This window comes from Curtobacterium sp. MCLR17_045 (assembly GCF_003234405.1).
GTDB classification, from domain to species: domain Bacteria; phylum Actinomycetota; class Actinomycetes; order Actinomycetales; family Microbacteriaceae; genus Curtobacterium; species Curtobacterium flaccumfaciens.
The window spans coordinates 1-44517 of the sequence record NZ_QKTB01000027.1 but is presented as its reverse complement, the minus strand read 5'-3'; the positions used below and the strand labels follow the sequence as shown (position 1 = coordinate 44517).

General features: G+C 72.1%; 45 protein-coding genes. 26 read left to right on the top strand and 19 right to left on the bottom strand.

Annotation, left to right across the window (positions count from 1 at the left end):
• Positions 1 to 142: 142 nt before the first annotated feature.
• On the bottom strand, positions 143 to 1396 hold the full coding sequence (locus DEJ05_RS14620) for a multidrug effflux MFS transporter (protein ID WP_111054800.1): 1254 nt from the start codon (positions 1394 to 1396) through the stop codon (positions 143 to 145).
• 46 nt (positions 1397 to 1442) lie between these two features.
• On the opposite strand from DEJ05_RS14620, the gene DEJ05_RS14615 reads away from it, so the two are divergent.
• Positions 1443 to 1883, top strand: coding sequence for a MarR family winged helix-turn-helix transcriptional regulator (locus tag DEJ05_RS14615; RefSeq protein ID WP_216852147.1), 441 nt, complete (start codon positions 1443 to 1445; stop codon positions 1881 to 1883).
• On the opposite strand, the gene soxR is transcribed toward DEJ05_RS14615, so the two are convergent.
• The 3 genes from soxR to DEJ05_RS14600 all read right to left on the bottom strand — a co-directional run bounded on the left by soxR (position 1880) and on the right by DEJ05_RS14600 (position 4009).
• Complete coding sequence (gene soxR, locus DEJ05_RS14610; RefSeq protein ID WP_111110771.1) at positions 1880 to 2425, bottom strand: redox-sensitive transcriptional activator SoxR; 546 nt, start codon at positions 2423 to 2425, stop codon at positions 1880 to 1882. The genes DEJ05_RS14615 and soxR overlap by 4 nt on opposite strands.
• Before the next feature lie 79 nt (positions 2426 to 2504).
• Positions 2505 to 3551, bottom strand: a complete 1047-nt coding sequence (locus tag DEJ05_RS14605) for a YdcF family protein (RefSeq protein WP_258376167.1) — start codon at positions 3549 to 3551, stop codon at positions 2505 to 2507.
• 2 nt (positions 3552 to 3553) lie between these two features.
• On the bottom strand, positions 3554 to 4009 hold the full coding sequence (locus DEJ05_RS14600; RefSeq protein WP_196783353.1) for an iron chaperone: 456 nt from the start codon (positions 4007 to 4009) through the stop codon (positions 3554 to 3556).
• Positions 4010 to 4099: 90 nt separating this feature from the next.
• On the opposite strand from DEJ05_RS14600, the gene mgrA reads away from it, so the two are divergent.
• Positions 4100 to 5143 (top strand): L-glyceraldehyde 3-phosphate reductase, encoded by a 1044-nt coding sequence (gene mgrA, locus DEJ05_RS14595; protein WP_111047715.1) that lies wholly within the window; start codon positions 4100 to 4102, stop codon positions 5141 to 5143.
• A 560-nt stretch (positions 5144 to 5703) separates the two neighbouring features.
• Positions 5704 to 6945 carry an MFS transporter gene (locus DEJ05_RS14590; protein ID WP_111110770.1) on the top strand — a complete coding sequence of 414 codons (1242 nt, stop codon included), beginning with the start codon at positions 5704 to 5706 and terminating at the stop codon, positions 6943 to 6945.
• Positions 6946 to 7022: 77 nt separating this feature from the next.
• Here the strand turns inward: DEJ05_RS14590 and mnhG are convergent, their stop codons facing one another.
• The 7 genes from mnhG to DEJ05_RS14555 all read right to left on the bottom strand — a co-directional run bounded on the left by mnhG (position 7023) and on the right by DEJ05_RS14555 (position 14150).
• The gene (gene mnhG / locus DEJ05_RS14585) at positions 7023 to 7379 is read right to left on the bottom strand and encodes a monovalent cation/H(+) antiporter subunit G (protein ID WP_071245814.1); all 357 of its coding nucleotides are present in this window, start codon (positions 7377 to 7379) and stop codon (positions 7023 to 7025) included.
• The gene (locus DEJ05_RS14580) at positions 7376 to 7714 is read right to left on the bottom strand and encodes a hypothetical protein (RefSeq protein WP_051597118.1); all 339 of its coding nucleotides are present in this window, start codon (positions 7712 to 7714) and stop codon (positions 7376 to 7378) included. The genes mnhG and DEJ05_RS14580 overlap by 4 nt, the downstream gene beginning before the upstream one ends.
• The gene (locus DEJ05_RS14575; protein ID WP_111028654.1) at positions 7711 to 8292 is read right to left on the bottom strand and encodes a Na+/H+ antiporter subunit E; all 582 of its coding nucleotides are present in this window, start codon (positions 8290 to 8292) and stop codon (positions 7711 to 7713) included. Before DEJ05_RS14575 ends, DEJ05_RS14580 begins: the two co-directional genes overlap by 4 nt.
• Positions 8289 to 9980: a Na+/H+ antiporter subunit D gene (locus DEJ05_RS14570; protein ID WP_111028653.1), complete on the bottom strand. Its 1692-nt coding sequence runs from the start codon at positions 9978 to 9980 to the stop codon at positions 8289 to 8291. The genes DEJ05_RS14575 and DEJ05_RS14570 overlap by 4 nt, the downstream gene beginning before the upstream one ends.
• Complete coding sequence (locus DEJ05_RS14565) at positions 9977 to 10387, bottom strand: Na(+)/H(+) antiporter subunit C (RefSeq protein ID WP_110865552.1); 411 nt, start codon at positions 10385 to 10387, stop codon at positions 9977 to 9979. The genes DEJ05_RS14570 and DEJ05_RS14565 overlap by 4 nt, the downstream gene beginning before the upstream one ends.
• Complete coding sequence (locus tag DEJ05_RS14560) at positions 10384 to 13296, bottom strand: Na+/H+ antiporter subunit A (protein WP_111110769.1); 2913 nt, start codon at positions 13294 to 13296, stop codon at positions 10384 to 10386. Before DEJ05_RS14560 ends, DEJ05_RS14565 begins: the two co-directional genes overlap by 4 nt.
• A 101-nt stretch (positions 13297 to 13397) precedes the next feature.
• Complete coding sequence (locus DEJ05_RS14555; RefSeq protein ID WP_111110768.1) at positions 13398 to 14150, bottom strand: SDR family NAD(P)-dependent oxidoreductase; 753 nt, start codon at positions 14148 to 14150, stop codon at positions 13398 to 13400.
• Positions 14151 to 14195: 45 nt separating this feature from the next.
• Between DEJ05_RS14555 and DEJ05_RS14550 the strand changes: the two genes are divergently transcribed.
• From DEJ05_RS14550 to DEJ05_RS18415, 6 genes are all read left to right on the top strand, one after another.
• Complete coding sequence (locus DEJ05_RS14550; RefSeq protein WP_181440735.1) at positions 14196 to 14918, top strand: SDR family oxidoreductase; 723 nt, start codon at positions 14196 to 14198, stop codon at positions 14916 to 14918.
• Positions 14915 to 15574: a FadR/GntR family transcriptional regulator gene (locus DEJ05_RS14545; RefSeq protein ID WP_111110766.1), complete on the top strand. Its 660-nt coding sequence runs from the start codon at positions 14915 to 14917 to the stop codon at positions 15572 to 15574. Before DEJ05_RS14550 ends, DEJ05_RS14545 begins: the two co-directional genes overlap by 4 nt.
• A 67-nt stretch (positions 15575 to 15641) precedes the next feature.
• The gene (locus tag DEJ05_RS14540) at positions 15642 to 16262 is read left to right on the top strand and encodes a DedA family protein (RefSeq protein ID WP_111110765.1); all 621 of its coding nucleotides are present in this window, start codon (positions 15642 to 15644) and stop codon (positions 16260 to 16262) included.
• Between the two features lie 40 nt (positions 16263 to 16302).
• Positions 16303 to 17169, top strand: a complete 867-nt coding sequence (locus DEJ05_RS14535; RefSeq protein ID WP_375334585.1) for an SMP-30/gluconolactonase/LRE family protein — start codon at positions 16303 to 16305, stop codon at positions 17167 to 17169.
• 7 nt (positions 17170 to 17176) lie between these two features.
• Positions 17177 to 18328: a 23S rRNA (uracil(747)-C(5))-methyltransferase RlmC gene (gene rlmC / locus DEJ05_RS14530; protein ID WP_111110764.1), complete on the top strand. Its 1152-nt coding sequence runs from the start codon at positions 17177 to 17179 to the stop codon at positions 18326 to 18328.
• Positions 18329 to 18630: 302 nt separating this feature from the next.
• Entirely contained in the window at positions 18631 to 19335 is a 705-nt protein-coding gene (locus tag DEJ05_RS18415; RefSeq protein ID WP_111110763.1) for a transglycosylase family protein, read from the top strand.
• Between the two features lie 74 nt (positions 19336 to 19409).
• On the opposite strand, the gene DEJ05_RS14520 is transcribed toward DEJ05_RS18415, so the two are convergent.
• Both DEJ05_RS14520 and DEJ05_RS14515 read right to left on the bottom strand, forming a co-directional pair.
• Positions 19410 to 20447, bottom strand: coding sequence for an LCP family protein (locus DEJ05_RS14520; protein WP_111110762.1), 1038 nt, complete (start codon positions 20445 to 20447; stop codon positions 19410 to 19412).
• Between the two features lie 75 nt (positions 20448 to 20522).
• Positions 20523 to 20930 (bottom strand): MarR family winged helix-turn-helix transcriptional regulator, encoded by a 408-nt coding sequence (locus tag DEJ05_RS14515; RefSeq protein ID WP_111088394.1) that lies wholly within the window; start codon positions 20928 to 20930, stop codon positions 20523 to 20525.
• Between the two features lie 77 nt (positions 20931 to 21007).
• Here DEJ05_RS14515 and DEJ05_RS14510 point away from each other — a divergent pair, with 77 nt between their 5' ends.
• From DEJ05_RS14510 to DEJ05_RS14495, 4 genes are all read left to right on the top strand, one after another.
• Entirely contained in the window at positions 21008 to 23122 is a 2115-nt protein-coding gene (locus DEJ05_RS14510; RefSeq protein WP_111110761.1) for an efflux RND transporter permease subunit, read from the top strand.
• Between the two features lie 12 nt (positions 23123 to 23134).
• A complete protein-coding gene (locus DEJ05_RS14505) occupies positions 23135 to 23785 on the top strand; it encodes a GntR family transcriptional regulator (RefSeq protein ID WP_111040062.1) in 651 nt (216 codons plus the stop codon).
• 137 nt (positions 23786 to 23922) lie between these two features.
• The gene (locus DEJ05_RS14500; RefSeq protein ID WP_111024584.1) at positions 23923 to 25425 is read left to right on the top strand and encodes an LCP family protein; all 1503 of its coding nucleotides are present in this window, start codon (positions 23923 to 23925) and stop codon (positions 25423 to 25425) included.
• A 38-nt stretch (positions 25426 to 25463) separates the two neighbouring features.
• Positions 25464 to 26246, top strand: a complete 783-nt coding sequence (locus tag DEJ05_RS14495) for an endonuclease/exonuclease/phosphatase family protein (protein WP_111110760.1) — start codon at positions 25464 to 25466, stop codon at positions 26244 to 26246.
• A gap of 6 nt (positions 26247 to 26252) precedes the next feature.
• Here DEJ05_RS14495 and DEJ05_RS14490 read toward each other — a convergent pair whose 3' ends face one another.
• Positions 26253 to 26993 carry a hypothetical protein gene (locus DEJ05_RS14490; RefSeq protein WP_111110759.1) on the bottom strand — a complete coding sequence of 247 codons (741 nt, stop codon included), beginning with the start codon at positions 26991 to 26993 and terminating at the stop codon, positions 26253 to 26255.
• A 198-nt stretch (positions 26994 to 27191) separates the two neighbouring features.
• Here DEJ05_RS14490 and DEJ05_RS14485 point away from each other — a divergent pair, with 198 nt between their 5' ends.
• Positions 27192 to 28118, top strand: a complete 927-nt coding sequence (locus DEJ05_RS14485; protein WP_110858602.1) for an SDR family oxidoreductase — start codon at positions 27192 to 27194, stop codon at positions 28116 to 28118.
• 98 nt (positions 28119 to 28216) lie between these two features.
• Here the strand turns inward: DEJ05_RS14485 and DEJ05_RS14480 are convergent, their stop codons facing one another.
• Complete coding sequence (locus tag DEJ05_RS14480; RefSeq protein ID WP_027467174.1) at positions 28217 to 28534, bottom strand: hypothetical protein; 318 nt, start codon at positions 28532 to 28534, stop codon at positions 28217 to 28219.
• 169 nt (positions 28535 to 28703) lie between these two features.
• Here DEJ05_RS14480 and DEJ05_RS14475 point away from each other — a divergent pair, with 169 nt between their 5' ends.
• Together DEJ05_RS14475 and DEJ05_RS14470 are read left to right on the top strand one after the other, a co-directional pair.
• Positions 28704 to 29387, top strand: coding sequence for a TetR/AcrR family transcriptional regulator (locus DEJ05_RS14475; protein ID WP_027467173.1), 684 nt, complete (start codon positions 28704 to 28706; stop codon positions 29385 to 29387).
• A 91-nt stretch (positions 29388 to 29478) separates the two neighbouring features.
• Positions 29479 to 29673, top strand: coding sequence for a DUF2795 domain-containing protein (locus DEJ05_RS14470; protein ID WP_111110758.1), 195 nt, complete (start codon positions 29479 to 29481; stop codon positions 29671 to 29673).
• A gap of 103 nt (positions 29674 to 29776) precedes the next feature.
• On the opposite strand, the gene DEJ05_RS14465 is transcribed toward DEJ05_RS14470, so the two are convergent.
• The 3 genes from DEJ05_RS14465 to DEJ05_RS14455 all read right to left on the bottom strand — a co-directional run bounded on the left by DEJ05_RS14465 (position 29777) and on the right by DEJ05_RS14455 (position 32161).
• Positions 29777 to 31294 carry a threonine/serine exporter ThrE family protein gene (locus DEJ05_RS14465; RefSeq protein WP_111110757.1) on the bottom strand — a complete coding sequence of 506 codons (1518 nt, stop codon included), beginning with the start codon at positions 31292 to 31294 and terminating at the stop codon, positions 29777 to 29779.
• A 58-nt stretch (positions 31295 to 31352) separates the two neighbouring features.
• Positions 31353 to 31607, bottom strand: coding sequence for a hypothetical protein (locus tag DEJ05_RS18160; RefSeq protein ID WP_181440734.1), 255 nt, complete (start codon positions 31605 to 31607; stop codon positions 31353 to 31355).
• A gap of 113 nt (positions 31608 to 31720) precedes the next feature.
• Complete coding sequence (locus tag DEJ05_RS14455; protein ID WP_027467170.1) at positions 31721 to 32161, bottom strand: OsmC family peroxiredoxin; 441 nt, start codon at positions 32159 to 32161, stop codon at positions 31721 to 31723.
• A 123-nt stretch (positions 32162 to 32284) separates the two neighbouring features.
• Between DEJ05_RS14455 and DEJ05_RS14450 the strand changes: the two genes are divergently transcribed.
• Complete coding sequence (locus DEJ05_RS14450; protein ID WP_111110756.1) at positions 32285 to 32827, top strand: DUF805 domain-containing protein; 543 nt, start codon at positions 32285 to 32287, stop codon at positions 32825 to 32827.
• 22 nt (positions 32828 to 32849) lie between these two features.
• Positions 32850 to 33893 carry an NAD(P)-dependent alcohol dehydrogenase gene (locus tag DEJ05_RS14445; RefSeq protein WP_111024593.1) on the top strand — a complete coding sequence of 348 codons (1044 nt, stop codon included), beginning with the start codon at positions 32850 to 32852 and terminating at the stop codon, positions 33891 to 33893.
• A 143-nt stretch (positions 33894 to 34036) separates the two neighbouring features.
• On the opposite strand, the gene DEJ05_RS14440 is transcribed toward DEJ05_RS14445, so the two are convergent.
• A complete protein-coding gene (locus DEJ05_RS14440; RefSeq protein ID WP_111110755.1) occupies positions 34037 to 35917 on the bottom strand; it encodes a gamma-glutamyltransferase family protein in 1881 nt (626 codons plus the stop codon).
• Between the two features lie 159 nt (positions 35918 to 36076).
• Here DEJ05_RS14440 and DEJ05_RS18410 point away from each other — a divergent pair, with 159 nt between their 5' ends.
• From DEJ05_RS18410 to DEJ05_RS14400, 8 genes are all read left to right on the top strand, one after another.
• On the top strand, positions 36077 to 37273 hold the full coding sequence (locus DEJ05_RS18410) for a peptidoglycan DD-metalloendopeptidase family protein (protein ID WP_110865535.1): 1197 nt from the start codon (positions 36077 to 36079) through the stop codon (positions 37271 to 37273).
• A 144-nt stretch (positions 37274 to 37417) separates the two neighbouring features.
• Entirely contained in the window at positions 37418 to 38221 is an 804-nt protein-coding gene (locus DEJ05_RS14430; RefSeq protein ID WP_111110754.1) for a sulfite exporter TauE/SafE family protein, read from the top strand.
• On the top strand, positions 38218 to 38853 hold the full coding sequence (locus DEJ05_RS14425; protein ID WP_181440733.1) for a DNA alkylation repair protein: 636 nt from the start codon (positions 38218 to 38220) through the stop codon (positions 38851 to 38853). Before DEJ05_RS14430 ends, DEJ05_RS14425 begins: the two co-directional genes overlap by 4 nt.
• Positions 38854 to 38935: 82 nt before the next feature.
• On the top strand, positions 38936 to 40456 hold the full coding sequence (locus DEJ05_RS14420; protein WP_111110772.1) for an MFS transporter: 1521 nt from the start codon (positions 38936 to 38938) through the stop codon (positions 40454 to 40456).
• Positions 40446 to 41033, top strand: a complete 588-nt coding sequence (locus DEJ05_RS14415; protein WP_051597141.1) for a TetR/AcrR family transcriptional regulator — start codon at positions 40446 to 40448, stop codon at positions 41031 to 41033. Before DEJ05_RS14420 ends, DEJ05_RS14415 begins: the two co-directional genes overlap by 11 nt.
• 98 nt (positions 41034 to 41131) lie before the next feature.
• On the top strand, positions 41132 to 42040 hold the full coding sequence (locus tag DEJ05_RS14410; protein WP_111110752.1) for an aminoglycoside phosphotransferase family protein: 909 nt from the start codon (positions 41132 to 41134) through the stop codon (positions 42038 to 42040).
• A gap of 145 nt (positions 42041 to 42185) precedes the next feature.
• A complete protein-coding gene (locus tag DEJ05_RS14405; protein ID WP_071404842.1) occupies positions 42186 to 43379 on the top strand; it encodes a zinc-dependent alcohol dehydrogenase in 1194 nt (397 codons plus the stop codon).
• Positions 43379 to 44500: an NAD-dependent epimerase/dehydratase family protein gene (locus tag DEJ05_RS14400; RefSeq protein ID WP_111110751.1), complete on the top strand. Its 1122-nt coding sequence runs from the start codon at positions 43379 to 43381 to the stop codon at positions 44498 to 44500. Before DEJ05_RS14405 ends, DEJ05_RS14400 begins: the two co-directional genes overlap by 1 nt.
• The last annotated feature ends 17 nt before the right edge of the window (positions 44501 to 44517 follow it).

Here is a 44517-nt window from a genome sequence, read left to right as displayed (position 1 = left end):
GCTGAGGCCGGGCTGGTTGGGGCCGGGTCGGGGGCGGTCTGGCCGACGCGGAACGACACTGTCGATGTCGGGCGACGTCGACAGTGTCGTTCCACGTCAGCAGGCGGTGTCGTTCCGGGTCAGCGGCCGGTGTCCTTCCGACTCAGCTGAGCGTGCTGGTCCGGCTGGTCCGGCCCCGCGCCGCGAGCAGCGCCACGACGGCCACCACGGCGGCGGCGAGCATCACGATCGCCAGCGGCGCCGCGGTGTCCGAGCCGCCGATGCTGACGAGCGGGGACACGAGCGCCGCGAGCCCGAACTGCAGGGCACCGAGCACGGCCGAGGCGCTGCCGGCGGCCGAGGGCACGGCACCGAGGGCGAGTGCCGTGGCGTTGCCGAGCACCAGGCCGAGCGAGCCGACCGCGGTGAACAGCGGCACGGCGAGCCAGATGACCGGCGCCCCGGAGACGACGAGCAGCGCGAACGCCACGGTCGACGCGAGCACCAGCACGATGCCGAGCGACAGCACGCCCGTGACCGAACGGGTCGCGGTGAGCTTGGCGGACAGGATGCTGACGCCCATCAGTGCCAGGGCGTTCAGCCCGAAGGCCAGGCCGTAGCCGACCGTGCCGAAGCCGATCATGTCCTGGTACAGGAACGGTGACGCGGAGATGTAGGCCATCATCACGGCGAACGCGAAGCCGAACACGGCGGTGTAGCCGAGGAACGTGCGGGAGCGCAGGGCACGCAGGGCCGAGCCCGAGCCACGGCGTTCCTCGCGCAGGGCGTCGCGGTGTTCCTTCAGGTGGGTCTCGCGGATCACGGCGAGGACCGCGATGAGCATGACGACCGACAGGCCGAGCACGATCGAGAGCAGGCCACGCCAGCCGATCGGACCGGTGAGCAGGCCGCCGAGCAGCGGTGCGACGACCGGGGCGACCCCGCCGACGATCATCATGAGCGAGAACGCACGGGCGGCGGACTTGCCGGTCGCCAGGTCGGAGATGACCGCACGGCTGATCACCATGCCGGCTGCACCGCCGAGGCCCTGCAGCAGGCGGGCAGCGATGAGCACGCCGATGTTCGGCGCGAGCACCGCGGCGATGCTCGCGAGCACGCACACCGCGGCACCGGCGATGAGCGGCGGCACGCGGCCGAACCGGTCGGAAAGCGGACCGAACACGAGCTGGCCCGCGGTCACGCCCACCAGGAACGCGGTCAGGGTGAGCTGGACGGCGGTGGCGCTCGCCCCGAGCTCGGTGGTCATCTGCGGGAACGCCGGCAGGTACAGGTCGGTGGCGAAGGGGGCGACGGCACTGAGCAGGCCGAGCACCAGGAGCAGCGCGGTCGTGATGCCCTGCTGCTTGGTCGTGGGTGTCGCGATCGTCGCGCGGATGGTTCCGGTGTCCGTGGTCATTGTTATGAAAGCATAACTCATCGCCCGAGATCGGTACAGTACGGTCATGCACTCCGCCGTGTCCGACCACGTCCTCGCCGAGTTCGCGGACGTCCTGCTCCGGATCGCGCGCGACATCGACCCGCACGGCTCGGAGACCCTCGACATCGTGCCGCTGACCGGCACCGAGGCGCTCGTGATGCGCTGGATCAACCGCAACCCCGGCACCTCGCCCAGTGCCACCGCCGAGGCCACGGCCCTGCAGCGCAGCAACCTCAGCGTCGCGCTCCGGTCGCTCGTGGCGAAGGGCATGGTCGAGCGGCGCCAGGACCCGGCGGACGCCCGGACCGTGCAGCTGCACTCGACCGCCCTGGCCCAGGAGAGCGTCGACCGGCTCTACCGGCACTGGTCCGGCAAGCTCCGCACGGCCCTCGGTGGCGACGAGCGCGGTGCGGTCGAGGCGCTGGAGCTGCTGCAGCGGATCGACGACGGACTGCGCGCGGGCTAGGCGACAGCGTCCTCGGCAGCGGCAGCGGCAGCGGCAGCGGCGTCGTCGGCAGCGGTGTCGGCATCGTCGGCCGCCTCGTCCTGGATCGGCAGCAGGCGACGCGCGCCGTGCCCCTCGTCGCCCAGGGCATCACCGGGGTTCACGACCGAACACGCTCCGAGCGAGACGCACCCGCAGCCGATGCACTGTGTCATCTCCTGCTGCAGGCGCTCGAGCTCGAGCTGGCGGGCCCGCAGTCGTGCGCGCCACCGCTCGTTCAACCGGTTCCAGTCGCGCAGCGAGGGCATCCGGTCGGCGGGCAGGGCCTCGAACTGCTCGGCGACCTCGCTGAGTGGGATGCCGAGGCGCTTGGCCACCTGGATGATCGCGATCCGCCGTTCGACGTGCCGCGGGTACATCCGCGTGCCACCGTCGGTGCGCTCCGGGTGGATCAGCCCCTTGCGCTCGTAGAAGTGCAGGGCCGAGGCGGCGACGCCCGTGCGGCGCACGATCTCGCCGATGGGCAGCAGGTCGGTGGGACGTGGCGGCTGGATCTCGACCATGGTCGAGATCTTACGGCGGCTCGGACTGGAGGCCCGTGGCGGGCCCGCCACGGGCCTCCAGTCCGTCCGTGGGTCGCGTCTACCGCTGCTGGAACGACTCCCAGAGCAGGAACCCGGTGAACAGCACGAACGGCGTGCAGGCGACCACGTTCAGCCAGCGGTGCTCGACGATCACCGCGGCGAACTCCCGCAGGAACGCACTCGGGACGTAGTACGCCGCCGTGCGCGCGCCGACGACCTGGGCCGGCAGGTCGAGGCGACGGGCCAGGGTCGCGGCCCGCAGCACGTGGTAGTTGTTCGTGACCACGACCATCTGGCCGTCCCGGCCGGCGGCCGTCTGCACGTCCCGCGAGAACCGGAGGTTCTCGCGGGTGTTCCGCGACGCGGTCTCCGCCACGACGTCGTCCGCGTCGGCACCGTGCGCCACCAGGTACTCGGCCATCGCGGTGCCCTCGGGGCGGGGCTCGTCGTCGCCCTGTCCGCCGGACGGCACGAGGAGCGGTCGGCGTCCGGCGGCCCGTTCGGCCCGGTAGACGCCGAGCGCCCGGTCGAGCCGGCTCTGCAGCAGGGGTGGGACCTCGCCGTGCACGAGCCCGGAGCCGAGGACCACGATCGTGTCGGGGACGATGCCGTGCCGCGTCCGCCCGTAGACCACGGAGTACAGGGCGAACGCGACCAGCGACAGCGCGAAGTACCCGCAGACGAACACCATCAGCACGGCGACGGCGATCTTCGTGCCGTCCCACAGCGTGAAGCCCTCACCGCTGCCCGAGACGAGCAGGGCGATGGCGACCGCCGGCAGCACGAACACCGACACGCCGGCGGCGAGCGACAGCAGGTTGCCGACGCTGCGCCCCTCGGCCCGGAGCATCTGCAGACCGTTCGCGACCAGGGCGACGCCGAGCACCACCACGGCGAGCGGCACGAGCAGCAGCACCACGGCGACGAGCAGGCTGAACCCGGGGACCACCCTGGTCAGCACGGCCACGACCGTCGCGAGCCCGAACAGCACGGCCGCCGTCAGGAACACCCCGTTGCGGAGCATCCGCGGGTCCCGTCGCCGCCCCAGGACGTACAGCACCAGGAACAGCAGGGCGAAGACGGGAGCGGCGCCCAGCCCGAGCACCGTCAGCCGACCGCGCGACGGATCAGGTCGGCCACCCGTGCCTCGTCGGCCTCGGAGAACTCGGGGCTGATCGCCCACGACGTGGGCCAGAACGTGCCGTCGTCGAGCGCGGCCGAGTCCTGGAACCCGAGTGTCGCGTAGCGGGCCTTGAACTTGGCGGCGTCCTGGAAGAAGAACACCGCCTTGCCGTCCCGCGCGTAGGCGGGCATGCCGTACCAGAGCTTCGGCGCGAGCTCAGGCGCGACCTCGAGCGCGATGCGGTGGATGCGCTCCGCCAGACCGCGGTCCGGCTGGGGCATCTCGGCGATCTTCGCCTCGACCGCAGCGGCGTCGGCCGCTGCCTTCTCGGCCTTGGTGCCCTTCGTGCCGCGGGCGCGCTTGACCTCTGCGGCGTGCTCCTGCATCGCCGCGCGCTCCTCGTCGGTGAAGGTGGTCTCGGTCTTCGTCGTCCGTGCCATCGTCGTCTCCTCGTGGTCTCGTGCACCCATCATGGGTCCGCGAAGCGAAGCATGCGAGGTCAGGGCCCGATCGAGTGCCAGGCTCGTCCCATGACCTACATCGCCAGTGACGACCGCTACGACTCGATGACGTACCGCCGGACCGGCCGCTCGGGCCTCGACCTGCCGCTGCTCTCCCTGGGGTACTGGCACAACTTCGGGGACGACATGCCCTTCGAGAACCAGCGCGCCATCAGCCGCCGGGCGTTCGACCTCGGGATCACCCACCACGACCTCGCGAACAACTACGGCCCGCCCTACGGTGCTGCCGAGGTGAACTTCGGCCGCCTGATGCGCGAGGACTTCCGGCCCTACCGCGACGAGATGGTCGTCTCGACGAAGGCCGGCTGGGACATGTGGCCGGGGCCGTACGGGCAGGGCGGTGGCTCGCGCAAGTACGTGCTCGCCTCGCTCGACCAGTCGCTGCAGCGCACGGGCCTGGACTACGTCGACGTCTTCTACTCGCACCGCCTCGACGCCTCGACCCCGCTCGAGGAGACGATGGGCGCCCTGCACACCGCGGTCCAGCAGGGCAAGGCGCTGTACGTCGGCATCTCGTCCTACGACGCCGAGCGCAGCCGGCAGGCAGCGGAGATCCTCCGCGACCTCGGCACCCCGCTCCTGATCCACCAGCCCTCGTACTCGATGCTCAACCGCTGGATCGAGACCGAGGGGCTGCTCGACGCCGCCGGCGAGCTCGGCTTCGGCGTGATCGGCTTCACCGCGCTGGCGCAGGGGCTGCTGACCGGCAAGTACCTGAACGGTGTGCCCGAGGACTCCCGCGCGGCAGCGGGCAAGTCCCTCGACGCGTCGAGCATCACGCCCGAGGTCGTCGAGCACCTCCGCGCCCTGAACGACGTCGCGGCCGCCCGCGGACAGTCCCTCGCGCAGCTCGCCCTCGCCTGGGCGCTCCGCGACGAGCGGGTGACCTCACTCGTGATCGGTGCCTCGCGGGTGTCGCAGCTCGAGGACAACGTCGCCGCGCTGTCGAATACCTCGTTCACGGACGAGGAGCTCCGCGTCATCGACGAGCACTCGGTCGGCATCACCGATGTCGACCTGTGGGCGGGAGCCCGCGCAGGCGAGGTCTCCTGACCCGAGCACCACGCCGCAGCAGTCGCTCGGCTGGTCGCATCTCGTTGCTCGGCGGATCCCGCCGACTGGTCACGACACATCGCGGGTCGCCCGCCGACCGGTCACGAACCGTCGGCTGGCGGCGCCGCAGGCGACGGTCTGCGACCGCGCCGCGCACGCCCGACGGGGCGTCGTGACCGCTGCGGGGCCCTGGGCGCGCGGCGCGGCGGCCGGGAGGCGCGGGGCACGCCGCCACGCGCCTCCCGTCCGTCGTCCGGTCGCGTTGCTTCGCGTGGTCGGCCCGCGCCGACCGGTCACGACACGTCGCGGGTCGCCCGCCGAGCGGCCATGAACTGTCGGCTGACGGCGCCGCAGGCGACGGTCTGCGACCGCACCACGGCTGACCGCCGGGACGGCGCCAGGAGCGAACTCCTCCGGTGCGCGGCGGCCGGTTGGTACCATCGACAGCGTTCGACAACACGCAGTGTGTATCTACCGGCCGCCGGCATCCCGGCGGACAACGGCGGCACCCGATGGGTCCGCCGCCACCGAACCGGGCGGGCCGAGAAGGCACAACCCCGATGCTCCAGACCCGCTCAACCGACGCCCCGCCCGCTCCGGACCGCTCACTCGTCTCCCTCGCCGGCCGCTGGTACTTCCCCGTGGCCTTCATCGCCCGGCTCCCGTTCGCGATGATGGTGGTCGGCGTCCTGACCCTCGTCGTCGCCGCCCGTGACTCCGTCGCCCTCGGCGGCATCAACTCCGCCGCCGTCGGCATCGGCTCCGCGATCTTCGGCCCGATGGTCGGCGCCGCGGCCGACCGCTACGGCCAGCGGGCGGTGCTCGTCCCCGTCGGCCTGGTGAACGCGGCGCTGCTCGGGTTCTTCCCGTTCGTCGTCAGCGGCACCGCGCCCGACCTCGCCGTCCTCGCGGTCGCATTCTGCATCGGTGCCTCGGCCCCGCAGGTCGCCCCGATGTCCCGCACCCGGCTCGTCGCGATCATCCGGCAGCGCATGGCCCCGGCGCGGCGCGAGAAGACCCTCAGCGGCACGATGGCCTACGAGTCCGCCGCCGACGAGACCGTGTTCATCATCGGCCCGTTCCTGGTCGGCATCCTCGCCAGCGCGATCGCCCCGTGGGTGGCCGTCGCCGGCGCCTCGGTCCTGACGTTCGTGTTCGTGACGGCGTTCGCGCTGCACCCGACCGGCAAGCTCGTGGTCGGCCAGCACGCGGAGTCGACGCAGGCACCCGCGCGGCAGCTCCTGCGTCCGCGGCTCGTCGTCGTGGTCGGCGGCATCCTCGGCATCGGCCTGTTCTTCGGCTCGACGCTCACCTCGCTGACGGCGTTCATGGAGACCCACGGCGAGGCCTCGCAGGCCGGCCTGCTCTACGGCCTGATGGGCATCGGTTCCGCCGGGTTGGCGCTCGGGTCGGCAGCGTTCCCGCGGTCGTTCGGCCTCGGTTGGCGCTGGCTCGTGTTCGGCGTCGTGCTCCTCGCCGGTGCGATCGCGTTCGCCAGCGCCGACTCCGTCGTCGCCGCGGGCGTCGTCCTCGCGATCATGGGCATCGGGATCGGGCCGACCCTGGTCGCCCAGTACAGCCTCGGCTCCGACCGGTCACCGGTCGGCCGGTCCGCCACCACGATGACGATCCTCGGGTCGGCTGTGATCGTCGGGCAGTCGATCGCCTCCGCCATCACCGGGGACGTCGCCGAGCACCACGGCACCGCCGCCGCGATGCTGCTGCCGGCGGTCTCCGCCGCGATCGTCGTGGTCGCCGCGGTCGGCAACCTGCTGCTCCCGCGCCGGGTCGCGACCGCCTGACCGCGAACGTGACCACCTGCCGAACCGGAGGCCCGTGGCGACGCCGCCACGGGCCTCCGGTCCGTCAGGTCGGTGCGTCAGGACTCCGTGTCGTCGACGAGCAGGTCCTCGTGCCGGTAGTCGTCGGCGCGCAGGCCGGCGCGGGCGATCATGTGTGTCGACACCGGCACCAGGAACAGCTGGAACACCATGATCGGCAGCACGACCCAGAACGCCGTCCACGTCCACACCGCGACGACGATGGCGGCCAGCGCGAGTGCGAGCCCGAGCACCTGCGGCTTCGCCATCGCGTGCAGGCGGACGAGCGGGTCCGGGAACCGGACGATGCCGACCCCGGCGCCGAGCGACAGCAGCGACCCGACGAGCAGCAGCCCGATGGCGATCCAGGCGCGGATGCCGGCGTCGTCGACGAACGACTCGATGATCTCGATCACGACTGGTCCTCCTCGGCGCGCTCGGGGGTGGTGACGGTCAGTCCCTCGTCGGACGGGTCAGCCGAGGGCGTGACGGCCCGGGCAACGGCGACCGTGGCGAACACACTCGTCGCCGAGATCACCACGAGCACGGGGATGCCGGTCAGGTCCTGGCGGATGACCATCGCGGCGGCGATCACCACGAGCACGGTGGTCAGCACCATGTCGGAGCCGATCATGCGGTCGAGGATGGTCGGGCCGCGCACGATGCGGAACACCGCGAGGGCGAACGTCGCCCCGAGGAGCGCGAGCACGAGCGCGACGGCGATGCCCATCACGACGACGGCGGGGCTCATCGGGTCACCTCCGGCAGGGGCTCGGACAGCTCGGAGACGTCCTGCTTGGATCCCAGTGCGCGGATGACCATGGCCTCGATCCGGAGTGCGACGCGGCGTTCGTCCTCGACCTGCTCGAGGCGCTCGGTGTCGAGCACGTGGAGCAGCAGGCGACGGCGCCGCAGGTCCACGTCGGCGACGTACGAGCCGGGCACGAGCGAGATCGCGAGCGTGGCCAGGGTGAAGGTCATCTCGGAGGTCGAGTGCAGCTGCACGAGCGTGATCGAGCTCCGCCGCACACCGCGGGGACGGAACGCGACCCAGGCGACCCGGAATGACGCCACGACGACGAGCCCGGACCAGACCGCCAGGAACCGCAGCACGTGCACGATCGAGAACCGTGCGGACAGGGGGACCGGCGGGAGCGGCAGCGCCTGGGTGACGATGAGCGCCACGACGATGCCGCACAGCAGCGTCAGCGGGGTCCACGACCCCCAGAGCAGCGCCCAGAGCACGGTGAGCCCCGCGACCAGGGGCACGTCGTAGCGCCACGCCAGCGCGATCCGGCGGGCGTTCGAGATGCGGCGGACGTCGGTCATCGCTCACCTCCGAGCACGGCCTGCACGTAGCGGTCGGGCGACTCCAGCGACTCCGCTGCGCGGGTCGCGTAGCCGTAGAGCGGGCCGGCGACGACGGTCAGGGCGACGGACCCGAGCACCGCGACGGTCGTCACGCCGACGAGCATGCGCGGCAGGCGCACCTTCTCGGGAGCCTCGCCGACCGCCTCGGTCGCGCCGGTGGTCGGACTGGAGGCACGGGCCGCGTGCGGTGCGTCGGTGACCGTCACCGAGCCTCCCGGGTGGTACGCCTCGCCCGTCTCCTCGGAGACGGTGAGCGGCGCCGGTTCCGGCGACCGCAGGTGGGCGTGCGGTTCGGCGCTCGTCGCGTGCGGGGCGGCGGCCTCGGCCGCCGGCTTCGGCCGCCAGAAGGCGGCGTCCCAGACCCGCATGAGCGCGTACAGGGTGAGCAGCGAGGTGACGACGCCGGCGCCGATGGTGACGTACGCCATCGGGGAACCGTCCTCGGCGGCGGCGCGGAACAGGCCGAGCTTGCCGATGAAGCCGGAGAACGGCGGGATCCCGCCCAGGTTGAACGCGGGGATCAGGTACAGGGCGGCCAGCAGCGGTGCGGCCTTCAGCAGTCCGCCGAGCGACCGGGTCGAGGTCGTCCCGCCGACGCGCTCCATCAGACCGGACACCAGGAACAGCGTGGTCTGCACGACGATGTGGTGCACCGTGTAGAACACCGCTGCCGCCGTCCCCGCGACGGTGCCGAGTCCGACGCCCATCACCATGAAGCCGATGTGGCTGATCAGCGTGAAGGACAGCAGCCGTTTCACGTCGGTCTGCGACACCGCGCCGAGCACCCCGACCACCATCGTCAGTGCGGCGACGACGAGCAGCACCTCGTTGAGTTGTGGTCGCGGGAAGATCACCGTCTCGAGCCGGATGATCGCGTAGATGCCGACCTTGGTCAGGAGGCCCGCGAAGACCGCGGTGACCGGTGCCGGGGCCGTCGGGTACGAGTCCGGCAGCCAGAACGCCAGCGGGAACACGGCCGCCTTGATGCCGAACCCGATCAGCAGCATCGTGTGCAGGAGCAGCTGGACGTGCTCCGGCAGGTCGGCGACGCGCTCGCTGATCTGGGCGATGTTCACCGTGCCGGTGGCGCCGTAGACCAGCCCGATGGCGGCGAGGAAGATCGCCGACGCGATCAGGCTCGTGACGATGTACGTCGTGCCGGCCCGGACGCGCTGTTCACTGCCGCCCAGCGTGATGAGCACGTAGCTCGCCACCAGCAGCATCTCGAACGCGACGTACAGGTTGAACAGGTCACCGGCGATGAACGAGTCGAGCACGCCGGCGGCGAGCACCAGGTACGTCGGGTAGAAGATCGTGACCGGGGCGTCCTCGTCGTCGGCGGCCAGGCCCTGTCCGATCGAGAAGAGCAGGACGAGCAGCAGGACGCTCGCACTGACGGTGAGCAGCAGTGCGCTGAGCCGGTCGACGACGAGCGAGATGCCGTAGGGGGCGTCCCACCCGCCGACCTGCACCACGATCGTGCCGTGCCGGTCGACCAGGACCATGAGCGTGGCGGCGACGGCCAGCGCCACGACGAGCACCACGACGGTGATCGCACGCTGGAGCTTCTGGTGCCGGAGGAGTCCGAGCGCGACCGCGGCACCGAGCAGCGGGACGAGGACGAGGAGCGGGACGAGCCAGGTCATCGGGTCGCCTCCTGTTCTGCGTCGGTGGTGGTCTCCGGGTCCTCGTCGGCCGCCTCGTCGCGGTCGCGGCCGATGGCGGCATCGGCCTCGTCGACCTCGACCTCGTCGGCGCGGGACAGCTGCCACGACCGGTGGATCAGGGCCAGCAGGAACGCGCTGACGGCGAAGGTAATCACGATCGCGGTCAGGGCGAACGCCTGGGGGAGCGGGTCGGTGATGCCCTCGGCGCTCTTGCCGATCGGCGGATCGCCCGCGGCGCCGGACATCACCAGCAGCAGCAGGTTGAGCGAGTTGCCGAGCAGCAGGAAGCCGAGGAGCATCCGGGTCAGGGAGCGTTCGAGCAGCAGGTAGACGCCGCACGAGAACAACACCGCCATGGCGATCACGAGGACGAGGGTGACGGTCACGTGGCGCTCCCTTCCGGGGTGGGGGCATCGAGGGCGTCGCTGACGGACCCCTCGGTGGTGTCGCGGGTCGGGGTCGAGGCGTCCTCGAGGCGCTGCCGGTCGACCTCGGCACCGAGGCTGCGGAGGACGTCGAGCACCAGGCCGACGACGACCAGGTAGACGCCGATGTCGAAGAACGTGGCGGTGACGAACTCGACGTGCCCGAGGATCGGGACGGTGGCCTCGAAGAACTCGGAGTACAGGGCTTCACGGCCGAAGAACAGCGGCACGATCGCGGTGATGGCTGCCGTCGCGACCCCCAGGCCGAGCAGACGACCGGCACGCACCGGAGCCGCTGCACCGAGTTCGGCCGGGCCGCCGGCCAGGTAGCGGGCCGCGAGCGCGATGCCGGCGACCAGGCCACCGGCGAACCCACCACCGGCCGAGTTGTGCCCGGCGAACAGCAGGTACACCGACAGCACGATCAGGCCGTGGAACAGCAGGCGGACGACCACGTCGAGCAGTGCCGAACGGCCGGTCGGGATCGCGGCGCTCGTCGGCAGCCAGGCGCGGGGCTCGCCGTCGGTGCGCTCGCCGTTCGCGGTCAGGGTCTCCGGCAGGTCCCGCAGCCGGGGCAGGGTGTCCTCGCGCGAGTTCACGAAGATCAGGCTCGCGACGCCGGTGGCCGCGGCGACCACGACCGTGAGCTCACCGAGGGTGTCCCAGCCGCGCAGGTCGACGAGGGCGACGTTCACCACGTTCAGACCGTGCCCGAACGAGCTCGTCAGCGCGGGCAGGTCGGGCCAGAGGGGGCGTGCCGTCCGGGCCGAGGCAGCGACGACGACGACGATCGCCAGCGTCAGCCCCGCCAGCCCGGCGAAGAGCGCCCGCACGACCCGGAACCGCGACGGGTTGGTCGTGGCGATGCGCGGGGGCAGCCGTCGGAGCACCAGGACGAAGGCGATCAGGGTGACCGTCTCGACCACGAGCTGCGTCAGGGCGAGGTCGACGGCGCCGTGCAGGACGAACAGCACCGAGAGGCCGTAGCCGGTGACGCCGACCAGGACCGCGGCGGCGAACCGTGTCTTCGCCGTGAGCACCGCGATGCCCGCGATCGACATCACGATCATCACCGGGATCTGGCCCCACGAGTCGGCGAACCGGACGTGGAACTCCCACGGCCCGCCGAGCACCAGGTTGGCGAGCGCCCCGGCGACGAAGACCGACAGGATCACGGTCAGGTAGTAGGGGAGCGAGCCGCGCTGCAGGCTCGCGGTGAGTCCGGTCGCCCCACGGTCGAGCAGTCGCATGCCGTGCCGGTACGTGCCCGCAGCGCTCGGGAACCCCGCGAGCCGGTGCTGGAGCGCTTCGACCGGACGACGCAGGGCGAACAGTGCGAGGCCGCCGACCAGGGTGATCGCGGACAGGCCGAGCGCGGGTTCGAGGCCGTGCCAGAGCGCGAGGTGCGGGACCTCCTCGCCGCCGAGTGCTGCGGTCGTGGCAGCGGGCTCGATGCCGTGCGCGACCACCGGGGTCAGCAGGCCGAGGGCCACGCCGGTCAGTGCCAGGATCGACGGCACCACCCCCAGGCCGTGCAGGGCGTGCGGTTCCGTCTGGGCGACGCCGGGCTTGCGGGCGAACGCTCCCCAGAAGAAGCGGAGCGAGTACGCCACGGTGAGCACCGATCCGACGGTCACACCGATCAGGGCGAACCAGGCCCAGCCGGCGTCGGGGCCGTGCAGGGACTCGGTGAACCCGGTCAGCACGGCTTCCTTCGCGACGAACCCGATCGTCGGCGGGATCCCGGCCATCGACAGCAGCGCGAGCACCGCGACGACCGCCAGCCACGGGCGGGCGCGGCCGAGCCCGCTGAGCCGACCGAGGTCACGCGTGCCGGTGACGTGGTCGATCGCGCCGACGACCAGGAAGAGCGTCGACTTGAAGGCGGCGTGGGCCACGAGGAGCGCGACCCCGCCGAGGGCGACCGCGGGGGCACCCCAGCCGGCGGCGAGCACGAGGAACCCGAGCTGGGCCACGGTGCCGTAGGCGAGCAGGAGCTTGAGGTCGGTCTGCCGCAGGGCGCGGTACCCGCCGACGAGCATCCCGGCGACGCCGAGCAGCGTGATCGTCTCGCGCCAGCCGTCGAGCAGCGCGAACGCGGGGGCGAGCCGGGCCACCAGGTAGATGCCGGCCTTCACCATCGCCGCGGCGTGCAGGTACGCGCTGACCGGTGTGGGTGCGGCCATCGCGGCGGGGAGCCAGAAGTGGAAGGGCACGATCGCCGACTTCGTGAGCGCCCCGAGCAGCACGAGGACCACCGACACCGAGACGACCGTGCCGCTCGGGGGATCGGCGACGATCGCGGACAGCGAGGTCGTGCCCGCCGTGACCGAGAGCATCACGAGGCCCGCGAGCATCGCCAGGCCACCGGCGGTGGTCACCACGAGCGCCTGCATGGCGGCGGCGCGACTGGCACGCTTCGCGGCGTCGTGCCCGATGAGCAGGTAGGAGAAGACCGTCGTGGCCTCCCACAGGACGAACAGCACGATGACGTCGTCGGCGATCACGAGCCCGTACATCGAGCCGGCGAAGGCGGTCAGGACCCCGGCGAACCGACCGAGCCCGGGTTCGTCCCGCTCGAAGTACGAGGCGCAGTAGACCAGCACCAACGCGCCGACGATCGACACCACGAGGGCGAGCACCCACGACAGGGCGTCCATCCGCAGCGTGACGTCGAGGTCGAGCTGGGGGACCCACTGGTGCCGTTCGACGACGCTGCCGTGCAGGGCGGCGTCGGTCTGCGCGATCGTCAGCACCGCCGCCGCGGCGGGGGCGAGGGCCGCCACGTAGAAGACGCGGCGGCCGAGGACGGGGGTCAGGGCGGGGACGATCAGGGCGACGATCGCGAACGCGACGAGGACGAGGACCATCGGGCACCTCCTCGGGGTCGGGCTGCAGTCCGGCTCACTGGGCTTTCACAGCCTACGGAGGAGGCCATGTGGAGAACCTGTGCGGCCGGACAGCAGTCCGCTCAGGTCCGGCCGTGCGCGCGAGCGGGGATCTGGGTCGCGAGCTTGCCGCCGGAGACGTCGAGCAGGGTGCCGGTGATGTACCCGGAAGCGTCGCTCGCCACGAAGACGAGCAGGTCGGCGACGTCGTCCGCGGTCTCCCACCGGCGGAGCGACAGCGTGTCGAGCAGGCGGTCCTGCGCCTCGGCCGGCATCGTCGCGAAGCCGTTCATCGCCGTCGGCACCATGCCCGGTGCGTAGGCGTTCACGGTGATCCCCCACGGGCCGAGCTCCGACGCCAGGACCCGGGTGAACGAGACGACGGCGGCCTTCGACGCCGCGTAGGCAGCGCTCCCGACGCTGGGCACGATCGCCGCGAACGATGCGGCGTTGATGATCCGACCGCGCCCGGCCGCCTGCATCACCGGAGCCACGGCCTGGCTCATCAGGAACGTGCCGCCGAGGTTGACGTCCATGCAGCGGCGCCAGGCGTCCCACTCCAGTTCGGCGACCGTGCCCGTGACGTTGATGCCGGCGTTGTTCACCAGCACGTCGATCGTGCCGTGCCGCCGGACGACCTCGTCCACGGCGTCGCGCACCGACTGCGGGTCGGCGACGTTGCACACGACGTGGTCGAGCGGGAAGCCCGGCTCGAAGGCCAGGTCGAGCGCGACGACGCGACACCCCTCGCTGACGAAGCGGTCGGCCAGCGTGCGGCCGATCCCGCGCGCTGCGCCGGTCACGACCACCACGCGGTCGGTCAGGTCGAGGTGCATCGTTGCTCCCGTCGTCGGTGCCTTGAATAGGCATACTATTCGAGCATGACGGATCAGCGTGTGCTCTGGGTCACGGGTGGGGGCAGCGGCATGGGGGCCGCGAGCGCCGAGGCAGCGGCGCGGGACGGCTGGACCGTGGTCCTCAGCGGGCGCCGTGCCGACCGGCTCGAGCAGATCGCGCGCACCGTCCGCGGCGCCGGGGGAACCGCGGACGTCCTGCCCCTCGACGCGAACGACCCCGACGCCGTCACCGCCGCGCGGGACACCGTGCTCGACCGGCACGGGCGGCTCGACGGGCTCGTGCTGGCGGCCGGGCTCAACGCCCCGAGGCGCCGGTGGGACGACCAGTCGCTGACCGACTTCCGCGCGATCGTGGACACGAACCTCACCGCCGTCGTCTCGCTGGTGGACGCCGCGCTGCCGGCACTCCGCGCGGCCGGCGGCGTGGTCGTCGTCGTGTCGTCGTACGCCGGGTGGTCCTTCCAGCCCGGAGCGGGTGTCGCGTACTCGGCGAGCAAGTCCGCGCTCGCGTCGGTCGTCCGGACGCTCAACCAGCAGGAGGCCGAGCACGGGGTGCGTGCCACCCACCTGTGCCCGGGTGACGTCGCGACGGACTTCCTCGACCAACGGCCCGAGGTCCCCGACGCGGCCGCGCGGCAGCGCATGCTCCAACCGGAGGACATCGGGCGGACGGTCGCCTTCGTGCTCGGGTCGCCGGCGCACGTGCGCATCGACGAGCTCGTGCTGTCGCCGGTCTCGCAGCGGTGACGAGCACCTTCGAACGGGTCCTCGACCAGGTCGGTGCCGCTGTCGTCTCCGGTGCGGTCGCCGTGGGCAGCCGCCGGAGCGTCGACGACCTGGTGACCTGGACGGGCGCCAGTCGCAGCATCGTCCGCGAGGCCGTCCGCGTCCTCGTCGCGCTCGGCCTGCTCAGCGCGCGGCGCCGGGTCGGCGTGACCGTCCTCGACGTGCGGGAGTGGGACGTCCTGGACCCGCGCGTGGTGCGGTGGCGCCTGCGGGGCCCCGACGGTGACCGCGTGGCGGTCGAACTCCGCGAGCTGCGCGCGGCGGTCGAACCCGCCGCCGCTGCCGCTGCGGCCCGGCGAGCGGCGCTCGACGCGTGCGCGGACAGACGGGAGGACCTCCGCACCACCGCGGACGAGCTCGCCGCCGCCGCGACCCGCGACGTCCGCCTCGACTTCGTGGCCGCGGACGTGCGGTTCCACGCGCTCGTGCTCGACCTGTCCGGCAACGCCCTGTACCGACGCCTGCACCAGGTCGTCGGCCAGGTGCTGCGCGAACGCGGGGGCATCCGCCCGGACCTCCACGACGTCGGCCTCCACCTGGCACTCGCCGACGCCGTCCTCGACGGCCGCCCGGACGACGCGGCCTCGACCATGCGGGCGATCGTCGACCGCACGTGAGCGGGGCGCGCCGGACCTGCGAGGATGGACCCCGGCGCGCCCCTCCGGCGCCCGTGGAGGGTGAGTCGTGGACGCAGCACAGGACCTGGTCGTCCAGCTCGTCGGCACCCCGTGGGCGTTCTTCGTGGTCGGCCTCGTACTCGCCGTGGGCAGCGTCGCGGTCTTCCTGCCCAGCCAGGCACTCGTCGTCGCGATCGGCACGCTCCTGGTGGGCGGTGACGGCGGTCTCCTGCCGGTCCTCTTCCTCGTCGTCGCGGCGTCGATCGGGATGGTCCTCGGTGACCTCGGGCTCTACCACCTGGCGCGGTCGGTCGACCTCGGCTCGAAGTCGTGGTTCGCGCGTCCGAAGGTCCGCGCGGCCCGGGACGCCATCGACGGCCGCTACCGTGCCGCTCCCGGGCGCATCGCGGTGCTCGGACGCTTCATCCCGATGGGCCGGTTGACGACGAACCTGGTCGGCGCGGACAGCGGGCTCGACCTCCGGCGGTTCCTGCTCAGCTGTGTGCTCGCCGACGTCGTGTGGGCCGCGTACTGCGTCGGCATCGCCTCGGCCACCGGGCGCTGGAGCCGCGAGCAGCCCTTCCTCGTCACGACCCTCGCGGTCGTGGCGTCGATCCTGCTCGGCCTCGCGATCTCCGCGATCGAGAAGGCCGTGCGACGCCGGAGCGAGGCTGCGGCCGCGGCCTGACGAACGTAGGCTGAGCACCCCGTTCGAAGGAGAACCCGTGCTGCTCGACGACCTCGTACCGGACCCCGACGCGCTCGAGCGCATCGCCACCGGCAGCACCTGGGCCGAGGGGCCCTGCTGGCTCCCGTCGACGCGCACGCTGCGGTGGTCCGACATCCCGGGTGACCGGATCCTGCAGTGGCACGCGGACTCGGGGGAGACCTCGGTGTACGCGGACGGTGTCGAGTTCACCAACGGCCGCACGCTCGACCGGGACGGCAGCGTCGTGCAGTGCTCGCACGGGCTGCGTCGGGTCGAGCGGGACCGCGACGGCGTCGTCACGCCGATCGTCGACGTGTGGGACGGGGGCCGGTTCAACTCCCCGAACGACGTCGTGGTCGCGCGGGACGGCGGCGTCTGGTTCACCGACCCCGCCTACGGCATCACCCAGCCGCGCGAGGGACACCCGGGCGTGCGTGAGTACGGCGACCACTGGGTGTTCCGGTGCGGCCCGGCGGGCGAGGACCTGCGACCAGTGGCGACCGACCTGGACGAGCCGAACGGCCTGGCCTTCGACCCGGACGAGCGGGTGCTGTACATCGCGAGTTCGTCGGGCGACGAGCCGGTCATCCGCGCCTACGACCGCCGAGGCGACCTGCTGAAGAACGGCCGGGTGTTCGCGCGGCTCGAGCCCGGAGAGGGTGCGCCGGACGGCATCCGGGTCGACGTGCACGGCAACGTCTGGTCGTCCTCGCACCGCGGCGTCGTCGTGTTCGACCCGACGGGTGCCCGTATCGGTGCGGTCGCCGTGCCGGAGGTCACGTCGAACCTGTGCTTCGGCGGCGACGACGGTACGACGCTGTTCCTGACCGCGACGACGTCCGTGTACCGGATCGCCACGACGACGCGGGACGCTGCCGTATCCTGACTCGGCCATGCAGTGCGACTACTTCGACCGCGGGGTGTGCCGGTCGTGCACGCTCATGGGCCAGCCCTACGCCGACCAGGTCCTCGACAAGGAACTCCGCACGCGCGAGCTCCTGCACGCCGCGGTCGAGGCCGCCGGAGGCCCCGGAGCGGTCTCCTGGTCGCCCGCGATCACGAGCCCGGAGTCGGGGTACCGGAACAAGGCGAAGATGGTCGTGGGCGGGACCGTCCAGCACCCCACCGTCGGCATCCTCGACCACCGGCAGCGCGGGGTGGACCTGCGGCACTGCGGGATCTGCACGCCCGGCATCCGGCACGCGTTGCCCGTGCTGGCCGAGTTCGTCTCGACCGCCGGGCTGATCCCGTACGACGTCGCCGCGCGCCGGGGTGAGCTCAAGTACGTCCTGGTCACCGAGTCGCCCGACGGCGAGTTGATGATCCGGTTCGTGCTGCGTTCCGAGGGGCAGCTCCCGCGGCTCCGCCAGCACCTCGACGCCCTGCGTGCCGTACTGCCGAACGCGGTCGTGGTGACCGCCAACCTGCTGCCCGAGCACAAGGCCGTCACCGAGGGCGACCGCGAGATCGTGCTGACCGAGCAGGAGACCCTGCCGATGCGGCTCGGCGGGATCACGATGCACCTGCGGCCGCAGAGCTTCTTCCAGACGAACACCGGCGTCGCGACGGAGCTGTACGCGCAGGCGACGGCCTGGATCGACGAGCTCGACCCGGCGTCGATGTGGGACCTGTACTGCGGCGTCGGCGGGTTCGCGCTGCACGCTGCCCGTCCCGGCCGCGTGGTGACCGGCATCGAGACGAGCGCCGAGGCGATCCGCTCCGCGAAGCAGTCCGCTCGTGAGGCCGGCCTCGAGGGACTCCGGTTCGCCGCCGACGACGCGACCGAGCACGCCCTCCGGGCTCGTCCGGATGCGGTGCCCGAGCTCGTCGTCGTGAACCCTCCGCGTCGCGGGATCGGGGAGCGGTTGTCGACCTGGCTCGAGGAGTCGGACGTCCAGCACGTCGTCTACTCGAGCTGCAACCCGGTGACCCTGGCGAAGGACCTGGCACGCATGCCGTCGTTCCGGCTGCGCCGGGCCAGGGTGCTCGACATGTTCCCGCAGACCGGGCACCTCGAGGCCGTGACCCTGCTCACGCGGGCCTGATCCCGACCGTCGATCGGCATTGCCAGGGAATTGCCAAGGACACGTACCCGAGTACGCCTCGATCACCATGGCCATGGGCATCGAGCCGTTCAGGTTCTGGGGCGGGGTACATAGCATGCACGGGTAGAACCGTTTGTCTCGGTTTGATAACGGTCAAGAGTTTCCTATGGTTGCCGACCGAGGTGCCGCCGGCCCGATGACCACTGCCCCCGGTGGCGCACCCCCACAACTGACCGCGATCGGTCGGGGTGGGCAGTGGATCCCGCAACAGATGCGGCTCGTGACCCCGGTGGAGCAATCACATGAAGAAGCTTTCCCGTACCCGCACCATCGTCGGTGGCCTGGCGTTCGCCGGCATCGCCGCGACCGGTGTCGGCCTCGCGGCAGCCCCCGCGAACGCAGCGTCCGGTTCGACCTGGGACCAGCTCGCGCAGTGCGAGTCCGGCGGCAACTGGGCCATCAACACCGGCAACGGCTACTACGGCGGCCTGCAGTTCAACCTCGGTACCTGGCAGGCGAACGGTGGTGCGGGCAACCCCGCCTCCGCCAGCCGCGAGGCCCAGATCGCCGTCGCCGAGCGTGTCCTCGCCTCGCAGGGCTGGGGTGCCTGGCCTGCCTGCTCCGCCCAGCTCGGGCTGAGCGGCACCAGCGGTGCAGCGCCCGCCGCGGCGGCTCCGGCCCCCGCACCGGCTCCGGCGCCCGCACAGCAGGCTGCCCCGCAGCCCGCCGCTCCGGCACCGTCTCCCGCCGAGCAGGCCGCCCCGCAGCCGGCCGCGCCGAGCACGACCGAGTCGACGCCCGCCCCGGCAGCGACGACGCCGAGCAAGCCCGCCCCGGTCAAGACGAGCGGCAAGACGTACACGATCGCCTCGGGCGACACGCTCGACACGATCGCGACGAAGCTCGGGATCGACGGCGGCTGGAAGCAGCTCTGGGCCGCGAACACGTCGACCATCGACGACGCGAACCTGATCTACGCCGGCCAGGAGCTCCAGCTCCCCGCCTGATCTCTCCGCAGACCGAACACGACGACGCCCCACGACCTCGAGTCGTGGGGCGTCGTCGTGCGTGCGGAGCCGGGCTACTGCGGGTTGTCCGCGAGCCAGCCGGCGACGTCGTCGGACCGGAGCGCCTGGGACAGGGACCTGACCGCGAGCTGGTTCAGCGTCACGATCGACTGTCCGTCCGGTGACGTCCCGGAGCCCGCCGTCGGCACCGTGAAGGTCACGAGGTCGTCGGCCCGGACCGCGCGGAGCGACCACCCGAGTTCCGCCATCCGAGCGAACGTGAACCCCGCGTCGACCGACAGGTGCGCACTGGTCGCGGCGACGAAGTCCTGGATGCGCCCGGGGTTGGTGACCGTGCCGCGGGACAGCAGTCCGTCTACGACGCCGCGCATGAACGCCTGCTGGTTGCGGACCCGGGTGTGGTCGGCGTCGGCGAAGGCGTGACGCTCCCGCACGAAGGCGAGTGCGTCGGCGCCGTCGAGGCGGTTCGTCCCCGCCACGAAGTCGTGGTGGGCGGTCGAGAAGGCCTGCGGGGAGGACACGGTCACGCCGCCGAGGGCATCGGTCATGTCCTCGAACCCGGTGAAGTCGATCTCGGCGACGTGGTCGACCCGGACGTCCAGGAGCTGCTCGACGGTCTGCACGGTCAGGGGTACCCCGCCCCAGGCGTACGCGGCGTTCATCTTGGCGCGCCCGTGCCCGGGGACCTCGACCCAGGAGTCCCGCATGATCGACATCAGGTAGACGTGCTGACGATCGGCGGGCACGTGCGCCAGCATCAGGGTGTCCGAACGCCCGCCGGACGTCGAAGGGCCACCATCGGGGTTGCCCTGCGCCCGGGAGTCGGAACCGATGAGCAGGACGTTCTCACCTGACGTCGGCGTCGGTCGGGTGCCGCTCGGGAACGGGTTCGTGATGGTCTCGCGTCCGGCGTCGAAGCTCCGAGCGAGACCGCCGACGAACGCACTCGCGACGACGGCGACGACCAGGGCGACGCCGACGAGCGAGCCGAGCGTCGTGATCAGCGCGACGAGGAACGGCCGCCGCCGTCTGCTGCTGGCGGCGTGGTGAGTGTGTGCAGCGGCCGCGCGGGCGGCTCGGCGTTCGGACATGCGGGGCTCCTGTGGTCAGGTCGGCACGCACCGACCGCAGGATCTTATCGCATGTGGTATTTCATGAACAGTGTGTCACTCGGACTGCGGCTTGGCGAGCAGTTCGCCCAGTGCCGTCCGGAGTGCGGAGTCCTCCGGCAGGACCTCGCGCTCGATGTGCCGCGCGGTCTCCCAGGCGGACCGGCCAGCGGACGTCACGCTCACCACGCGGCGGCGACGATCGGCAGGGTGCGGGGTGCGCTCGACCAGGCCGTCCCGCTCCATCCGCTCGAGCGTGCGGGACATCGTCTGCGGCTGGACCCGGGCGGTGCGGGCGATGGTGTCCGCGCCGGTCGGACCGGTCCGGATGAGGATGTCGATCGCGACGACCGCGGCGTGCGAGAGCCCGATGGCGCGGAGTCGTTCGTCCCAGTCCCGCTCGACGGACCGTGCAGCCGCGGACAGCAGGCGCCCGAGGGGCCACTGCTCGCTCGTGTCCTGCATGCCGTGATTCTATGGTCGCCAGGAGCGCTCGACCGTCAAGTAATCAGCATGCTGACGATCGGTGTACGCTCACCGACGTGTCCCGCTTCCTCCGCATCGTCCTCCCCGCGCTCGTCATCGTGGTCTGGCTCGGCATCGCCTCGGTCGGCGGTCCCTTCTTCGGCAAGATCTCCGAGGTCTCCACCAACGACCAGACCTCGTTCCTGCCCGCCTCGGCCGACGCCACGAAGGTGCAGGAACGGTCCTCCGAGTTCCGCGACGAGTCGGGGGCGCCCGCGATCATCGTCCTCGAGCGCGACGGCGGCCTGACGTCGACCGACCTCGCCGACGCGAAGACACTCGCCACGACGCTGTCCGACCGCGACGACGTCGATGCCGTCAGCCCGGTGATCCCGAGCGAGGACGGCGACGCGGTCGAGATCGTCGCCACGCTCACGCAGGACGCCGAGACCGGAGATGCGGTCGAGGCCATCCGCGCCGACGTCGACGACGCACTGCCGTCCGGTGTCAGCGGCTACGTCACCGGCCCGGCCGGGTTCACCGCGGACCTGACCGAGGCCTTCGCCGGCATCGACGGGCTGCTGCTCGGGGTGGCGCTCGCCGCGGTGTTCGTGATCCTGATCATCGTCTACCGATCACCCCTGCTGCCCGTCCTCGTGCTCGGGACCGCCACGTTCGCCCTGTGCGCCTCGATCCTCGTGGTCTGGTGGCTCGCCAAGGCCGACATCGTGACGGTCAACGGGCAGGTGCAGGGCATCCTGTCGATCCTGGTGATCGGCGCGGCGACGGACTACGCGCTCCTGTACACCTCGCGCTTCCGTGAGGCCCTGCGCGACCACCGCACCGGCTGGGACGCGACGAAGGCCGCCCTGCGGGGGAGCCTCGAGCCGATCCTGGCCTCGGGCGGCACGGTGATCGTCGGGGTGCTCTGCCTGCTGCTCTCCGACCTCAACTCGAACAAGGCGCTCGGCCCCGTCGCGGCCATCGGCATCGCGTTCAGCCTGCTCGCCGCCCTGACACTCCTGCCCGCGCTGCTGCTCGCGTTCCGCCGCGCGGCGTTCTGGCCGCTGCGCCCCGCGTTCGGCAGCGCCCACCCCGTGCTCACCGGTCCGGACGCCCGCGGCATCTGGGCGCGCGTCGGCCGGCTCGTCGCCCGGCGGTCGCGGGTGGTGTGGATCGTCTGCACGGTCGGCCTGCTCGCGATGGGTGCCGGCCTGTTCGGACTCAAGGCGGACGGGGTGCCGCAGAGCGACCTGATCATCGGGTCGTCGCAGGCCCGTGACGGTCAGGACGTGCTGGCCGACCACTTCCCGGGCGGCTCGGGCAGCCCCGCGCAGGTCATCGGCGCGGAGCGCGACCTCGACCAGCTCGTCGACGCGATCACCGCGGTGGACGGGATCGACGGTGTCGTCGCCGCAGCGAAGGACAGCCCCGCCGGGACCGTCCCGGTGACCGGGTCCGCCGCCGGCAGCGGCACGCCGACCGTCTCCCGCGGTGACGTCCTGCTCGAGGCGACGCTGTCCGATGCCGCCGACTCGGACGCCGCCGAGCAGACCGTCCGCGACCTCCGCACCGCCGTCGAACGGGTCGACCCGGGAGCGATCGTCGGTGGCGTCACCGCGACGGCGGTCGACACGAACGACACCGGCATCCGTGACCGCACCCTGATCATCCCCGTGGTGCTCGTCGTGATCCTGCTGATCCTGATGCTCCTGCTCCGGAGCATCGTCGCGCCGCTCGTGCTGATCGGCAGCGTGATCGTGTCCTTCGCGGCGGCCCTCGGTGTCGGAGCGCTCGTCTTCGACCACGTGTTCCACTTCCCGGGCGCGGACCCGAGCGTGCCGCTGTACTCGTTCGTGTTCCTGGTGGCACTCGGCGTCGACTACAACATCTTCCTCATGACACGAGTGCGTGAGGAGGCGCTGCGGCACGGTCCACGCGAGGGCGTCCTGCGCGGACTCGGCGTGACCGGCGGAGTGATCACGTCGGCGGGCGTCGTGCTCGCCGCCACGTTCGCCGCCCTCGGCGTGATCCCGATCCTGTTCCTCGTGCAGATCGCGTTCGTCGTCGCGTTCGGCGTCCTGCTCGACACGATCGTGGTTCGTTCGCTGCTCGTGCCGGCGCTGGCCTACGACCTCGGGCACCGCGCCTGGTGGCCGTCGCGCCTCTCGCGCACGAACCCTGACATGTGACACGCTGGACCCATGCCAGTTCCCTCGACGCAGCCCGCTGCCGAGCGCAAGCTCCTCCGTGACACGGTGCAGGACAAGATCCGCGACGCCATCATGGACGGCACGCTCGAGCCCGGGGAACGGCTCAACGACGACGACCTGATCGCCTGGCTCGGGGTCTCCCGCACCCCGATCCGTGAGGCCCTCGCCGAACTCGCCCGGGCCGGCCTCATCGAGATGGCGCCGAACCGCTACACCCGCGTCGCGGCGCCGACGAAGGGGGAGCTCCTCGACGCGTACCGCACCCTCGGCGTGATCTACGGCGGCGTCGTGCGGCTCGCGGTGCCCCGGTTCACGGACGCGCAGCGCAAGAAGATCGTGAAGATGCTCGACGACGTGCACGCGCGGGTGAGCGCCGACGAGCAGGACCAGGTGGCGCGCGACGGAGCCGGCATCTACGCCATGTGGGCGGATGCGTGCGGCAACCCCTCGCTCGTGCAGCTCTGCAACTCGACCACGGACGGGCTCTCCTTCAAGCTCCGCGTGCCGGAGCTCGCCGAGCTCCTGCCGGCCGACGTGATCCTGCCCGAGCTGACGAAGCTCAAGGACGCCGTCGTCGCGAAGGACCCCATCGCTGCCGAACTCGCCATGGAGGCGATCCACCTGCTCCCGTCGCGCGGCTAGCGCGACCAAGAGCCGGACTGGAGGCCCGTGGGGACGCCGCCACGGGCCTCCAGCCCGTCACGGGGTGACGGCGAGTACGGGGCGACCTTCCAGGCGCATCCCATGTCCGTTCCCCGCGTGGCGGTTATGGTTTCCCGGTGAGCAACGAACCCGAGCAGACGACCGAGCCCGCACACCGCGGTGCTGCGACGCCGCGCCACGGGCGCCAGAAGCGACGCGCAGGCGTCGTGTTCCCGGCCGTCGCGGGGGTGCTCACGATGGCCCTCCTGCTGGGCGTCGGGTACGCCGGGTACGCGTACAACCAGCTGTCCGACGGCGTCACGATCGTCAACGCGATCACCGGCAAGAAGGACACGAAGGACGACGTCGACGGCAAGGCGCAGAACATCCTGCTCGTCGGCGACGACCACCGGCCGGAGAACGCCACCCCCGAACAGATGGCGGAACTCAGCACGACGTCGGACGGTGGTGCGACGAACACCGACACGATGATCGTGCTGCACATCAACGCCGACGGCAGCCAGGCGACGATGATCTCGTTCCCCCGTGACTCGTACGTCGACATCCCGGACGTCGGCAAGGGCAAGCTCAACAGCGCCTTCTACTACGGCACGCTCAACGGCGGTGGCGACACCGGCGGTGCGAAGATGCTCATCAAGACGATCGAGAACCTGAGCGGCCTGCAGATCGACCACTACGTCCGCGTCTCGCTGCTCGGCTTCTACCAGGTCGTCAAGGAACTCGGCCCGGTGCAGGTCTGCCTCAACCAGGCGACCAGCGACCCGTACTCCGGCGTCGACCTGCCGGCGGGCAAGTCCTCGCTCAACGCGAAGGAGGCGCTGTCCTTCGTGCGACAGCGCCACGGCCTGCCGAACGGTGACCTGGACCGCAACGTCCGCCAGCAGTACTTCCTGTCGCAGGAGGCCCGGAAGGTCACGTCGGCGGGGACGCTGCTCAACCCGGTGAAGATGGGGAACATCCTCAAGGCCGTCGGCGGATCGATCCAGACCGACACCGACCTCATCGACCTGGCGTCACAGATGCGCAACCTGCGGCCCGGCAACATCCAGTCCGCCACCATCCCGACGCTCGGCACGCCGACCATCTACGTGAACGGCTCCGCCCTGTCGATCGTCGAGGTCGACACCGTCGGCCTGCCCGCGTTCGTGCAGGGCCTGGTCGGCGAACCCGAGGCGTACACGAAGGCGGGCCGCGCACAGCCGGCGAACACCTCGGTCACCGTGCTGAACGGCAGCGGGGTCGAGGGCGCTGCGACGGCTGCGGGGCAGGTCCTGACCGCCCGCGGCTTCCAGGTCGCCCCGGCCGGCTCGTCCGCGACGACGAAGACCACCCAGGTGCAGTACCCCGCCGGTCAGGAGTCGCAGGCGAAGGCCATCGCGTCCGTGGTGCCCGGCGCCGTCGCCGTCCGCACCAGTGCGGTCACCGGTGTCACGCTCGTGCTCGGCACCGACGGCAAGACCGCGAAGCCGGTCGCGACCGAGCCGAGCGCCGGGGCGTCGACGCCGTCGACCGGCGGTTCGAGCACCGGCTCGAAGCCGACGAAGAAGCCCGCGAAGGAGCCGACGGCCAAGTCGACCGACGTGCACAACTACGGCACCGAGGGCACCTGCATCAACTGATGGGAACCCGCCGGGCAACCGGTCGGTAGGTTCTCGGTGTGACCAGCGCCGCACGCCCGATCGTCCTGATGACCTACAACATCAAGAACCCGGACCCCGCGCACGACTGGCCGGCCCGCCTGCCGGTCGTGCTCGACCTGATCCGCCGGCACGACCCCGACCTGCTGTGCGTGCAGGAGGCCTTCGCGCACCAGATGGACGACCTGCGTGCCGGCCTGCCGGACCACGCCGACGTCGGACAGGGGCGCGAGGGCGGTGACGCCGGCGAACACGCGTCCGTCTTCTACCGCCGCGACCGGTTCCGGCCGTCCGACGAGGGGTCGTTTTGGCTGTCGGACACCCCGGACGAGCCCGTCTCGAACACCTGGGGCAGCCTGTACCCGCGGATCGCGAACCACGCCCGGTTCCTCGACGCCGAGGGGCCCGCGTTCACCCTGCTCACCACGCACCTGGACCACGAGCCCGGTGCGCACGGTGACGAGGTCCGGGGCCGGAGTGCCGCGCTCATCGCCGAACGACTGGCTGGCACCACCGGCCCGGTCGTGTTCGCGGGGGACTGCAACGAACCCGCGGGCAGCGGGACGGCCTCGCGGGTGTTCGCCGAGGCCGGGTTCGCCGACGCCTGGCTCGCCGCGGGGGACCCCGCCGACCACACCGCCACGTTCAACGACTGGCAGCCGCCGGTCGACTCGGGCGAGCGGATCGACTGGGTGCTCACCCGCGACGTGAGCGCCGTGGACCGCATCGTGATCGACCACGACGGCCCCGAGACCTGGTTCGCCAGCGACCACTTCCCGGTGATCGCGACACTGCGGGTCTGAGTCGCTTCAGCAGCTCCGCTGCGCGTGGACGGGCATCGGTGAACCGAGCACCGTGACGGTCGTCTCGTTCGTCAGGGCGGAGACCCCGTTGGTGCCGGCGTCGCCGGAGTGCTCGCTCGACTCGTCGTCGTCGTCGTGCCGGTCGGCCCAGCCCTCGCGGAGCAGGAGCTGCCAGGCGCGCGAGTCGTCCGAGCCGTAGGACACCCGCTCCGAACCGGGAGCGTCGGCGATCTCGTCCGCGATGTCGTCGCCCACCCGGACACCGCCCGGGCCGGTCAGCTCGATCTGCCGGCCGAGCACGCTGCGGACCGAGTCGCGCAGCACCCGGATCTCGACGGCGTTGCCGGCCGCCGCGTCGGTCGTCAGCGCTGCGACGCGGATGGCGCCGCCCCAGGTGTAGGTGGTGCCCGCGGGGAAGCATGCCCCGCCGTCGCCCTCGGCCGTCTGCGTGCGGGACGGTGTGCCGAGCAGACGGTTCAGGACGCTCACGGTCAGCCCGGAGTCGCGCATCGAGGACTCCACCACGGTGTCGTCGCCGTTCCGGAGCACGAGTGCCTCGGCGTCGAGCTCGATCGAGTCCACCCGTCGGAGTTCCGCCTTCGTCACGTGCACCGGAGCGGCGTCGTGCGAGGTCTCGGCGGCCACGGCCACGTCTGCCCCGAGCCCGGCGGTGCCGTCGAACGCGAGCGCACCGGCCGAGAAGGCCAGCACGGCGGCGCCGAGCGCCAGCAGGGTCCGAGGAGTCACCGTTCGACGGTAGGGCCTCGACCGGAACAGAACGACAGGTGTTACCGAATCGGAGCCTGCCCGTCACCGGACCGTGACAAACGAGGATCACGCACCTGCGGCCCTGGAGCGGTGCGGTCGACGGGCGCAGGCCGCTCCGCGCAACGGGGGACAGCCTCCTGGACGGCCCGCAGCGACCCCCTGCGTACCGTCGGCGGCATGACGGACCAGCAGAACGACCAGACCGGGCCTGACCAGTACGTGATGCAGGACCCCACGAAGATGTACGCCGACAAGAAGCCCGACGAGCAGTACCTCGAGGGTGCCGGCACCGACGCGGAGATGGCGCAGAACGTCCCCGCCGACCACGGTGAGGACACCTACCGCGGCTCGGGTCGTCTGACCGGCCGCAAGGCGCTCGTCACCGGTGGCGACTCCGGCATCGGTGCCGCCGTGGCCATCGCCTACGCCCGCGAGGGTGCGGACGTCGCGATCTCGTACCTGCCCGAGGAGCAGGAGGACGCCGACCGCATCGTCGGGCTCATCGAGGCCGCCGGACGCAAGGCCGTCGCACTGCCGGGCGACATCACCTCGCTCGAGGTCTGCGAGCAGCTCGTCGCCGACGCGGTCGAGCAGCTCGGTGGCCTCGACATCCTGGTGAACAACGCCGGCAAGCAGCAGAACGTCGACGACATCACGAAGATCTCCGACGAGGAGTTCGACGAGACCTTCAAGACGAACGCCTACGCGACGTTCCGGATCACGAAGGCGGCCGTGCCGCACCTGCAGCCCGGCTCCACGATCATCAACACGACGTCGATCCAGGCGTACGCCCCGTCGCCCCACCTGGTGCACTACGCGGCCACGAAGGCGACCGTGAACAACATGGCGAAGGGCCTGGCCGCGCAGCTCGCGCCGAAGGGGATCCGCGTCAACGCGGTCGCCCCTGGCCCGATCTGGACGCCGCTGCAGCCGGCCGGCGGTCAGCCGCCGGAGGCGCTGCCGAGCGCGGGCGAGCAGACCTACCTGGGTCGCTGGGGCCAGCCGGCCGAGCTCGCGCCGGCCTACGTGTTCCTGGCGAGCGGTGAGTCGTCGTACGTCGTGGGCGAGACGCTGCACGTCGACGGTGGGATGCCGACGCCGTAGGGCGCCTGTTCCTGACGGGACTCTGACGGGAGGCGCGGTGCCGGTGGGTACCGCGCCTCCCGTCGTCCCTGTGGTCGGGTCCAGGGCGCCTGGTCGCGTCAGCAGCTGACGGAGCGCGCCATCCGCTCGAGGAGCTCGCGCGCCGACATCGCGGCGGCCAGCTCGACCTCGACGGGGTTGATGCCGATCGCCTGCTCGAACGCGCGACGGCGGGCCTGGTCGGCGATCGGCACTTCGGGGCGCTGGGGCAGCACGGCGATGGCCCGGGCCGCGGCCTCGAACGCACCGGCGGGCCGTCCGAGCTGTTCCCACATGGCCCGGACGTCGTGCGCCACCTGGTCGGGGTCGCCGCCGAACTCGAAGCCGGTCGAGGCCATGGTCGCGAGTCCCTGGGCAGTGGGGTCGTTCGGGGTCATGCCGGCATGGTCGCACGGGCGGCCGCGAACCGGCTCGACGTCGTGGTCTGTCCCCCCTTGTGCCGACACCCGTACCGGGGATTCTGGTGTCCCCCGTTCTGCGTTTGGATGGACGTGCCCCGGACCCGGGGTGACACGGACAGGACGTCCGGGGACGACGGAGGGCACGATGCTCGAACACACCAGCGCCGACACGCAGGCCGCGGCGGCCGCGGCGGCCACGCTGCACCTGCGGATCACGATCGTGGGTGCCACCGTCGACCTGCTCCGGGACGTCCCCTTCCACGAAGCCCGGCCGGTGCAGGTCGCCGAGCGGATGGGCATCAGCGTCGCCGAGCTGGAGCAGCACTTCCCGTCGTGGGACGGCCTGGTCCTCGCCGCACTGGACCGCTGGAACGGTGCCCGGATGGACGAGGTCACGCACGAGGTCGGTGACGGCTCGACCGTGGACCTGCTCCGCGCCATCGTCGCCTCGAACGCCGAGGACCCGGCCCTGATGCGCCTGCTCGTCGCCCTGCTGTCCGTCGCGGGCAACCCGGCGCACCCGATGGCGACCTACCTGCGGTCGCGGTACCAGCTCTTCTTCGCGCAGATCAAGCGCGGCCTGGAGCACGACGTCGCCATCGGCCGTGCCCCGCACACGATGGACCCCCGCCGCGGTGCCGAGCAGCTCATCGCCCTGTACGAGGGGCTGCAGCTGCAGGCCCTGCTGCGCGCCGAGCTCGACCTGGTGGCGGCGTTCGACCGCGCGGTCGCCCGGCTCGAGCGCGGCTGGATGGAGCGGTACGAGCCGCAGGCCGCCCGCCGTCTGGCGATGTGGGACGACGACGACTCGGGCAGCTGGGAGATCTGACCGGCGGTTCGTCCGCGGAGCGCGATCCTTGCGCCGTCGTGCAGCGCCCCGCGGGTACTCCGGGAGTCGCAACCTGACGGAAGGAACCGACATGGCAGCACCGAACCCCATCCAGGTCCAGAAGTACCTGAGCGGCATCGACTACCCGGCGTCCAAGGACGACGTGGTCTCGACGGCCGAGCAGGAGGGCGCCCCTGACGACGTCCTCAAGGCGCTCCGCGCGATCCCGGACGGCGAGTACGACGCCCCGACCGCGGTGTCGAGCGCGGTGTCCGACGCCGGCTGAGCGCGGCGGACCCACTCGGTGAGCAGAAGAGGTCGGGTGCGTGCGTCGCACCCGACCTCTTCTGCTCACGAAGCGTCTGACGGAGCGGTGCCGGCCGCGCCGCTCACGAAGCGCCGTTCGAGCGCGACCCGCGGGGCACCGAACCGTCGCCGGGGTCGTACCCGGTGTCACGGATGACACGCAGCGCCGTGGTGTCGTTGTGGACCGAGTGCACGACGACCCGACGCGTCCGGCGGAGCGCTCGACGGGCACCGGGCGTCGCGAAGAGCCCACCGAGCACCAGGCCCGCGCCGATCCCGAGTGCCACGGACACCGCTGCCACGAAGTCGAGCGCGGCGCTCGACGACCCGGACATGAAGTTCAGCAGGGCGTTCGACACGGCGACACCGGGCAGCAGCGCCCCGCAGAACGCCGGCACCGCGATCGCCGCCACGGCCGTGCGCATCCGGACGGCCGCGTAGGTCGAGAGCACCCCGAGCAGCACCGCCGCCAGGAACGTCGCCCCGAGGAGCGGCAGCCCGGCCTGGCGCAGCGCCCACAGCGCGGCACCGGCGGCGACCGAGAACACCACGGCGACCGGGATCACCCGGGCGCTCGCCTGCTGCACGAAGCAGTTCGCGCCCGCCGACACCACGGTCAGTGACAGCGACGCCCAGAGCGGCAGGGTCTGCGTCACGATGCCGGACGGGTCGACCTCGATCCGCAGCCAGTGCGTCACCGCGATCCCGGCCGGCACCCCGACCACGATCGCCGCGATGACCAGCCCGATGTAGAACGCCCGGGCCACGGCCATCGCCCGGAACCCCGAGATGGCGTCCTGCGCCCAGGTCACCAGGGACGGGTGCGGCAGCAGGAGCACCACGAGCGCCGCCACCATCGTCGCCGCACCGTTCGCGTTCAGCACGCCGGCCCAGATGGCCAGCGTGCCGATCGCCGACGCCACCGCGCCCTGCGCCCCGGACACGAAGAACTGCGGGTACCCCCGGTCGGTGAGCCAGCGCCCGGAGACGATGATCCCGAGCATCAGCACGAACGCCCCGAGTCCGGCCCGCCACCCGCCTCCGGCCTGCACGGCGATCGAGATGCCGAGGATCGACAGGCCGACGTCGGACAGCCACATCGGCCACCGCGGCGGGAGTCGCAGGACGGCGACCAGGGCGCTCACCGCCGAGGTCATGTCGCGGTCGTCGTGGATCAGGTCGTCGACGATCTGGTTCGCCCGCGCGAGCTTGTCGAGGTCGGAGCCGTCCGACCGCACGGTGCGGACCTTGACGAGCGGCGGGACGTCGGCCGGGGCGTACTGGATGGTCACCGAGCTGCCGGAGAAGTCGAGGTCGAGCGGCGCGAGGTTCCACTTCGTCGAGACCGCGACGACGGCCGTCTCGACGCTGCGGGTGTCGGCACCCGAGGCGAGCATGACCTCGGCCAGGTCGAGGCAGAAGTCGACGATCTGGGTCGCCGTGTACTGGTCGCGCCCCTTGGCGTCGGGCTCGACGTGCTCGTAGATCGTCCCGCGCAGGCGGGCTCGTGCGTCGCGCAGGTCGTGCTGCGCGAGGCTGCGGCGTCGTGGCCGGGGTGGGCGGCCCGGCTTGTGCGGGCCCGGGGGGTGCTGCTCGGCCATCACGCCATGGTGCCAGTCGACGGCGGCCGAGTCCGGACGTCCGCTGGACGCCTTCGGATCAGCCCCGGCGGCGCGTGCTCAGACGACCGAGGGCGAACGCCGCGACGACCGCGCCCACCAGCACGAGGACCGGTCCGGCCGTCAGCTGCCACGGTCGGCCATTGGCGACGAACGCGTAGTCGGACAGCGGGGCGACGGCGGCGAAGCCGAACGTGAACGTCGGAGCCGTCAGCACGAACACGACCCCGACGACGACGGCCAGCAGGCCGAGCCAGAGGGCGACGAGGGTCGGGGTGGCGAGGAAGCGGGGCACGGCACCCAGCGTAGGTGGACGACGGACGGGAGGCCCGGTGCCAGCTGGCACCGGGCCTCCCGTCCGTCACGTGGTGACGGTTCCTGCTTCGCGCGCCTACTGCGCTGCGTTCGCTACTGCTCGAAGGTCGCGTGCAGCGTGATCTCGACGCCGGTCAGTGCCTTGCTGACGGGGCAGGTCGCCTTGGCGTCCTCGGCGGCCTTGAGGAAGGCCGCCTCGTCGATGCCGGAGACCTCGCCGCTGACGGTCAGGACGATGCCGGTGAGGCGGAAGCCGCCGGCCGGGTCCGGGCCGAGCGAGACGTCGGCCTTGACGTCGAGGGCCTCGACCGTGCCGCCGGCCTCGCCGAGGACCGCGGAGAACTGCATGGCGTAGCAGGCCGAGTGGGCGGCGGCGATGAGCTCCTCGGGGCTCGTGGTGCCGCCGGCGTCCTCGGCGGTGCGCTTCGGGAACGAGACGTCGTACGTGCCGACCTTCGAGCTCGAGAGTTCGACCTGGCCGGAACCGTCCTCGAGGCCGCCGTTCCAGGCGGTGCGTGCGGTGCGAGTGGGCATGCCCGCTCCTTTCGTGTGGGGGAGCGGCCCCGAACGGGACCACCGCTCCTGAGTCAATCGGAGAACGAGCGTTCTCGCAACGGGCTCACGGCGAAGACGCAGGTCTGCCCTACGATCTGGCACATGGGGGACAGCGACAAGACAGGCTTCCGCGAGTCCGTACTCGAGCAGGGGCCGGCCGACGTGACGAACCCGGTGGTCGCCTGGCTCCGGTTCTGGACGCAGGGGTGGCGGTTCCACGGGCGGGCGAGTCGCTCGGAGTTCTGGTGGTGGGAGATGTACATCGACCCGTTCGGGGTCGTCCCGTCACCGCGGGTCTCGTTCCACCTGATCGACCGCGGGCAGGGGGCGTGGTTCGGCTGGGGCGGCGGCGAGCGGGACGTCTGGCCGGACGCGTGGGACCTGGCGATCCTCGTCCCGACGATCCTGACCATCGTGCCCCGGTGGTCGCTGCTCGTGCGGCGACTGCACGACCGGGACCACGCCGGGCTGTGGATCCTGCTCCTCGTGTTCACCGGACCACTCGGTGCGGTCGTGCTGGGTGTCATGGTGGCGCGGTCGTCGCGCCCTGGTGGGGCACGGTTCGACCGCGGACTGTTCGCGGGAGGGTGGGGTCCCGAGGCAACTGGGCGACACATGTCGTCCTCGACGACAGGTGTAGCGTGAAGGGCGATCAAAGGAGAACCCCATGCGCGCCGTCGTGTTCGAGCAGTACCAGACCTTCCCGTCCCTGACCGAGGTCCCGAAGCCCGCACCCGGGCCGGGTGAAGTCCTGCTCAAGGTCGCCGGCGCTGGTGCCTGCCACTCGGACGTCGCCGTGTACCGCGAGTTCCAGCAGGGGCAGCCGGGAGCCCAGGCGCCCGCGTTCGTGCTCGGCCACGAGAACTCCGGCTGGGTCGAGGCCGTCGGTGACGGGGTCACCGGCTTCGCCGAGGGCGACGCCTACCTGGTCTACGGGCCGGTCGGCTGCGGGCACTGCTCGTACTGCTCGAAGGGACAGGACACCTACTGCGAGAACGCCGCGACGAACCCCTACATGGGGATCGGCCTCGGGCGCGACGGCGGCATGGCGGAGTACGTGAGCGTCCCGGCGCGGAACCTCGTGCCGCTCGGCGACGCCGACCCGGTCGCCGCCGCACCGCTGAGCGACGCCGCCCTCACGCCGTACCACGCGATCAAGAACTCCCTGCCGAACCTGGCTGGTGGCGGTCGCTTCGCGCTCGTCGTCGGGCTGGGCGGCCTCGGGCAGATCGCCGTGCAGATCCTCACGGCGCTCACCGGTGCGACGGTCATCGCGACCGACATGAAGCAGGACGCGATGGACCGCGCCGCAGCCCGGGGCGCGATCACCGTCCCCGGCGGCCCGGACCAGGCCGAGCGCATCCGCGAGATCACCGGCGGACGCGGCGTCGACGCGGCCTTCGACTTCGTCGGTGCCACCCCCACGATCAAGGTCGCGCAGGCCTCGATGGCGGTCGGCGGGCGGTTCACCGTCGTCGGGATCGCGGGCGGCACCACCGAGTGGAACTTCTTCGCGACGCCGTACGAGTCGACGATCACGAACACCTACTGGGGCACCATCGAGGACCTGCACGAGGTCGTCGCGATGTACCGCGCCGGGCAGATCGTCCCCGACGTCGAGCGCTACGCGCTGTCCGACGCACTCGAGGCGTACCGGAAGCTCGAGGCCGGCGAGCTCTCGGGTCGCGCAGTGGTCGTCCCGACGCTCTGAACCGGGCGTACCTGGTCGATTCGGGCGTACCTGGTCGGATCGGGCGTACCTGGTCGATTCGGGCGTACCTGGTCGGAAGTTCTGATCAGGTACGCCCGATTCCACTTTCCAGTGCGGGTGTTCTGGGAAGGAACGGGCGTCGGTCAGCGTCCCGCCGCGTAGCCCTGCGCGCCGCGGGGGTTCGCGGCGGCGCCGAGGATCCCGGTGTCCGGGTCACGGGTGACGCACGACAGCCGGCCCAGGCTCCAGTCACCGCCGCGGGTCACGACGTGTCCGCGGGCCTCGAGTGCCCCGATGACCTCGTCCCCCAGGCGGTCTTCGACGACCAGGCCCGCGGGCTCCCACGTGCGCGGCCAGAACGACCCCGGGAACGACGTGGTGTGCAGCGCCGGCGCGTCGATCGCCTGCTGTGGGGAGTACCCGCCGACGATCCAGCGCAGCAGGAACAGCAGCTGCCACTGGTCCTGCTGGTCACCGCCGGGGGAGCCGAGCGCGGCGACCGGCTGCCCGTCGCGGAGCACCAGGGTCGGGGTCAGCGTGGTGCGGGGGCGCTCGCCGGGCCGCAGGGTCGAGGCCGTGCCCGGTTCGAGCCACGTCATCTGCAGGCGGGTGCCGAGGCAGAACCCGAGCTCGGGGATCGTCGGCGACGACTGCAGCCACCCGCCGGACGGGGTCGCGCTGACGATGTTGCCCCAGCGGTCCACGACGTCGATGTGGCACGTGTCGCCGCGGGTCTCGCCGTCGGGGGTGACGAACGGCTCGCCGCGGTCCTCGAGCGGAGCGGCGGGCGGGACCTCGGTGTCGGCTTCTGCCTCGCGGGCGACCTGCACGGTCGGTTCGCCCACCCCGACCGACCCGGCGGAGTCGTACGAGGTGCGGATCGGCGGCAGCGCGTGCTCGGCCCCGGCGATCGTGCCGGGTCGGAGCTCCGCCGAGGCCCGCTCGCCGATCAGTGCGCGGCGCTCGTCGGCGTAGGCGTCGGAGAGCAGGACGTCCATCGGGACCTCGCCGTCGCCGTAGAACGCCTCGCGGTCGGCGAGGGCGAGCTTCTGCGCCTCGACGATCGTGTGCGCGCCGAGCTCGGTCGACGGGTCGAGCAGGGCGTCGTCGAGCGGTTCGAGCAGCCGCAGTGTCTGGAGCAGCGCCGGACCCTGGCCCCACGGTCCGGTCTTGGCGATCGTGCAGCCGCGGAACTCGGCGGTCGTCGCGGGTTCGTACGACGCGCGGAACGCCGCCAGGTCGGACGCCCGGATGACCCCGGCGTGGTCGGTGCCCGACGCGTGCCGGTGCGGTTCGCGGACGAACCGGTCGATCGCCTCGGCGACGAACCCCTCCGCCCACTCGGACCGGGCCGCATCGATGCGGCCGGTCCGGCTGCCGGCACCGGCGCCGGCCTCGACCAGCCGGTCGAGCACCGCGGCGAGTGCCTCGTTGCGCACCAGGTCCCCGGGGACCGGCACCGTGCCTCCCGGCAGCCACTGCGTGGCGGAGGTGGGCCAGTGCTGCTCGAACAGGCCGCGCACGGCGGTGATCGTCCGGACCACCGCAGGTGCGACCGGGTGGCCGTCGCGGGCGTACCCGACCGCGGGGACGAGGACGTCGGCCAGTTCCCACGTGCCGTGGTCGCGGAGCAGGAGCAGCCAGGCGTCGACCGCGCCGGGGACGGTCGCGGCCAGCGCGCCGGAGCCGGGGACCAGGTCGAGGCCCTCGGCGCGGTAGTGCTCCGGGGTCGCGCCCTCGGGCGCGGGACCCTGACCGACCAGCACCGTCGGCACGGGGTTGACTGCCGTCGCGAAGACCGCCGTCAGGTCGCCCCCGGGGCCGTTCAGGTGGGGCTCCACGACCTGCAGGACGAAGGCCCCGGCGACGGCGGCGTCGAAGGCGTTGCCGCCGCGCTCGAGCACCGACTGGGCGGTCGCCGTCGCGATCCAGTGCGTCGACGCCGCCATCCCGAACGTGCCCCGCAGGTCCGGACGGGTGGTCTGCGCTGCGGGCGGGACGAAGGCGGGGTTCGGCGTCGACATGGTCCCATCCTGTCCCGCGGCGGATACTCCCGTGCTGTACACCCCCCGTCCAAGGGGTTGTGCACCCCGCGCAGAAAAGCGAACATCGTTCGGCGACTCGTGCAGGGCGAGCGCCGAACGACCGCGCGCTCGCACGGTCGGTTCCAGGGCAGGGGATCCATGACCACCACTCCGTCGACCGTCGCACGTGCGCGCCGACTCCCACGCATCGCCGGCGCCGTGACGGCACTGGCCCTGGCAGCGGGGGCGCTCGTGGCGACAGCCGAACCGGCAGCGGCCTCTGCGGTCTGGGTCGGCTCGGCCCCGGCCGGCACCAAGATCCTGCCCGGCGACCAGGTCACGTCGCCGAACGGCCAGTTCAAGCTCATCATGCAGGGCGACGGCAACCTGGTCGAGTACGGCATCGGCAACCGCGTGCTGTGGGCGTCGAACACCGCCGGCAACTCCGGCGCGATCGCCGTGGTCGGCAAGAACCGCGCCCTCGACATCACCAAGAACGGCAAGCGTGTGGCCCGTTGGGCCTCGGCCGGCACCGTGAACTCGACCGCACTGAAGGTGCGCGCCGACGGCACGATGGCGCTGCTCGCCGGCAAGACCGTGGTCGTGAGCTGGAACGGCTACCAGGACCGGGTCCCGTCGGGGAACACCATCCTGGGCGGCACCGTGCTGCGATCCGACACCTCGAACACGCGCATCCTCAACATGCGCACCGACGGCAACCTGGTGCAGAAGGTCAGCGGTCGCGTCGTCTGGCAGTCGCGCACCGGCGGGCACCCGGGAGCCTGGGCCGAGCTGCAGGCCAAGGGCAACTTCGTCATCTGGACCCGTGACGCCTCACGCAAGAAGGTCGCGCTCTGGAGCTCGCGCACCAGCACCGCCGGGTCGGGCAACCTGCTCGTGCAGGTCGACGGCAACGTCGTGCTCTACGGCGCGAAGGACACCCGGGTCTGGTCGAGCCGACCGGTCACCGGCCTGGCCTGGCCGGTCAACGGCACGAAGATCACCGGCCGGTACGGCGACGACCGCGGCGCCGGGCACGTCCCGCGCTACCACCAGGGCACAGACGCCCCTGTGCCGGTGGGGACGGCCGTGTACGGCTCCGGGACGGGGACGGTCACCAAGACCATCGCGAACGACGCGGCCTACGGCAACTACATCGTCGTCACGTACGGCATGACGGCGGTGCTGACGGCGCACCTCAGCAAGATCGAGGTGAAGCAGGGGCAGATCGTGAAGCTCGGCACCGAGATCGCGAAGTCCGGCAACACCGGGCAGTCGACGGGGCCGCACGTGCACGTCGAGACGCGGCGGAACGGCACCCTCGTCGACCCGCTGAAGAACATGCACTTCCGCTGAGGCGGGGTGGGGCGCGAGCTGACGTTCGCTTCGTGAGCAGAAATGGTCGGGTCGCCTTCGGGCACCCGACCATTTCTGCACTCCAAGTGCGGGCCACCTCGCACGGTGCGAGAGCTCGCCCGCGGCGCGGATAGCCTGGGCGGGATGAGGAAGCGCGGCGGAACGGTGCTCGTGTTGGTGGCGATCGGGGTCCTGGCGGGCGTGCTGTCCGGGCTGTTCGGCGTCGGTGGTGGGGTCATCGTGGCGCCGGCGCTCATGGCCTTCGCACAGATGGACCAGCGTCGGGCCTCGGCCACCTCGCTCGTGGCGATCGCCCCCGCGGCCGTCGTCGGTGCGGTCACCTACGCCGTGCAGGGCGAGGTGCACTGGCTGGCGGCCCTGACCCTGGCGGTCGGCAGCGTCATCGGCGCCCCGATCGGTGCCCGGCTGCTCCGTGCCCTGCCACTCCGCGCGCTGCCGTGGATCTTCGTCGGGTTCATCGCCGTCGTGCTCGTGTCGCTGTTCACCACGGTGCCGACCCGCGGCGGCGAGGTGCACTTCGGGGTCGTCGAGGCGGTCGTCCTGCTGCTGCTCGGGCTGCTGTCGGGGGTGCTGTCCGGGCTCGTCGGGGTCGGCGGCGGGGTCGTCATCGTGCCGGGGCTCGAGGTCGTGCTCGGCGCCGGCGACCTGCTGGCGAAGGGCACGTCACTCCTCACGATGGTGCCGACGTCGGTGTCCGGGACGGTCGCGAACCTCCGGCGCCGTGCGGTCGACCTGCGGGTCGGGCTGACGGTCGGCATCACCGCCGCCGTGTGCTCGCCGGGTGGTGCCGTGCTGGCGCGCCTGGTGGATCCGCAGGTGGGCACCTGGATGTTCGCGGCGTTCCTGGTGGTCGTCGCGGTCATCGTGCTCAGCCGCGGGCGTCGGAGGGCACCACAGAACGACGCGAGCGACGGGGAGGTCGCGTGACGGGCCTCCAGGCAGGGCGCGACGCGGAAGCCGTGCTGGCGGCGTTCGCCCGCACCACCGGCGACATCGCCGCGGCCCGCCGGGTCGCGCGGCAGTTCCACGACCTCGACGAGGGGGAGCGCTCGGCGCTGCTCTGGAGCGAGGACGACGGCGCGAAGCTCGTCGCCGTCCTGCTGCTCGTGCAGGCGATGCGGGCGCAGCCGGACCCGGAGCTCACCGACGAGTACCTGTCCGCGGCGAAGGCCGAGCGGCTCGAAGACCCGGTGCTCGTCGACCTGGCCGCCGAGGAACTCGTCGGCGCCCCGTTGGTGGGCGCCTCGACCGGTCCGCTGTTCGCGCTGGCGAAGTCCGACGTCGCGATGGTCCGCCGGATCGCGGTCGTGGCGACCCTGGCGTTCGCGAAGCAGGGCGACGCCGAGGTGCCGCTCGGGATCGCCGGGCGCCTGGTTCGGGAGCGCAGCGAGACGGTGCAGTCGGCGCTCGGTCTCGTCCTGCGCGAGACGGGGAAGCGGGCGTCCGAGCCGGCACTCGTGGCGTTCCTCGAGCAGAGCGGCCGGTTCCTCAGCCCGGCCGCCCGCCGGACGGCCACCGAGCACCTGCCGCCAGGGGAGCGTGACCGGCTGCGGGGCTGACCGAGCGGCGCTGTGCTGTGCTGTGCTGTGAACCGACTGTGCAGTCTGCCCAACCGACCAAATGGTCGGTTACGGTCGACCGATGACCACGACCAGCACCACCCCGACCCACCGCGCCTCCGTCCGTGAGTGGGCGTCCCTCGGCGTCCTCACCCTGGCCGTGGTGCTCCTGGCGATCGACGGCACCGTGCTGGCCCTGGCGGTGCCGTCCCTGACCGCCGACCTCGACCCGACCGCGACCCAGGTGCTCTGGATCGGCGACGTCTACTCGTTCGCACTCGCCGGGTTGCTCGTCACGATGGGCAACGTCGCCGATCGGATCGGTCGGAAGCGCCTGCTGCTCCTCGGCTCCGTCGCGTTCGGACTGGCATCGGCCGCTGCGGCCTTCGCCTCGAGCCCGGAGCTGCTCATCGCCGCACGGGCACTCCTCGGCGTCGCCGGCGCCACCCTGATGCCCTCGACGCTGTCGCTGGTGCGCACGATCTTCCGCGACCCGCGGCAGCGCACCACCGCCATCGCGGTGTGGTCCGCGGGCGCGACCGGTGGTGCCGCGGCCGGACCACTCGTCGGCGGGGCGCTGCTGGAACACTTCTGGTGGGGATCGGTGTTCCTCATCAACATCCCCGTCATCGCGGTGATCGTCGTCGCCGGGGCGTTCCTGCTGCCGGAGTCCCGCGGCGGCGCCCGGACCCCGATCGACCTGCTCTCCGCGGTGCTCTCGGTGCTCGCGATCGTGCCGCTGGTCTACGCCGTGAAGCACGTCGCCGGGCACGGGTTCGACTGGACGGTGCCGGCGACCGCGTTGCTCGGGCTCGCGTCGGGCTGGTGGTTCGTCCGGCGGCAGAAACGCCTGACCACGCCGCTCATCGACCTGCAGCTGTTCCGGATCCCGGCGTTCTCCGGTGCGGTGGTCGCGAACTCGCTGTCCGTCTTCGCGCTGAGCGGTCTGCTGTTCTTCTTCTCGCAGTACCTGCAGCTGGTGCGCGGGTTCACTCCGCTGCTCGCCGGAGCCGCGGAGCTGCCCGCCACCCTGGCGTCCATCACGGTCATCGCCGTGATCGGCCTGCTCTCCCGTCGCGTCGGCCCCGGTCGCTCCATCGGCCTCGGGCTGGCGGTCGCCGCGGTCGGCATGGCCGGACTCGCCTTCGCCGAGGGGCTGCCGACGTACTGGGGGATCGCCATCGCGCTCGCCGTGGTCGGCCTCGGCGTCGGGGTGTCGATGACGCTGGCGACGGACGCGGTCGTCGCCGCGGCTCCGCGGGAGCGTGCGGGCGCCGCCTCGGCGATCTCGGAGACCGGGTACGAGCTCGGCGTCGCGCTCGGCATCGCGGTGCTCGGGTCGCTGCAGACCGCGTTCTACCGGTCGAACCTCGACCTCACGGGCGACAGCCTGGGTTCGGGGGTTGCGGACCGGCTCCGGGAGTCGTTGGCGTCGGCGAGCCAGGTACTGCAACCGGGGTCGCCGGTGCTCGAGCACGCCCGTGAAGCGTTCACCGGTGGCATGCAACTCGCCTCCGTCTGCGCCGCGGTGCTGCTCGCGGTCGCCGCCGTGGTCGCGCTCCGGGTCATCCCGAACCGGCAGGATGGACCGCATGACCACTGACCGCAGCACGGGCCCCGGCACCGGCACCGACGGCTCCCGCGACCGCGAGCGCACGCGGCAGGCCGTGCTCGAGTCCGCACGCCGATTGCTCGCCGAGCGCGGTACGCGGGTGAGCGTCGCCGAGATCGCGACCGAAGCCGGCGTCTCGAAGAGCGGGCTGCTGCACCACTTCCCGTCGAAGGACGAACTCCTGCTCGCGGTCGTCGAGCACGGGTTGGCCGCGTTCACGGACGAGGTCATGCAGCACGTGGACCTCGCCGAGAACCGACCGGGCAAGGTCCTGCGCGCCTACGTCCGGACGCTCTGCGGCGGCAGCGAGCAGGCGATGGACCTGTTCGCACCGTCGTCGCACTGGCCCGGTCTGATGGCCGTCCCGGGGATCGCCGCGGCCGTCGCCGCCGACGCCGAGCACTGGCGGACGCTGTTCGCACGCGACGGCCTGCCCGAGGACCGCGCACTGGTGGTCCGGCACGCGGCCGAGGGCCTCGCGGCCGCGGTCGGCATGCCGCCCTACCTGGACGAGCGGGAGCTCGCGGTCGCGCGCGACGCCTTGCTCGCCCTGGCAGAACCCGCCTGAGGCGACGGCCGGGAGGCCCGGTGCGGGTCCGCCCCGCCGCTGGCCGCCCGCGCGCACCGGCCCCACCGCTGGCCCGGTCCGACGCCTAGGCTGCGGGCATGCACACCGAGGTGCCCCGGATCGACGCCGGACTCGTCGAACGACTTGTCGCGGAGCAGTTCCCCGACTGGGCCGACCTGCCCGTGCACGAGGTCGACCACCAGGGCTGGGACAACCGCACCTACCGGCTCGGGGACGCCCTGTCGGTGCGACTGCCGAGCGCGGCCGGCTACGTGCCCGCGGTCGAGAAGGAGCAGGACGTCCTGCCGTACCTCGCCCGGCGGCTGGACGTCGCCGTCCCGGAGCCCGTGGCGCTCGGGGAACCGGGCCAGGGGTACCCGTTCCCGTGGTCGGTGCGGCGGTGGCTCGACGGGGTGCCCGCCGTGCAGGTCGACGACCTCGACCACGAGCGCTTCGCTGCCGGGGTCGGTGCCGTGCTCCGGCAGCTCCGGAGCGTCCCGGCGACGGGCGGCCCCACCGCCGGCGCGCACTCGTTCCACCGCGGCGAGCACCCGTCCGTGTACGACGCCGAGGTGCGGACGGCGCTCGACACGCTCGGCGGCGGCGGCGGCGGCAGCGGCAGGACCGGCGGCACCGTCGTCGACCGCGGCGCGTGCGAAGCGGTCTGGGCCGAGGCCCTCGCCAGCCGGTGGGAGGCGCCGGCCGTCTGGTTCCACGGCGACGTCGCCCCGGGCAACCTGCTCGTCGACGACACCGGGCGGCTGTGCGCGGTGATCGACTTCGGCACGTGCGGCGTGGGGGACCCGGCGTGCGACCTCGTGCTCGCGTGGACGATGCTGGACGGCCCGGCGCGACGGGTGTTCCGGCGGGCCGTCGACCTGGACGACGACACGTGGGCGCGTGCACGGGGATGGGCGCTGTGGAAGGCGCTCATCATGCTCGCGGGCAGTGCCGGACCGGGCGGTCGCGACGAGCACGAGCGGGTCCTCGCAGCCGTCCTCGCCTGAGGTCGCGGCCACGGCTGCCCACCCGTGCCGACGTGCGCGAGGGGGACGCGGGGCTGGGAGCGTCCACGGGGCGGGCGCGTACCGAGGAGGGGAACGCGAGTCGTGCCTCCAGGCCGGCTCGAAGCGACCACGAGAGGAACGCAACGTGCGCGCACTGACCTACCAGGGCACCGAGAAGGTGTCCGTCGAGACCGTCCCCGACCCGACCATCCAGGAGCCGACCGACGCGATCGTGCGGATCACCTCCACGGCGATCTGCGGGTCCGACCTGCACCTGTACCGCGTGCTCGGCCCGTACATCGACCGCGGCGACGTCCTCGGCCACGAGCCGATGGGCATCGTGGAAGAGGTCGGATCCGGCGTCACGAACCTGAAGGTCGGCGACCGGGTCGTCATCCCCTTCAACATCTCCTGCGGCCACTGCTGGATGTGCCAGCACGGCCTGCAGTCGCAGTGCGAGACCACCCAGGTGACCGAGTACGGCACCGGTGCCTCGCTGTTCGGCTACACCAAGATGTACGGCCAGGTCCCCGGTGGCCAGGCCGAGTACCTGCGCGTGCCGCACGCCGACTACGGCCCCATCGTCGTGCCGGACGACGGCACCCCCGACGACCGCTGGCTGTTCCTGAGCGACATCCTGCCGACCGCGTGGCAGGCCGTGCAGTACGCCCAGGTGCCCGAGGGTGGCACGCTCGCCGTGCTCGGCCTCGGCCCGGTCGGCCAGTTCGCCGCCCGCATCGGCAAGCACCTCGGCTACCGCGTGCTCGCTGTCGACCCCGAGCAGGTCCGCCGTGACCTCGGGGCGAAGCACGGTGCCGAGGTGTTCGACCTGACGAAGGACCTGGTGCCCGAGCTCGTCGACCTGACCGACGGCCGCGGCCCCGACGGGGTCGTCGACGCCGTCGGCATGGAGGCGCACGGCAACCCGATGGCGGGCTTCGCCCAGCGCGCCGCCGGCCTGCTGCCCGACAAGCTCGCACAGAAGGCGATCGAGACCGCCGGGGTCGACCGCCTGGCGGCCGTGCACGCGGCCATCGACCTGGTCCGTCGCGGCGGCACCGTCTCGCTGAGCGGTGTCTACGGCGGCATGGCCGACCCGATGCCGATGATGACGCTGTTCGACAAGCAGATCACCATCCGTGAGGGCCAGTGCAACGTGAAGCGCTGGATCGACGACATCATGCCGCTCGTCTCCGACCCGTCGGACCCGCTCGGCACGCTCGACCTGACCACCCACCGCGTCTCGCTCGAGGATGCCCCGCACATGTACGAGGTCTTCCAGAAGAAGCAGGACGACTGCGTCAAGGTCGTGCTCGACCCCGCGATGGCCGCGGCCTGATGCGCATCGTCGTCGTCGGCGCGACCGGCAACGTGGGGACGGCGGTGCTCCGTCGGCTCGCGGCCGTGCGCGCCGACGGCGACGGTGACACCCGCCGTGGCGGTGCCGGCCGCGACACCGCTGGCAGTGACGCCGTCGGCCGTGACGGCGCTGGCCGTGACGCCGCCGGCGTCCAGATCGTCGGTGTCGCCCGGCGCCTGCCGGACCTGCGCGCGGAGCCGTACGCCGCCGCCGTCTGGCACGCCGTCGACGTCGGTGCCGCGGACGCCGTGGACCAGCTCGCCGCCGTGTTCCAGGGCGCCGACGCCGTCATCCACCTGGCGTGGGCGCTGCAACCGACGCACGACATCCCCGCGCAGCACCGCACGAACGTGACCGGGACGGCGAACGTCCTGGCGGCGGTCGCGCGCGCCGAGGTGCCCCAGGTCGTCGTCGCGTCGTCGGTCGGTGCCTACCGCGGGGTGGACGTCGACGGCAAGCACACCCCCGTGGACGAGAGCTGGCCGACGGACGGCATCCCGACGGCGACGTACTCGATCCACAAGGCCGCCAACGAGGCCGCGATGGACGCGTTCGAAGCCGAACACCCCTCCGTGACCGTCACCCGGCTGCGCCCGGGACTGATCTTCCAGCGGGACGCCGCCGCCGAGATCCGCGGGCTGTTCCTCGGACACCTCGTGCCGATGTCGATCGTCCGGTGGATCCGCTGGCTCGTGCTGCCGCTGCCGTACCCGTTCGTGTTCCAGGCCGTGCACGCCGACGACGTCGCCGACGCCTACTGGCGCGCGGTCGACCGACGGGCAGCGGGGGCGTTCAACATCGCGGCCTCGCCCGTGCTCAACCCGCCGCGACTGGCTCGGGCCTTCGGCATGCTCGGTGCCGTCCGGATCCCGCTGCGGCTGCTGCGCGGGATCGTCACGGTGACGTGGCGGCTGCGGTTGCAGCCGACGGACGCCGGGTGGATCGACATCGCTGCCGGCGTGCCGATCATGCGGACCGACCGTGCCCGGTCGGTGCTCGGATGGGAGGCCCGACACACCTCCGAAGAAGCGTTGCGTGCACTCGTGGCCGGGTTCGCGGACGGTGCGAACGTTCCGGGGTCGGGGCCGCTGCGCGGCTGATTGGGCTGGGGCTGGCC

Excerpts from the sequence above, each read along its gene's own strand:
- rlmC (WP_111110764.1), top strand. The coding sequence starts at position 17,177 with ATGCAGTGCGACTACTTCGACCGCGGGGTGTGCCGGTCGTGCACGCTC.
- DEJ05_RS14575 (WP_111028654.1), bottom strand. The coding sequence starts at position 8,292 with ATGACCGACGTCCGCCGCATCTCGAACGCCCGCCGGATCGCGCTGGCG.
- DEJ05_RS14450 (WP_111110756.1), top strand. The coding sequence starts at position 32,285 with ATGGGGGACAGCGACAAGACAGGCTTCCGCGAGTCCGTACTCGAGCAG.
- DEJ05_RS14410 (WP_111110752.1), top strand. The coding sequence starts at position 41,132 with ATGCACACCGAGGTGCCCCGGATCGACGCCGGACTCGTCGAACGACTT.
- soxR (WP_111110771.1), bottom strand. The coding sequence starts at position 2,425 with ATGGTCGAGATCCAGCCGCCACGTCCCACCGACCTGCTGCCCATCGGC.
- DEJ05_RS14615 (WP_216852147.1), top strand. The coding sequence starts at position 1,443 with ATGCACTCCGCCGTGTCCGACCACGTCCTCGCCGAGTTCGCGGACGTC.
- DEJ05_RS14515 (WP_111088394.1), bottom strand. The coding sequence starts at position 20,930 with ATGCAGGACACGAGCGAGCAGTGGCCCCTCGGGCGCCTGCTGTCCGCG.
- DEJ05_RS14455 (WP_027467170.1), bottom strand. The coding sequence starts at position 32,161 with ATGCCCACTCGCACCGCACGCACCGCCTGGAACGGCGGCCTCGAGGAC.
- DEJ05_RS14440 (WP_111110755.1), bottom strand. The coding sequence starts at position 35,917 with ATGTCGACGCCGAACCCCGCCTTCGTCCCGCCCGCAGCGCAGACCACC.
- DEJ05_RS18410 (WP_110865535.1), top strand. The coding sequence starts at position 36,077 with ATGACCACCACTCCGTCGACCGTCGCACGTGCGCGCCGACTCCCACGC.
- DEJ05_RS14555 (WP_111110768.1), bottom strand. The coding sequence starts at position 14,150 with ATGCACCTCGACCTGACCGACCGCGTGGTGGTCGTGACCGGCGCAGCG.
- DEJ05_RS14445 (WP_111024593.1), top strand. The coding sequence starts at position 32,850 with ATGCGCGCCGTCGTGTTCGAGCAGTACCAGACCTTCCCGTCCCTGACC.
- DEJ05_RS14415 (WP_051597141.1), top strand. The coding sequence starts at position 40,446 with ATGACCACTGACCGCAGCACGGGCCCCGGCACCGGCACCGACGGCTCC.
- DEJ05_RS14505 (WP_111040062.1), top strand. The coding sequence starts at position 23,135 with ATGCCAGTTCCCTCGACGCAGCCCGCTGCCGAGCGCAAGCTCCTCCGT.
- DEJ05_RS14470 (WP_111110758.1), top strand. The coding sequence starts at position 29,479 with ATGGCAGCACCGAACCCCATCCAGGTCCAGAAGTACCTGAGCGGCATC.
- DEJ05_RS14570 (WP_111028653.1), bottom strand. The coding sequence starts at position 9,980 with ATGACCTGGCTCGTCCCGCTCCTCGTCCTCGTCCCGCTGCTCGGTGCC.
- DEJ05_RS14475 (WP_027467173.1), top strand. The coding sequence starts at position 28,704 with ATGCTCGAACACACCAGCGCCGACACGCAGGCCGCGGCGGCCGCGGCG.
- DEJ05_RS14600 (WP_196783353.1), bottom strand. The coding sequence starts at position 4,009 with ATGGCACGGACGACGAAGACCGAGACCACCTTCACCGACGAGGAGCGC.
- DEJ05_RS14465 (WP_111110757.1), bottom strand. The coding sequence starts at position 31,294 with ATGGCCGAGCAGCACCCCCCGGGCCCGCACAAGCCGGGCCGCCCACCC.
- DEJ05_RS14400 (WP_111110751.1), top strand. The coding sequence starts at position 43,379 with ATGCGCATCGTCGTCGTCGGCGCGACCGGCAACGTGGGGACGGCGGTG.
- DEJ05_RS14550 (WP_181440735.1), top strand. The coding sequence starts at position 14,196 with ATGACGGATCAGCGTGTGCTCTGGGTCACGGGTGGGGGCAGCGGCATG.
- DEJ05_RS18415 (WP_111110763.1), top strand. The coding sequence starts at position 18,631 with ATGAAGAAGCTTTCCCGTACCCGCACCATCGTCGGTGGCCTGGCGTTC.
- DEJ05_RS14580 (WP_051597118.1), bottom strand. The coding sequence starts at position 7,714 with ATGAGCCCCGCCGTCGTCGTGATGGGCATCGCCGTCGCGCTCGTGCTC.
- DEJ05_RS14485 (WP_110858602.1), top strand. The coding sequence starts at position 27,192 with ATGACGGACCAGCAGAACGACCAGACCGGGCCTGACCAGTACGTGATG.
- DEJ05_RS14420 (WP_111110772.1), top strand. The coding sequence starts at position 38,936 with ATGACCACGACCAGCACCACCCCGACCCACCGCGCCTCCGTCCGTGAG.
- DEJ05_RS14620 (WP_111054800.1), bottom strand. The coding sequence starts at position 1,396 with ATGACCACGGACACCGGAACCATCCGCGCGACGATCGCGACACCCACG.
- DEJ05_RS14480 (WP_027467174.1), bottom strand. The coding sequence starts at position 28,534 with ATGACCCCGAACGACCCCACTGCCCAGGGACTCGCGACCATGGCCTCG.
- mgrA (WP_111047715.1), top strand. The coding sequence starts at position 4,100 with ATGACCTACATCGCCAGTGACGACCGCTACGACTCGATGACGTACCGC.
- DEJ05_RS14430 (WP_111110754.1), top strand. The coding sequence starts at position 37,418 with ATGAGGAAGCGCGGCGGAACGGTGCTCGTGTTGGTGGCGATCGGGGTC.
- DEJ05_RS14590 (WP_111110770.1), top strand. The coding sequence starts at position 5,704 with ATGCTCCAGACCCGCTCAACCGACGCCCCGCCCGCTCCGGACCGCTCA.
- DEJ05_RS14520 (WP_111110762.1), bottom strand. The coding sequence starts at position 20,447 with ATGTCCGAACGCCGAGCCGCCCGCGCGGCCGCTGCACACACTCACCAC.
- DEJ05_RS14560 (WP_111110769.1), bottom strand. The coding sequence starts at position 13,296 with ATGGTCCTCGTCCTCGTCGCGTTCGCGATCGTCGCCCTGATCGTCCCC.